This is a genomic window from Rhodococcus jostii NBRC 16295 (genome assembly GCF_001894825.1).
Lineage (GTDB): Bacteria > Actinomycetota > Actinomycetes > Mycobacteriales > Mycobacteriaceae > Rhodococcus_F > Rhodococcus_F jostii.
This window is the reverse complement of sequence record NZ_BCWY01000011.1, coordinates 57,672-111,720: the sequence shown is the minus strand read 5'-3', so window position 1 is coordinate 111,720 and position 54,049 is coordinate 57,672. Positions and strand designations below refer to the sequence as shown.

At 66.8% G+C, this 54,049-nt stretch carries 69 protein-coding genes and 2 pseudogenes (2 of these 71 only partly in view); 12 read left to right on the top strand and 59 right to left on the bottom strand.

Annotation, left to right across the window (positions count from 1 at the left end; genetic code table 11):
- A protein-coding gene (locus RJ1_RS10305; RefSeq protein WP_073359834.1) for a DUF7159 family protein crosses the window boundary here: on the top strand, positions 1–434 show its end. 1,186 nt of this gene lie to the left of the window's left edge; only the last 434 of its 1,620 coding nucleotides appear in the window; its start codon lies beyond the left edge, outside the window; its stop codon occupies positions 432–434.
- Here the strand turns inward: RJ1_RS10305 and tsaD are convergent.
- Genes tsaD through RJ1_RS10270 form a run of 7 tightly spaced genes read right to left on the bottom strand, consistent with a single transcriptional unit; the run spans position 427 to position 6,896 of the window.
- Positions 427–1,464, bottom strand: coding sequence for a tRNA (adenosine(37)-N6)-threonylcarbamoyltransferase complex transferase subunit TsaD (gene tsaD / locus RJ1_RS10300; RefSeq protein ID WP_073359833.1), 1,038 nt, complete (start codon positions 1,462–1,464; stop codon positions 427–429). The genes RJ1_RS10305 and tsaD overlap by 8 nt on opposite strands.
- Positions 1,461–1,940: a ribosomal protein S18-alanine N-acetyltransferase gene (rimI, locus tag RJ1_RS10295; protein WP_073359832.1), complete on the bottom strand. Its 480-nt coding sequence runs from the start codon at positions 1,938–1,940 to the stop codon at positions 1,461–1,463. Before rimI ends, tsaD begins: the two co-directional genes overlap by 4 nt.
- Entirely contained in the window at positions 1,937–2,596 is a 660-nt protein-coding gene (tsaB, locus tag RJ1_RS10290; RefSeq protein WP_073359831.1) for a tRNA (adenosine(37)-N6)-threonylcarbamoyltransferase complex dimerization subunit type 1 TsaB, read from the bottom strand. The genes rimI and tsaB overlap by 4 nt, the downstream gene beginning before the upstream one ends.
- A 49-nt stretch (positions 2,597–2,645) precedes the next feature.
- Positions 2,646–3,134, bottom strand: a complete 489-nt coding sequence (tsaE, locus tag RJ1_RS10285) for a tRNA (adenosine(37)-N6)-threonylcarbamoyltransferase complex ATPase subunit type 1 TsaE (RefSeq protein ID WP_073359830.1) — start codon at positions 3,132–3,134, stop codon at positions 2,646–2,648.
- The gene (locus tag RJ1_RS10280; RefSeq protein ID WP_073359829.1) at positions 3,124–4,188 is read right to left on the bottom strand and encodes an alpha/beta fold hydrolase; all 1,065 of its coding nucleotides are present in this window, start codon (positions 4,186–4,188) and stop codon (positions 3,124–3,126) included. Before RJ1_RS10280 ends, tsaE begins: the two co-directional genes overlap by 11 nt.
- 3 nt (positions 4,189–4,191) lie before the next feature.
- Positions 4,192–5,397 (bottom strand): alanine racemase, encoded by a 1,206-nt coding sequence (gene alr, locus RJ1_RS10275; RefSeq protein ID WP_073359828.1) that lies wholly within the window; start codon positions 5,395–5,397, stop codon positions 4,192–4,194.
- A gap of 17 nt (positions 5,398–5,414) precedes the next feature.
- On the bottom strand, positions 5,415–6,896 hold the full coding sequence (locus tag RJ1_RS10270) for an NAD(P)H-hydrate dehydratase (RefSeq protein ID WP_073359827.1): 1,482 nt from the start codon (positions 6,894–6,896) through the stop codon (positions 5,415–5,417).
- A 52-nt stretch (positions 6,897–6,948) separates the two neighbouring features.
- On the opposite strand from RJ1_RS10270, the gene RJ1_RS10265 reads away from it, so the two are divergent.
- The gene (locus RJ1_RS10265) at positions 6,949–7,323 is read left to right on the top strand and encodes a plastocyanin/azurin family copper-binding protein (RefSeq protein ID WP_073359826.1); all 375 of its coding nucleotides are present in this window, start codon (positions 6,949–6,951) and stop codon (positions 7,321–7,323) included.
- A 34-nt stretch (positions 7,324–7,357) separates the two neighbouring features.
- Here the strand turns inward: RJ1_RS10265 and glmS are convergent, their stop codons facing one another.
- Positions 7,358–9,220 (bottom strand): glutamine--fructose-6-phosphate transaminase (isomerizing), encoded by a 1,863-nt coding sequence (gene glmS / locus RJ1_RS10260; RefSeq protein WP_073359825.1) that lies wholly within the window; start codon positions 9,218–9,220, stop codon positions 7,358–7,360.
- Positions 9,221–9,317: 97 nt separating this feature from the next.
- On the opposite strand from glmS, the gene RJ1_RS10255 reads away from it, so the two are divergent.
- On the top strand, positions 9,318–10,154 hold the full coding sequence (locus RJ1_RS10255; RefSeq protein WP_073359824.1) for a dienelactone hydrolase family protein: 837 nt from the start codon (positions 9,318–9,320) through the stop codon (positions 10,152–10,154).
- Between the two features lie 15 nt (positions 10,155–10,169).
- Here RJ1_RS10255 and RJ1_RS10250 read toward each other — a convergent pair.
- A pseudogene (locus tag RJ1_RS10250) lies at positions 10,170–10,934 on the bottom strand (transposase); the annotation flags it as partial.
- A gap of 279 nt (positions 10,935–11,213) precedes the next feature.
- Between RJ1_RS10250 and RJ1_RS47575 the strand changes: the two are divergent.
- Positions 11,214–11,494, top strand: a pseudogene (locus tag RJ1_RS47575) (IS110 family RNA-guided transposase); the annotation flags it as partial.
- 42 nt (positions 11,495–11,536) lie between these two features.
- Here RJ1_RS47575 and tnpB read toward each other — a convergent pair.
- The 6 genes from tnpB to ddaH form a co-directional block, all read right to left on the bottom strand.
- Positions 11,537–12,937 carry an IS607 family element RNA-guided endonuclease TnpB gene (tnpB, locus tag RJ1_RS10240; protein WP_073359822.1) on the bottom strand — a complete coding sequence of 467 codons (1,401 nt, stop codon included), beginning with the start codon at positions 12,935–12,937 and terminating at the stop codon, positions 11,537–11,539.
- Positions 12,938–13,348: 411 nt separating this feature from the next.
- On the bottom strand, positions 13,349–14,686 hold the full coding sequence (glmM, locus tag RJ1_RS10235) for a phosphoglucosamine mutase (protein WP_073359821.1): 1,338 nt from the start codon (positions 14,684–14,686) through the stop codon (positions 13,349–13,351).
- A gap of 136 nt (positions 14,687–14,822) precedes the next feature.
- Positions 14,823–15,359, bottom strand: a complete 537-nt coding sequence (gene rpsI, locus RJ1_RS10225; protein WP_005239729.1) for a 30S ribosomal protein S9 — start codon at positions 15,357–15,359, stop codon at positions 14,823–14,825.
- Positions 15,356–15,799 (bottom strand): 50S ribosomal protein L13, encoded by a 444-nt coding sequence (gene rplM, locus RJ1_RS10220; protein ID WP_073359819.1) that lies wholly within the window; start codon positions 15,797–15,799, stop codon positions 15,356–15,358. Before rplM ends, rpsI begins: the two co-directional genes overlap by 4 nt.
- A 168-nt stretch (positions 15,800–15,967) precedes the next feature.
- Positions 15,968–17,194: an ornithine--oxo-acid transaminase gene (gene rocD / locus RJ1_RS10215; protein WP_073359818.1), complete on the bottom strand. Its 1,227-nt coding sequence runs from the start codon at positions 17,192–17,194 to the stop codon at positions 15,968–15,970.
- 6 nt (positions 17,195–17,200) lie between these two features.
- On the bottom strand, positions 17,201–18,118 hold the full coding sequence (gene ddaH / locus RJ1_RS10210) for a dimethylargininase (protein ID WP_073359893.1): 918 nt from the start codon (positions 18,116–18,118) through the stop codon (positions 17,201–17,203).
- Between the two features lie 81 nt (positions 18,119–18,199).
- On the opposite strand from ddaH, the gene RJ1_RS10205 reads away from it, so the two are divergent.
- Entirely contained in the window at positions 18,200–18,652 is a 453-nt protein-coding gene (locus RJ1_RS10205; RefSeq protein ID WP_073359817.1) for an Lrp/AsnC family transcriptional regulator, read from the top strand.
- 209 nt (positions 18,653–18,861) lie between these two features.
- The gene (locus tag RJ1_RS45335; RefSeq protein ID WP_083400684.1) at positions 18,862–19,077 is read left to right on the top strand and encodes a hypothetical protein; all 216 of its coding nucleotides are present in this window, start codon (positions 18,862–18,864) and stop codon (positions 19,075–19,077) included.
- Here RJ1_RS45335 and RJ1_RS10195 read toward each other — a convergent pair.
- From RJ1_RS10195 to infA, 9 genes are all read right to left on the bottom strand, one after another.
- Positions 19,074–19,640 (bottom strand): NADPH-dependent FMN reductase, encoded by a 567-nt coding sequence (locus RJ1_RS10195; protein ID WP_073359816.1) that lies wholly within the window; start codon positions 19,638–19,640, stop codon positions 19,074–19,076. The genes RJ1_RS45335 and RJ1_RS10195 overlap by 4 nt on opposite strands.
- 49 nt (positions 19,641–19,689) lie before the next feature.
- Positions 19,690–20,583 carry a tRNA pseudouridine(38-40) synthase TruA gene (gene truA / locus RJ1_RS10190; RefSeq protein ID WP_174694958.1) on the bottom strand — a complete coding sequence of 298 codons (894 nt, stop codon included), beginning with the start codon at positions 20,581–20,583 and terminating at the stop codon, positions 19,690–19,692.
- A 5-nt stretch (positions 20,584–20,588) separates the two neighbouring features.
- Positions 20,589–21,185 (bottom strand): 50S ribosomal protein L17, encoded by a 597-nt coding sequence (gene rplQ, locus RJ1_RS10185; RefSeq protein ID WP_073359815.1) that lies wholly within the window; start codon positions 21,183–21,185, stop codon positions 20,589–20,591.
- Positions 21,186–21,212: 27 nt separating this feature from the next.
- Positions 21,213–22,274: a DNA-directed RNA polymerase subunit alpha gene (locus tag RJ1_RS10180; protein WP_005239684.1), complete on the bottom strand. Its 1,062-nt coding sequence runs from the start codon at positions 22,272–22,274 to the stop codon at positions 21,213–21,215.
- Positions 22,275–22,390: 116 nt separating this feature from the next.
- Positions 22,391–22,996: a 30S ribosomal protein S4 gene (gene rpsD, locus RJ1_RS10175; RefSeq protein WP_005239683.1), complete on the bottom strand. Its 606-nt coding sequence runs from the start codon at positions 22,994–22,996 to the stop codon at positions 22,391–22,393.
- 22 nt (positions 22,997–23,018) lie between these two features.
- Entirely contained in the window at positions 23,019–23,432 is a 414-nt protein-coding gene (gene rpsK, locus RJ1_RS10170) for a 30S ribosomal protein S11 (protein WP_009479376.1), read from the bottom strand.
- Positions 23,432–23,806, bottom strand: coding sequence for a 30S ribosomal protein S13 (gene rpsM / locus RJ1_RS10165; protein WP_005239677.1), 375 nt, complete (start codon positions 23,804–23,806; stop codon positions 23,432–23,434). The genes rpsK and rpsM overlap by 1 nt, the downstream gene beginning before the upstream one ends.
- A gap of 221 nt (positions 23,807–24,027) precedes the next feature.
- Positions 24,028–24,141, bottom strand: a complete 114-nt coding sequence (rpmJ, locus tag RJ1_RS10160) for a 50S ribosomal protein L36 (RefSeq protein ID WP_003938068.1) — start codon at positions 24,139–24,141, stop codon at positions 24,028–24,030.
- Between the two features lie 86 nt (positions 24,142–24,227).
- Positions 24,228–24,449: a translation initiation factor IF-1 gene (infA, locus tag RJ1_RS10155; RefSeq protein ID WP_003418601.1), complete on the bottom strand. Its 222-nt coding sequence runs from the start codon at positions 24,447–24,449 to the stop codon at positions 24,228–24,230.
- Positions 24,450–24,713: 264 nt separating this feature from the next.
- Here infA and dtd point away from each other — a divergent pair, with 264 nt between their 5' ends.
- Positions 24,714–25,151, top strand: a complete 438-nt coding sequence (gene dtd / locus RJ1_RS10150) for a D-aminoacyl-tRNA deacylase (RefSeq protein ID WP_073359890.1) — start codon at positions 24,714–24,716, stop codon at positions 25,149–25,151.
- A 21-nt stretch (positions 25,152–25,172) separates the two neighbouring features.
- On the opposite strand, the gene map is transcribed toward dtd, so the two are convergent.
- The 24 genes from map to rpsJ form a co-directional block, all read right to left on the bottom strand.
- A complete protein-coding gene (gene map / locus RJ1_RS10145) occupies positions 25,173–25,970 on the bottom strand; it encodes a type I methionyl aminopeptidase (protein WP_073359814.1) in 798 nt (265 codons plus the stop codon).
- Positions 25,970–26,515 (bottom strand): adenylate kinase, encoded by a 546-nt coding sequence (locus RJ1_RS10140; RefSeq protein WP_073359813.1) that lies wholly within the window; start codon positions 26,513–26,515, stop codon positions 25,970–25,972. The genes map and RJ1_RS10140 overlap by 1 nt, the downstream gene beginning before the upstream one ends.
- Positions 26,512–27,825 carry a preprotein translocase subunit SecY gene (gene secY, locus RJ1_RS10135; RefSeq protein WP_073359812.1) on the bottom strand — a complete coding sequence of 438 codons (1,314 nt, stop codon included), beginning with the start codon at positions 27,823–27,825 and terminating at the stop codon, positions 26,512–26,514. The genes RJ1_RS10140 and secY overlap by 4 nt, the downstream gene beginning before the upstream one ends.
- 191 nt (positions 27,826–28,016) lie before the next feature.
- Complete coding sequence (gene rplO, locus RJ1_RS10130) at positions 28,017–28,460, bottom strand: 50S ribosomal protein L15 (protein WP_073359811.1); 444 nt, start codon at positions 28,458–28,460, stop codon at positions 28,017–28,019.
- A gap of 2 nt (positions 28,461–28,462) precedes the next feature.
- A complete protein-coding gene (gene rpmD, locus RJ1_RS10125) occupies positions 28,463–28,642 on the bottom strand; it encodes a 50S ribosomal protein L30 (RefSeq protein WP_005239665.1) in 180 nt (59 codons plus the stop codon).
- Positions 28,642–29,298 (bottom strand): 30S ribosomal protein S5, encoded by a 657-nt coding sequence (rpsE, locus tag RJ1_RS10120; RefSeq protein WP_073359810.1) that lies wholly within the window; start codon positions 29,296–29,298, stop codon positions 28,642–28,644. The genes rpmD and rpsE overlap by 1 nt, the downstream gene beginning before the upstream one ends.
- A 31-nt stretch (positions 29,299–29,329) precedes the next feature.
- Positions 29,330–29,737 carry a 50S ribosomal protein L18 gene (rplR, locus tag RJ1_RS10115; protein WP_072945701.1) on the bottom strand — a complete coding sequence of 136 codons (408 nt, stop codon included), beginning with the start codon at positions 29,735–29,737 and terminating at the stop codon, positions 29,330–29,332.
- Position 29,738: 1 nt separating this feature from the next.
- The gene (rplF, locus tag RJ1_RS10110) at positions 29,739–30,278 is read right to left on the bottom strand and encodes a 50S ribosomal protein L6 (RefSeq protein ID WP_073359809.1); all 540 of its coding nucleotides are present in this window, start codon (positions 30,276–30,278) and stop codon (positions 29,739–29,741) included.
- 14 nt (positions 30,279–30,292) lie between these two features.
- A complete protein-coding gene (gene rpsH, locus RJ1_RS10105; RefSeq protein WP_005239657.1) occupies positions 30,293–30,691 on the bottom strand; it encodes a 30S ribosomal protein S8 in 399 nt (132 codons plus the stop codon).
- A 150-nt stretch (positions 30,692–30,841) separates the two neighbouring features.
- Positions 30,842–31,027 (bottom strand): type Z 30S ribosomal protein S14, encoded by a 186-nt coding sequence (locus RJ1_RS10100; RefSeq protein WP_005239644.1) that lies wholly within the window; start codon positions 31,025–31,027, stop codon positions 30,842–30,844.
- A 4-nt stretch (positions 31,028–31,031) separates the two neighbouring features.
- A complete protein-coding gene (gene rplE / locus RJ1_RS10095; protein ID WP_073359808.1) occupies positions 31,032–31,598 on the bottom strand; it encodes a 50S ribosomal protein L5 in 567 nt (188 codons plus the stop codon).
- A 1-nt stretch (position 31,599) separates the two neighbouring features.
- Positions 31,600–31,917 carry a 50S ribosomal protein L24 gene (rplX, locus tag RJ1_RS10090; protein WP_003941019.1) on the bottom strand — a complete coding sequence of 106 codons (318 nt, stop codon included), beginning with the start codon at positions 31,915–31,917 and terminating at the stop codon, positions 31,600–31,602.
- Positions 31,917–32,285 carry a 50S ribosomal protein L14 gene (gene rplN / locus RJ1_RS10085; protein ID WP_005239639.1) on the bottom strand — a complete coding sequence of 123 codons (369 nt, stop codon included), beginning with the start codon at positions 32,283–32,285 and terminating at the stop codon, positions 31,917–31,919. The genes rplX and rplN overlap by 1 nt, the downstream gene beginning before the upstream one ends.
- A gap of 169 nt (positions 32,286–32,454) precedes the next feature.
- The gene (gene rpsQ, locus RJ1_RS10080; protein WP_005239638.1) at positions 32,455–32,736 is read right to left on the bottom strand and encodes a 30S ribosomal protein S17; all 282 of its coding nucleotides are present in this window, start codon (positions 32,734–32,736) and stop codon (positions 32,455–32,457) included.
- Complete coding sequence (gene rpmC / locus RJ1_RS10075; protein WP_005239637.1) at positions 32,733–32,969, bottom strand: 50S ribosomal protein L29; 237 nt, start codon at positions 32,967–32,969, stop codon at positions 32,733–32,735. The genes rpsQ and rpmC overlap by 4 nt, the downstream gene beginning before the upstream one ends.
- Entirely contained in the window at positions 32,969–33,385 is a 417-nt protein-coding gene (rplP, locus tag RJ1_RS10070) for a 50S ribosomal protein L16 (protein ID WP_005239636.1), read from the bottom strand. The genes rpmC and rplP overlap by 1 nt, the downstream gene beginning before the upstream one ends.
- Before the next feature lie 3 nt (positions 33,386–33,388).
- The gene (gene rpsC, locus RJ1_RS10065) at positions 33,389–34,195 is read right to left on the bottom strand and encodes a 30S ribosomal protein S3 (RefSeq protein ID WP_005239635.1); all 807 of its coding nucleotides are present in this window, start codon (positions 34,193–34,195) and stop codon (positions 33,389–33,391) included.
- Positions 34,195–34,599, bottom strand: coding sequence for a 50S ribosomal protein L22 (rplV, locus tag RJ1_RS10060; RefSeq protein ID WP_005239634.1), 405 nt, complete (start codon positions 34,597–34,599; stop codon positions 34,195–34,197). The genes rpsC and rplV overlap by 1 nt, the downstream gene beginning before the upstream one ends.
- Complete coding sequence (gene rpsS, locus RJ1_RS10055) at positions 34,596–34,877, bottom strand: 30S ribosomal protein S19 (RefSeq protein ID WP_003940820.1); 282 nt, start codon at positions 34,875–34,877, stop codon at positions 34,596–34,598. The genes rplV and rpsS overlap by 4 nt, the downstream gene beginning before the upstream one ends.
- Positions 34,878–34,890: 13 nt before the next feature.
- Positions 34,891–35,727: a 50S ribosomal protein L2 gene (rplB, locus tag RJ1_RS10050; RefSeq protein ID WP_015889918.1), complete on the bottom strand. Its 837-nt coding sequence runs from the start codon at positions 35,725–35,727 to the stop codon at positions 34,891–34,893.
- A 39-nt stretch (positions 35,728–35,766) separates the two neighbouring features.
- Positions 35,767–36,072 (bottom strand): 50S ribosomal protein L23, encoded by a 306-nt coding sequence (rplW, locus tag RJ1_RS10045; protein WP_005239632.1) that lies wholly within the window; start codon positions 36,070–36,072, stop codon positions 35,767–35,769.
- Positions 36,069–36,758 (bottom strand): 50S ribosomal protein L4, encoded by a 690-nt coding sequence (gene rplD / locus RJ1_RS10040; protein ID WP_073359807.1) that lies wholly within the window; start codon positions 36,756–36,758, stop codon positions 36,069–36,071. The genes rplW and rplD overlap by 4 nt, the downstream gene beginning before the upstream one ends.
- Positions 36,755–37,411, bottom strand: a complete 657-nt coding sequence (rplC, locus tag RJ1_RS10035) for a 50S ribosomal protein L3 (RefSeq protein WP_009479366.1) — start codon at positions 37,409–37,411, stop codon at positions 36,755–36,757. Before rplC ends, rplD begins: the two co-directional genes overlap by 4 nt.
- A gap of 20 nt (positions 37,412–37,431) precedes the next feature.
- A complete protein-coding gene (gene rpsJ / locus RJ1_RS10030) occupies positions 37,432–37,737 on the bottom strand; it encodes a 30S ribosomal protein S10 (protein WP_003938093.1) in 306 nt (101 codons plus the stop codon).
- Positions 37,738–38,204: 467 nt separating this feature from the next.
- On the opposite strand from rpsJ, the gene RJ1_RS10025 reads away from it, so the two are divergent.
- The 4 genes from RJ1_RS10025 (at position 38,205) to RJ1_RS10005 (ending at position 41,703) form a co-directional block, all read left to right on the top strand.
- Complete coding sequence (locus RJ1_RS10025; protein ID WP_073359806.1) at positions 38,205–38,681, top strand: hotdog fold domain-containing protein; 477 nt, start codon at positions 38,205–38,207, stop codon at positions 38,679–38,681.
- Positions 38,682–39,077: 396 nt separating this feature from the next.
- Positions 39,078–40,046 (top strand): ATP-binding cassette domain-containing protein, encoded by a 969-nt coding sequence (locus tag RJ1_RS10015; protein ID WP_073359804.1) that lies wholly within the window; start codon positions 39,078–39,080, stop codon positions 40,044–40,046.
- A complete protein-coding gene (locus RJ1_RS10010) occupies positions 40,043–40,858 on the top strand; it encodes an ABC transporter permease (RefSeq protein WP_073359803.1) in 816 nt (271 codons plus the stop codon). Before RJ1_RS10015 ends, RJ1_RS10010 begins: the two co-directional genes overlap by 4 nt.
- A complete protein-coding gene (locus RJ1_RS10005) occupies positions 40,855–41,703 on the top strand; it encodes an ABC transporter permease (protein WP_073359802.1) in 849 nt (282 codons plus the stop codon). Before RJ1_RS10010 ends, RJ1_RS10005 begins: the two co-directional genes overlap by 4 nt.
- A gap of 9 nt (positions 41,704–41,712) precedes the next feature.
- Here the strand turns inward: RJ1_RS10005 and RJ1_RS10000 are convergent, their stop codons facing one another.
- From RJ1_RS10000 to RJ1_RS09955, 10 genes are all read right to left on the bottom strand, one after another.
- Entirely contained in the window at positions 41,713–42,900 is a 1,188-nt protein-coding gene (locus RJ1_RS10000; RefSeq protein WP_073359801.1) for an MlaD family protein, read from the bottom strand.
- Positions 42,897–43,946 carry an MCE family protein gene (locus RJ1_RS09995; RefSeq protein ID WP_073359800.1) on the bottom strand — a complete coding sequence of 350 codons (1,050 nt, stop codon included), beginning with the start codon at positions 43,944–43,946 and terminating at the stop codon, positions 42,897–42,899. Before RJ1_RS09995 ends, RJ1_RS10000 begins: the two co-directional genes overlap by 4 nt.
- Positions 43,943–45,034 carry an MCE family protein gene (locus RJ1_RS09990; RefSeq protein WP_240319967.1) on the bottom strand — a complete coding sequence of 364 codons (1,092 nt, stop codon included), beginning with the start codon at positions 45,032–45,034 and terminating at the stop codon, positions 43,943–43,945. The genes RJ1_RS09995 and RJ1_RS09990 overlap by 4 nt, the downstream gene beginning before the upstream one ends.
- Positions 45,031–46,071 (bottom strand): MCE family protein, encoded by a 1,041-nt coding sequence (locus RJ1_RS09985; RefSeq protein WP_073359798.1) that lies wholly within the window; start codon positions 46,069–46,071, stop codon positions 45,031–45,033. Before RJ1_RS09985 ends, RJ1_RS09990 begins: the two co-directional genes overlap by 4 nt.
- Positions 46,068–47,090: an MCE family protein gene (locus RJ1_RS09980; RefSeq protein WP_073359797.1), complete on the bottom strand. Its 1,023-nt coding sequence runs from the start codon at positions 47,088–47,090 to the stop codon at positions 46,068–46,070. Before RJ1_RS09980 ends, RJ1_RS09985 begins: the two co-directional genes overlap by 4 nt.
- Positions 47,087–48,139 (bottom strand): MCE family protein, encoded by a 1,053-nt coding sequence (locus RJ1_RS09975; RefSeq protein WP_073359796.1) that lies wholly within the window; start codon positions 48,137–48,139, stop codon positions 47,087–47,089. Before RJ1_RS09975 ends, RJ1_RS09980 begins: the two co-directional genes overlap by 4 nt.
- On the bottom strand, positions 48,139–48,999 hold the full coding sequence (locus tag RJ1_RS09970) for an MlaE family ABC transporter permease (RefSeq protein WP_073359795.1): 861 nt from the start codon (positions 48,997–48,999) through the stop codon (positions 48,139–48,141). Before RJ1_RS09970 ends, RJ1_RS09975 begins: the two co-directional genes overlap by 1 nt.
- Positions 48,999–49,808 (bottom strand): MlaE family ABC transporter permease, encoded by an 810-nt coding sequence (locus RJ1_RS09965; RefSeq protein ID WP_073359794.1) that lies wholly within the window; start codon positions 49,806–49,808, stop codon positions 48,999–49,001. The genes RJ1_RS09970 and RJ1_RS09965 overlap by 1 nt, the downstream gene beginning before the upstream one ends.
- 65 nt (positions 49,809–49,873) lie before the next feature.
- Positions 49,874–51,466, bottom strand: coding sequence for a fatty-acid--CoA ligase FadD5 (gene fadD5, locus RJ1_RS09960; RefSeq protein ID WP_073359793.1), 1,593 nt, complete (start codon positions 51,464–51,466; stop codon positions 49,874–49,876).
- Positions 51,467–51,609: 143 nt separating this feature from the next.
- A complete protein-coding gene (locus RJ1_RS09955; RefSeq protein WP_073359792.1) occupies positions 51,610–52,428 on the bottom strand; it encodes an enoyl-CoA hydratase in 819 nt (272 codons plus the stop codon).
- Positions 52,429–52,669: 241 nt separating this feature from the next.
- Here RJ1_RS09955 and RJ1_RS09950 point away from each other — a divergent pair, with 241 nt between their 5' ends.
- Positions 52,670–53,938: a TetR/AcrR family transcriptional regulator gene (locus RJ1_RS09950; RefSeq protein WP_073359791.1), complete on the top strand. Its 1,269-nt coding sequence runs from the start codon at positions 52,670–52,672 to the stop codon at positions 53,936–53,938.
- A 41-nt stretch (positions 53,939–53,979) separates the two neighbouring features.
- Here the strand turns inward: RJ1_RS09950 and RJ1_RS09945 are convergent, their stop codons facing one another.
- On the bottom strand, positions 53,980–54,049 hold the final stretch of the coding sequence (locus tag RJ1_RS09945; RefSeq protein WP_073359790.1) for an oxygenase MpaB family protein. 863 nt of this gene lie beyond the right edge of the window; the window shows 70 of its 933 coding nt (coding positions 864–933); the start codon falls outside the window, past its right edge; it ends in the stop codon at positions 53,980–53,982.

Here is a 54,049-nt window from a genome sequence, read left to right as displayed (position 1 = left end):
ACGTGCCCGACTCGCCGAGCGAGACCACCACCCCGCCGACCACGACCCGGCAGCCGACGCCGACGGCTCCGGCGCGGCCGACTCTGCCTGGAACCAATCCGTCACAGCCTGTGTGGCCGCACATCGAGTGGCCCGCCATCCCGCCGCTGTGGCCCCAGGTTCCGGGAGAATCCACCCCGAACGAACCGAGCCCCGTGGCTCCGGCACCCGATGTTCCCGAAGTGGCGCCGCCGACCGAGACGCCCGCCGCACCGTCGGCACCGGCAGCGCCCTCGGCACCGGCAGCACCCTCGGCACCCGGAGGACTCTTCCCGATTCTCCCGGCGCCGGGCACGGTCGCTCCGACGCCGAACGGGACGCAACCGAGCGGCGCTCAGCCCGATGTGGCGCTGACTCCGCCGGCCACGGAGACCGTCACGATTCCGGTCAGCTGAACACCTGACTGGTCGAAACCGACAGGCCGGGGTCGCTGGCCACGGTCAGCAGCGAGGGCGCGGCGCCGCCTGCGATCAGGTGCGCGCCGAGCGAGGCGATCATGACTCCGTTGTCGGTACACAAGCGCGGCTTAGGTACCCGCAGCGTCAGACCGGCGTCGGCGCAGCGTTCCTCGGCGAGCGCGCGAATACGCGAGTTGGCCGTGGCACCACCACCGAGCACCAGGGTGTCGACGCCGACATCGCGGGCGGCGCGCACCGCTTTCATCGTCAGCACGTCGGCCACAGCCTCCTGGAAGCTCGCGGCGATGTCCGGCACCGAGTACGCCTCCCCGGCACGCTCCTTCGATTCCACATATCGCGCGACAGCCGTCTTCAGACCGGAGAACGAGAAGTCGTGCCGAGCGTCCCGAGGCCCGGTCATGCCGCGCGGGAAGGGAATCGCGATTCGGTCGCCGTCCTGCGCCGCGGCGTCGAGGGCAGGCCCACCGGGGAACCCGAGTCCGAGGAGGCGCGCGACCTTGTCGAACGCTTCGCCGGCCGCGTCGTCGACGGTCGTGCCGAGTTCGACGATGGGCTTCGCGAGATCCTCGACATGCAGGAGGTGGGTGTGCCCACCCGACACGAGCAATGCCACGCACGGCGGCATCGGTCCGTGTTCGAGGGTGTCGACCGCGACGTGCCCGCCGAGGTGATTCACCGCGTAGAACGGGACGTCCCATGCCGCCGCATACGCTTTCGCAGCCGCGACACCGACGAGCAGGGCACCGGCCAGGCCGGGTCCGATGGTGACGGCGAGCGCGTCCGGCTTGGCGATCCCGGCCGCTGCGAGGGCACGCCTCATCGTCGGGACGATCGCCTCGAGATGCGCGCGGGATGCGACCTCCGGCACCACACCGCCGTAGCGGGCGTGCTGGTCGACGCTGGAGGCGACTTCGTCTGCGAGCAGCTCGCACGTTCCGTCGCCGTTCCACCGGACGATGCCGACTCCGGTCTCGTCACAAGAGCTTTCGATCCCCATGACGATCATTGCACCGGCTCCTCACCCGATCCTGGGCGGCGCATCGTGAACGCGTCCGCACCGCTCGGTTGGTAGTACTTCTTACGGGTTCCCACGATCTCGAATCCTTCACGTCGGTATAGCGCGATCGCCGCGTCGTTGTCGGTCCGCACTTCGAGGAACACCGGGCCCCCCCGGGTGTCGGCGACGCGGAGAAGCTCGTCGAGGAGGGCGCCGCCGATGCCCCGGCGCTGGCACGCCGGGTCCGTTCCGATCGTGTGTATCTCGGATTCCGGATGCGCACCATCGCCCAGTAGGGCGATTCCGGCGTACCCGACCACGTGGCCGGCGTCGTCCCGCGCCACGGTGTAGTGCACGTGCGGGGCGGCGAGTTCCGCCCGGAACGCACCTGCGCTCCAGGGACCGTCGCCGGCGAAGAGAAGGGTCTCGAGCTCCGCGCACCGTTCGGCGTCCGCGGCTGACATCGGTTCGATGCGGAACGTCATTTCTTCCGGTCCGCCAACTCGACGGCGTCCGGGCGTCGCAGGTACAGCGGTACCAGCGCCTCCGGGGCGGTACCGCTGAACAGGGCGTCCGCGGCCACCGCGACCAACCCTGCGGGGGACGGTGTTTCCACGGGTTCGACGGGCAGATCGAAGAAGTCGACGTGCGACGGCGATCCCGCCACCACCTCGGAGGGCATGGGCTCGAGGTCGCGCGGCTTCATGACCGCCGGACCTTCCACCCGCACCCCCGCCGAATAGCGCGCCCAGTACACCTCCCGCCGTCGTGCATCGGTGACGACGAGCAGATTCCGGTCACCGTCGACCTGTGCGGCGATGGCGTCGAGGCTGCACACGCCGTGCGCCGGTATGCCGAGGGCGTCGGCGAATGCGGCGGCGGTGGCCATCCCCACACGCAGTCCGGTGAACGGGCCGGGCCCGGCTCCGACGACCACCGCATCGAGGTCCGCGGCGACGTGCCCCGACTCGGTGAGGCATTCGAGGATGTGCGGGGTGAGCACTTCTGCGTGGGCGCGCGGGTTGACCGTCACGCGCACCGCGAGGGTGTGTACCGCCCCCACAGATGCGGAATCGGCCGAAACCCGGACGACTCCGGCGGTCACGGCAGGCGTGGACGTGTCGATGGCGAGAACAAGCACGGTAACTGAGGGTACTCGCACGTCAGAACCGCTCCCGACACCCGACCCGTCAGGAAATCCACTCCCAGTGGGCCGTGCGGACGTCCGTCTCCGGTTCACGGCGCAGGCGCACCCGCAGGTGGCGATCGACCAGTTGCTCGACGATGCCCTCGCCCCATTCCACGACGACTACCGCTGCTGCCAGGTCGGTGTCGAGATCGAGCGCGTCCAGTTCGTCCAGGGCGTGCGGGCCACTGCCGCCCAGTCGGTATGCGTCCACGTGCACCATTCCGACCGGTGCACCACCGTCGGGCCGGGTGCCCGCCCGGTGCTCACGTGCGATCACGAATGTGGGCGACGTCACTCGGCCCTGCACGCCGAGTCCGGCTCCGATTCCCTTCGTCAGTGCGGTCTTCCCCGCACCGAGGGGTCCGTCGAGCACCACGAGGTCACCGGCGACGAGCCCCCGTGCGAGGTCCCGTCCGAACTGCTCGGTGTCCTCCGCCGTCGGCAGCACCACCGTCCCGCTCACGCCCAGCTCCTTCTCCTCAGCCGACATCGGACTGCTCCGGCGATGCGCCCGTGGCCAGGCCCCGCTGCAGCACCCGGTCGATCGCGTCGGAGACCACCGACGGGAATTCGAGTTGCACCAGGTGGCCTGCGCCGCGCACCCGTACCAGTTCGGATTCCGGGAGGTCCGCTGCGAGCTTCCGGGAACTGCCGAACGGGATGATCATGTCGCTGTCACCGCACACCACGACGGACGGAGTGTCCTCGAGCGCCGCGAGTGACGCCGACTCGTCGTGCAATTCGAGCGTGCGCAGGAAGTTCACGATGGTGACCACCGACGTCCGGTCCAGCATGGAGTCGGAGAACTTCTGCAGCCGCGGACTCACGTCCGTGCCGTAGGACGCCGTCCGCAGAATCGGGGTGATCAGGGCGCGGGCCGCGCCCCGCGCGAGCTGGACCACGTCGGGCGACGTCCGGACCGCGAACCGGAAACCGTCGATGACCGGGTTCTGCAGGTTCCTCGTCAAACCGGTCTCGCTGAGGCCCGCCGCGGCAGTGGCGATCAGGCCCACCCCCACCACGCGGGAGGCCACCAGCTCGGGTCGCTGCCCGGCGAAGGCGAGCACCGTCATCCCGCCCATCGAATGCCCCACCAGCACAACCGGTCCGGTGGGAGCCTTGGCCTCGACGATCGTCGCGAGATCGGCGCCCAGCTGCGCGATGGTGCAACTCGCCGTGGACGGCACACCCGAATCACCGTGCCCGCGTTGGTCGTAGAACACCATCCGCACGTCGTCGCCCCAGCGCTCGGCGAGTTGGCGGCGCTGGAAATGCCACGACGTCATGTCCAGGCAGTAGCCGTGCACGAACACCGCCGTCACCGGGGCGTCCCCGGGTCCGACCTCGCGGACGGTGAGCGCGACGCCGTCCTCGGTGACCACGACGCTGCGCCGATCCCGCGACATCAGGGTGAAGTCCTCGTCGCCGTAGATCTCACGCCCCGGCCGGGTCGCGCTGCGCAGCGCGTTGACTCCGGCCACCGAACCGAGCGCCAGCGCGCTCAGCAGCCCGCCGACGAGTCCCAACCGTTTCGACACACCCATGGTCTAGGTGCCCGCCGCGCCGACGTAGCTGCGCACCGTGCGTCCGCGTACTCCGGTCACCACCTCGTAATGGATGGTGTCGAGTTCGTCGGCCCAGGCCTGCGCGTTGGGCTCGCCGAGGTCGCCGTTGCCGAAGAACACCGCGGTGTCGCCTTCCCGGACTCCCCCGCCGTCCGGTCCGAGGTCCACGACCACCTGGTCCATGCAGACACGCCCGATACCCGGGCGGCGCTCCGAACCCAGCTGGACCTCGAATCGGCCGCTGAGCGAGCGCGGGAGCCCGTCCGCGTACCCGAACGGGAGCAGCGCGACCGTCGTGTCGTGGGGGGCCACCCACATGTGCCCGTAGGACACGCCTTCACCCGCCGCCACCTTTTTCACCAGAGCCACCCTCGATCGCAATGTCATCGCCGGGCGCAACCCGAACTCACCGAGTTCGGGAACAGGCGACAGACCATATATCGCGATTCCCGGCCGAACCATGTCAAAGCGCAGGTCGGGACGGGTCAGGGTGGCCGCCGAATTGGACAGGTGCACCACTTCGGGAACCAGTCCCTGACGCTTGGCATCAGCGACCGCGCCTTCGAGGCGTTCGCGCTGGGAATCGATCCACGCATGGTGCGGTTCGTCGGCGTGGGCGAGATGGGAGAAGATGCCGCGCAGCCGCACCGCGCCCTCGGCCTGTGCCCGAGCCAGATCGACGAGGACCTGCGCCAGTTCGTCGGGTGCCACCCCGTTGCGGTTCAGCCCCGTGTCGACCTTGATCGTGACGCTCGCCGTGGTTCCGACGCTCCGCGCGGCGGCGACCACCGCGGCGAGGTGGCGGGGCGAGGAGACACCGAGTTCCACACCGGCCGCGACCGCGGGGGCGAAATCGGCGTCGACGGTGTGCAGCCACGCAAGGACGGGGGCCTCGATACCCGCACGGCGCAGCGTCAGCGCCTCCGACACCGTCGTCACACCCAGTTCCGACGCACCCGCTGCCAGCGCCGCCCGAGCGACGGGCACCGCACCGTGGTTGTAGCCGTCCGCCTTCACGACGGCCATCAGTGCCGCGTCCCGGGCGCTCTCACGGAGGATGCGGACGTTGTGCGCGATCGCGTCCAGATCCACCACGGCCTCCGCCTGAGGTGCCGGCGTCGCCCTGCCGGGCGCTGCGTGTTCGCTGTGGCCGTCCTCGTCCGCCGGTACTGCTTCAGCAAGCGTCATATGTTCGATCCTGCCATTCACGATGTAGCCGGCGTTTCCTCGGGTAACACCCCCGCACGCAGGACCCTGATCGACTCCCTCAGATGCGCGAGCAGGGTTCCGGCGGAGATCGGTGCTGTTCCACGCCCCGCGGAGAGGTCCGCGCCCCCGCCTCGAGCCGCCAGATTCGCGGCCAGCGAGTGAGCTCGGGCACCCACCGCGGCCGCGCGGTCCGGGGCGATGCCGGCGGCCATGAGCGAGCCGATGATCCCTGCGAGCACGTCACCCGCGCCCGCCGTGGCGGACCACGAACCGCCCGCCTCGTTGACGAAGACACGCCCACCGGGGTCCGCGATCACCGTTGCCCGCCCCTTGAGCAGCACGTGGACATTCCAGTCGGCAGCGAGAGCCCGGACCGACGCGACCCGGTCCGGACCCGGGTCCTGTCCCGTCAGCCGGGCGAACTCGCCCGCGTGCGGTGTCAGGAGCGTCGCCGCGGTCCGGGTCCGCACCAGATCGGGGTCCTCGGCGAGGAGGGTGAGACCGTCCGCATCGACCAGCACCGGAACATCGGAACCGAGGACCGTCCGGAGCGTGTGCCGGCCGGCGTCGCCGGTTCCCATGCCCGGCCCTACCACCCATGACTGGACTCGTCCGGCCTTCGCGAGGTCGGGGGTCGCGATCACCTCCGGGGAGCGTGCCAGCACCTCGGCGGTGCACGGTCCGGCGTAGCGCACCAGCCCCGACGTGGCCGTGACCGCCGCGCCGGTGCACAGGACGCCCGCTCCGGGGTACCCGTCGCTGCCGGCCACCACCCCGACGACTCCTTGCGAGTACTTGTCGTCGTCGGCTCCCGGCACCGGCCACACGGCACCCACGTCGGCGGCGTCGAGTGCGGTGATCCCGGCGTCTCCGAGCGACAACCCGATGCGCACCAACTCGACACGGCCGCACTGCGCCGCCCCGAGCGCATGGACCGGTTTGAGAGCCCCGAACGCCACGGTGACGGCGGCCCGCACGGCCGGTCCGTCGACCGCCCCAGTGGCCGGGTCCACACCGCTCGGCAGGTCCGCCGACACGATCGGCGCGTCGATCCGGTCGACGAGGGCCGCGGCATCGGGACGCAGCGGTCCTCGACCGGAGATTCCGACGATCCCGTCGATGACGAGGTCGGGCAGGCCCGGATCGTCCGACGGGGTGGCCAGCCGCCCGCCGGCCCCGGTGAACGCCGCCAGCCCCGCCTCGTGTGTCCTCTCCGGTTTCAGCAACACCGCGGTGGCCGCGACACCGCGCCTGCGCAGCATCGCCGCGGCCCACAGCGCGTCGCCGCCGTTGTCCCCGGACCCCACCAGCACCGTGATCGTGCGTCCGGCGACGCCCCCGGTCCGCGCCTTCAGTTCCGCCGCCACCACCGTGGCCAGTCCGTGTGCGGCACGTCGCATCAGTGCCCCGTCGGGAAGGGACGCCAGCAACGGCGCCTCGGCGGCTCGAACCTCGTCAGCGGTGTAGTAGCCCCGCATGGGAACTCCTCGTCGAGAAGGGTCGGTACCGGGTCAGACTACGCTCGACATCATGCGTGGACGTGGAAGGTCGTGGATCGCCGGAGTGGCTCTCGCCGCATGTATTTCGATGACGGGCGTCGTCTCCGGCTGCAGTTCACCGGACGCCGAGGTGCCCGAGGCGCCGGCCGGTCCCGTCGTGCAGGTCGCCAACATGGCGTACGCGCCCGCGTCGCTCACCGTGAAGGCCGGCGACACCGTCACCTGGAACTTCGACGACCGCGGAGTCACCCACGACGTGGTCGGTGTCGGCGCCGCGAAGAGCGTGCTGCGGAGCCGGCTGATGCAGACCGGCACCTTCACGTATACGTTCACCGAACCGGGCACCTACGACTACACGTGTTCGCTGCACCCGGAGATGACGGGCACCGTCATCGTGACCCCGTAGGGGCGCGGCCCGCGCCGCGCCCCACGACAGGGTGCTATTCGACGGTGACGGACTTCGCGAGGTTGCGCGGCTTGTCGACGTCGTAGCCGCGCGTCTGCGCAACCTCCGCCGCAAAGACCTGCAGCGGCACCGTCGACAGCAACGGCTGCAGCAGCGTCGGCGCCGCCGGGATCTCGATCAGGTGGTCGGCGAACGGGCGCACGGCCTCGTCCCCCTCCTCCGCGATCACGACGGTCCGCGCACCGCGGGCCTGGATCTCCCGGATGTTGCTGAGCAGCTTCGAATGCAGCACCGCGCGCCCCTTCGGCGACGGCATCACGATGATGACCGGCAGCCCGTCCTCGATCAACGCGATCGGACCGTGCTTGAGCTCACCCGCCGCGAAGCCCTCGGCGTGCATGTACGCGAGTTCCTTGAGCTTGAGCGCACCCTCGAGCGCGACGGGGTAGCCCACGTGCCGACCGAGGAACAGCACCGTCGACGACGACGCCAGCTCCCGCGCCAATGCCCGCACCGGCTCGACCGTCTCGAGAACCCGGCTCACCAGATCGGGCATCGCCTCGAGATCGGCGTACTCGCGTGCCACCTCGTCCGGGTACTTGGTGCCGCGCGCCTGCGCGAGGGCCAGGCCGACCAGGTAGTTCGCGGTGACCTGCGCGAGGAACGCCTTGGTCGACGCGACACCGATCTCCGGACCGGCCCTCGTGTAGAGGACGGCGTCGGCTTCGCGCGGAATCTGGGCACCGTTCGTGTTGCACACCGCCAGCACCCGCGCCTTCTGGTCCTTGGCGTGGCGTACGGCCTCGAGGGTGTCTGCCGTCTCACCGGACTGCGAAATGGCCACGACCAGCGTCGACCGGTCAAGGACCGGATCGCGGTAGCGGAACTCGCTGGCGAGTTCGACCTCGACGGGCAGCCGGGTCCAGTGCTCGATGGCGTACTTGGCGAGCAGGCCCGAGTGGTACGCGCTGCCGCAGGCGACGACGAAGACCTTGTCGACGTCGCGCAGTTCCTGATCGGACAGTCGCTGCTCGTCGAGAACGATCTTCCCGTCCGCGAAGTGACCGAGCAGCGTGTCCGCGACCGCGGCCGGCTGCTCTTCGATCTCCTTGAGCATGAAGTAGTCGTGGCCGCCCTTCTCGGCGGCCGCGAGATCCCAGTCGATGCGGAACGGGCGGCCCTGCGCCTCGGATCCGTCGAAGTTCAGGATCGAATACCCGTCCGCGGTGATCACGACCACCTGGTCCTGACCGAGCTCGACCGCGTCACGGGTGTGCTCGATGAACGCGGCGACGTCGGAACCGAGGAACGTCTCGCCCTCGCCGACACCGATGACGAGGGGCGTCGAGCGACGCGCCGCGACGATGGTGTCCGGGTGATCGGAGTGGGTGAAGACGAGGGTGAACGCGCCCTCGAGCCTGCGCAGCACGCTCAGCGCGCTCGCGACGAAGTCTCCCGCGGTGTCGCCCGACGCGTAGGCACGGGCGACGAGGTGCACCGCCACCTCGGTGTCCGTGTCGCTCGCGAAGTCGATGCCGTCGTGCTCGAGTTCGGCCCGCAGCGGGGCGAAGTTCTCGATGATGCCGTTGTGGACGACGGCAACGGTGCCTCCCGCATCACGGTGCGGGTGCGCGTTGCGGTCGGTCGGCCGGCCGTGCGTGGCCCACCGCGTGTGCCCGATCCCGGTGCTCCCGGTGAAGTGCTCGGCCCCGACCTCGTCCAGTTCGGCCTCGAGATTCGCGAGCCGACCCGCCTTCCGCTCCACCGCCATGCCGCCGTGCCCGTCGAGCACGGCGATCCCGGCAGAGTCGTAGCCGCGGTATTCCATCCGCCGCAAAGCCTCCACCACAACAGTCAGAGCCTGCCGGTGGCCGACGTATCCCACGATTCCGCACATGGTTCATCAGGGTACTTGGACCGGGCGACGCCGCGAAGTCGGAGTGTGGGCCGCATCGGCTCTCTCGCGTGCCCTCCAATCGGATAACGTTCTCCCCGTGGCGCCGAAACCGAAGACCCTGGCCCGTGCACTGTCCAAGCGGGGACCGCACCGCGTGCTGCGGGGTGACCTCGCCCTCGCCGGACAACCGGGCGTCGTATACACGCCCGAATCAGGCTTCAACCTGCCCGCTGTCGCGTTCGCGCACAGCTGGATGGCAGGTGCCGACCACTACCGGAAGACTCTCGAGCATCTCGCGTCGTGGGGAATCGTCGTGGCCGCGCCAAACAGCGAGCGCGGTCCCGTGCCCTCTCACCTGGGACTCGCCACCGATTTGCGTGCGACGCTCGACATCTGTGTCGGTGTGCGTCTCGGTCCCGGCCAGATCAGCGTGCAGCCCGACCGCGTGGCATTCGCAGGCCACGGGATGGGCGCGGGAGTGGCCGTGCTCGCGGCCGCGCAGCGGGACGTGTCGGCTGTCGCCGCCCTGTTCCCGGCGCCAACGGCACCGAAGGCCGAAAAGTATGCGTCGAAGATCACAGCGCCGGGACTGATCGTCGCGGGCGCTGACATCGACACCATGAACAGTAACGCCAAAGCGCTGGCCGAGACTTGGGGCGGAGAACACGTCCTGCGTGCCGTCAACGGTGCCTCCGAGTCCGGGCTGACCGAAGGACGCAGGCTCCTGGGCGCACTCGGCATCGGCGGTTCCGAGCGGAAGACGCAGCAGATTACGCGCGCGCTGCTCACCGGCTTCCTGCTTTATCACCTGACCGACGACAAGAAGTACGAAGTGTTCGCGCAGGCCGATGCCGAACTCCCCCACACCACGCTCGTCGATCCGCACGAGGAACACACCCACGCCGGCTCCGAAGGCCTGCTGCCGCACATCTGAGGGCTCAGGTCACACCCGGCAATCGATGACCAGGGTCGGCAGATGCCAATCGGTGACAGGCCGGCCGTGCAGGTACGCGGGGACGGTGGCGGTCAGCCAGACCCGCTGCCACTGCGCCCGCCCCGCCGGAGCCGGGCTGGTCGGCAACTTCACCGTCGACACCAGTTCACCGCCCGTCGAGATGATCTGCGCGAGCTGCCGATCGGCGGCCGAGAGCCGGGCCATCGCGCTCGTCTGCGCGGACCCTCCACCTCGGTAATCTCCAACCGGGTCGACTGCGCCCCGCCTGTGCGGCGAGAGTGTGCGACGAGCTGGCGCCGCACTCCCCGAGCGAAGCCCGCCGACACGTCCTCCGCCGACACGGTCGGCGGCGCCAAGGCTCCCGCGGCCGGGTCGAATCGGGCCGACAGCGCCGCGATCGCGGTGTCCCGATGGGCAGCGACCGCAGGGTCGCCGCCACCTTCGCCGTCACCACCCGCGACGGCACATAGACCCCGCCCGGATAGACCGGGCCCCAGCCCAGGCGAGCTGCGGCGACGTGACCCTGTGCGGGCAGCCTGCGATCGTGGCGGTCATGACCGGCGGGCATATCGAACGTCGCCGGATGCCACAGCCGTGACACCAACTCGGCACTGGCCGCAGTGATCAGGTCCAGCAGCCACCCCACCCGGGTGTCGATGTCGTCGAGTCCGATCGGCTCGCCGATCGCGTCGTCGATGGCCATTATGGGCGGGTGGTGAACGCGAACTGCCGCGGCGCAGTCGATCCCGGCCCGGTCATGCCGGACCCAATTCACGATCGGCGAACACCTTCGCGTTCCGATAAGACCCGCGATCTCCCGAGATGCTCACCGGTTAAACCGTTTCCAGCCGTGTGGCGGCGTCGCCCCGAAGCCGGCGTTGATTCTGTGTCGACCGCAGCGCAGAGAACCGGCCGGGCAACGATGCCAACAACGCCATGACGTCGTGACGTCATGACGTCATGACGTCATGATCAACCCTCCCACCAGCGATGCCTCGCCCGCCTCTCGCAGGACCCCGACGCGGACTGACAGGAGCAATGACGATGGCGTTGACGTTGGGGACGTGGCCGTCCGGGCGGAGCATCAGGCGACGCTGGCCCGTGATGGTGCCACGGTATGGCGTGGCCGGAAGTTCTGGACACGGCCGGCCGATCTGGAACGGTTGTGGGCGGACTTGGACCTGCCCGATCCGGCTGAGCTGACCGTGGTGGTCGAGCCGACCCGGAACGCGTGGATCGTCCTGGCAGAGTGGTTCCATCGCCACGGTGCACGCGTGGTGATGGTCCCGACCACCCAGTCGGCCGACCTGTGTAACTACACACACCAACCACATCATCACAAGTGCATCGCTCATTGCCGTTCAGGAAACGTGTAAGAACGTGTACTGAGTCGACCCCTCGCGGTGTCGACGTTGACCCGCACCTGTGGGTGCGGGTCTTCCCGTGGCCGTACCCGTTGCCCGCACGGTGCGGGACTGACATGGGTTTCCAGCGGGCTCGTTTTCCGTCGCCCCGCAACTCGGGGAGGACGCCTCAACCAGGGCCGCAAGGTTGCGGGCCGCGTTGAGGTCACGATCAATGCTCATCCCGCAGGATTCGCAGACAAAAATGCGTTCGGACAGGCGCAGCTTGGCTTTCACCACACCACATCCCGAACACGTCTTGGAACTGGGATACCACCGGTCCGCCACGTGCACCCGCTGCCCGGACCAGCCGGCCTTGTACTCGACCTGACGACGGAACTCACCCATCCCGACACCGGCGATGTGCCGGGCCAATCTTCGGTTGTGGACCATCCCGGCCACGTTCAGGTCCTCGACCACCACCACGGTGTGCGAGCGGACCAACCGGGTCGAGAGCTTGTGCAACCCGTCACGGCGGGCGTTCGCCACATAGCTGTGCAGACGCGCGATCCGCGCATGAGTCTGTCGCCACCGCTTCGACGGCTGCCGCCCGGTACCACGATCAGGGCCTTGCCGTCGCGCCGCCTGACGCCCGAGCCGTCGCAACTCTTTCAGGGCGTGTTCGAGGTGTTTCGGGTTCCGCACCACCTCACCGGTGGACAGGACCGCAAGGGACTTGACCCCCAGGTCCACCCCCACCACCGATTCCGGCAGCGTCGGCGCTAGACCACATCGTTCGACCTCCACGGAGAAGGACACGAACCAACGACCGGACCCGAACGACACCGTCGCCGACCGGATCCGCGCCGTCCCGGCCGCGACGCGGCGGGCGAGCTTGCGGGTGGACTCGTGGGTCCGCACAATCCCGATCCGCGGGAGTTTCACGTGCCGACGATCGGTATCGACAAGCCCGAATGCCCCGGTAGTGAACCGGCACGACAACCCCGCACGTTTGCCCTTACACCTCGGGAAACGGACCCTCGGACCCTTCCGCTTCCCCGACCGGGAGGACGACCAGTTCGCCAGCGCCGTCGCCAGGTTCGCCAGCGCCGTCGCCAGGTTCGCCAGCCCCGAGGAGTAGGCCTCCTTCGAGTTCTCCCCCCACCACGGCGCCGCCTCACCCTTGACCTGGTTCCAGTCCTTGCGGAGGCTGTAGGCAGACCACGACATCGACGGTGTGAGTTGCTCACCGGTCACGCCGTAGGAGCGTTCCGCCTCGCGTTGATCCAGGTTCGCCCTGACCCGCGCCAGACCCCAATTGAACGCGAACCGCTGACCACCACAATGCGACCGCAACGCCGTCTCCTGCGCGCAGGTCGGGTCAAGCGCGAACCGGTACGCCTGCAGCACCGTACTCACCCACCACCCCCTCATCGAATATACGTTCGATGTTACGGGGACGGTACGACAGGTTCCCCGAGCCTCGCAATGTCCAAGATCGCAACGATGCCTGCACCCCGGTCGCGGATAGGTCGATGGCGAGGTGCCCGACACCGACACCAGGTCAACCGGCCCCGATGCCCGACCACGACGGCCCAGGGCTGCGGATCACACGACAGTATCCGCCTCGAACCACTTCACCGCAAGTCCGGCCGGAAATCGGCTACCCACCCGCCCACTCCTTCAACATTCACCGGAACAGTCCTACACAGAAAGACATACTTCTACCTACACGCGAACTGCTTCCAACCCCACCCTCTTCGCGACCTACTGCGTTAGACGCGCCAGCGCACCGATCGGTTCCTCCGCCGATCGGTGCGCTGTGTCCGCTCACACGGACGCGACGGTGCCCGCCAATTCGTCGGCGAGCTTCCTGGCCACCTCGATGTCCGAAGCCTCGACCATCACGCGCACGAGTTGTTCGGTGCCCGACGGCCGCAGCAGTACCCGGCCATTGTCGCCCAGGCTGCGCTCGGCGGCCACGACCGCATCCAGCACGACCGGGGACGCGGCGACGGCGCGCTTGTCGGCGACCTTCACGTTGACCAGAACCTGCGGGAGGGTCGTCATCGCCGACGCCAACTCCGCGATCGGCTGTCCGGTCTCCGCCATCCGTCCCATCAGCCGCAGTCCCGTCAGCACTCCGTCGCCGGTGGTGCCGAATGCGGGGAACACGACGTGACCGGACTGCTCGCCGCCCAGGCTGAAGCCGCCGGAGCGGAGCCCTTCGAGGACGTAGCGATCACCGACAGCGGTGGTGACCAGCGAGATCCCGGCCTCTCGCATCGCGATGTGCAAACCGAGATTGCTCATGACGGTCGCGACGAGGGTGTTGTCGACCAGTTCGCCTGCATCGCGCATGCCGAGTGCGAGCACGGTCATGATGGCGTCGCCGTCGATGAGGGAACCGCCGGCATCGACAGCGAGGCATCGATCCGCATCCCCATCGTGCGCGAGCCCCAGATCGGCGTCGTGCTCGACGACCGCCTTCTGCAGGCTCTCGAGGTGCGTCGACCCGCAGTTGTCGTTGATGTTGAGTCCGTCGGGTTCGGCGTTGATCGCGACGACGGTGGCGCCGGCGGCCCGGTAGGCGGCGGGAGCGACCCCCGAGGCCGCGCCGTGCGCACAGTCCACCACCACGGTCAGCCCCTCGAGGCTGTTCGGGAGTGCGGTGGCCAGGTGCTTCAGGTACCGTTCCGCGGCATCCGGCACGGTGCGGACACGTCCGATACCCGCCCCGGTCGGCGCCCGCCGCGTCGTGGTTCCGGCGGCGACGGCCTCGATCCGGTCTTCCACCTCGTCGTCGAGTTTGTGTCCGCCGGCCGCGAAGATCTTGATGCCGTTGTCGGGCATCGGATTGTGCGAGGCGGAGATCATGACACCGAGAGCTGCGTCCAGTTCCGCGGTCAGGAATGCCACGGCGGGTGTCGGCAGAACCCCGACGTTCAGAACGTCGACGCCTGCAGACGTCAGACCCGCGACGACCGCCGCCTCGAGCATTTCGCCGCTGGCTCTCGGATCACGGCCGACCACAGCCGTCTTGCGTCCCGAGCCCGGCGACGACGCCAGCACCGTCGCGGCGGCGGAGGCCACCTGCAATGCCAGCCCGGCGGTCAGCTCGGTATTCGCCAGACCACGAACCCCATCCGTCCCGAACAATCGACCCATAGACCAGACCCCTCGCATCTAGAAATCCACTACATCTCGGATAAAGCACGAGAGCAGGCGTCCGGTAACGATGGACGCCTGCTCTCGGGAAGAACAGGTGCCGAAGCCGACCCCGTGGGGCGGCTTCGGCGACACATCAGCGCTTCGAGTACTGAGATGCCTTGCGGGCCTTCTTCAGGCCGTACTTCTTGCGCTCGACGGCGCGGGCGTCACGCGTGAGGAAGCCGGCGCTCTTGAGAGCCGGACGGTCCTCGGGGGTGACCTCGATGAGTGCGCGGGCGATGGCGAGACGCAGTGCGCCGGCCTGTCCGGACGGTCCGCCACCGTGCAGCAGTGCCACGATGTCGAAGGACTCTGCACGCTCGACGGTGACCAGCGGAGCCTTGATCAGCTGCTGGTGCACCTTGTTCGGGAAGTAGTCTTCGATGGTGCGGCCGTTGAGCTTGAAGTCGCCCGAACCGGGGGTCAGACGGACGCGGACAACCGCTTCCTTACGACGACCGACGGTCTGGATGGGGCGATCGATCACGATCGGGGCCTGCGGCGCAGCAGCGGCCTCGATGTCCTCCGCGACCTCGGGCTCTTCGACGGACACGTACTCGTCCGCCGCGACCTCGACAGCCTCGGTGATCTCTTCGGGGTTGGACACGTTCTGCTCCTCCGGCGCCGTCACTGGGCCACCTGCTTGATCTCGAATGGCACCGGCTGCTGCGCGGCGTGGGGGTGGTTCGGGCCCGCGTAGACCTTCAGCTTGCTGCTGATGGCGCGGCCCAGCTTGTTCTTGGGGAGCATTCCGACGACGGCCTTCTCCACGAGGCGGTCGGGGTTCTTGTCGAGAACCTCACCGACGGAGCGCGACTTGAGACCACCGGGGTGTCCGGAGTGGTGGTACAGGAACTTGCCCTCACGCTTGTTGCCGCTGATGGCAACCTTCTCGGCGTTGATGATGACGACGAAGTCGCCGCCGTCAACGTGCGGTGCAAAGGTGGGCTTGTGCTTGCCGCGCAGCAAGTTGGCTGCCTGGACGGCAAGGCGGCCGAGCACCACGTCAGTGGCGTCGATGACGTGCCACGTGCGGGTCACATCTCCGGCCTTCGGGGTGTACGTAGACACAGAACTTCCTCGTCTTGTTCAATCCGCTGCTGGCCATTGCGTATCGTCGAGCGATTCCCGGCGGCCAGTTGAGACCCGGGAACCGCCAGCCACTGCGACACGAGGACGCAGCGGCGCACGGCACGCCAACGGAGAACAATACCGGTCGGGGCGGCCCAGGGTCAAAATTCACTCGGCGAGCGCATCGGCGAGCTGTTCGACCGCCCAGGTCAGCTCTTCGCGTTCGATCACCAGCGGCGGGGCGATGCGGATGGTGCCCTCGTGCGCGTCCTTCGCCAGTACCCGGCGAGCCAGGAGTCTTTCACAGATCGTGCGGGCGGACGGCATGCCGTCGGTCAGCTGCACACCTGCCCACAATCCGCGTCCACGCACCTCCGACACGTGTTCGGCCGGCAGTTGCGACAGCATGCTGTGCAGGTAGGCACCGAGCTCGCGGCTGCGCTGCTGGTATTCGCCGGTCTCGAGCAGTTCCACCACCGCGCTCCCGACGGCGCACGCGAGCGGATTGCCCCCGAACGTGCTCCCGTGTTGTCCGGGACCGATCACCGTCATCACCGACCAGTCGGCGACGACGGCGGACACCGGCATCAGCCCGCCGCCCAGCGCCTTGCCCAGGACGTACACGTCGGGGATCACGTCCTCGTGGTCGCACGCGAACGTGTCGCCGGTCCGCCCAAGTCCGCTCTGGATCTCGTCGGCGATCATGAGGATGCCGCGACGGGTGCAGATGTCCCGGACCGCCGCCAGGTAGCCCGGCGGCGGCACCAGGACTCCAGCCTCCCCCTGGATCGGTTCGAGGAGCACCGCCACCGTGTTCTCGGTGATCGCCGCCTCGAGTGCGTCCGCGTTCCCGTAGTCGACGGAGATAAAGCCTGCCGGGAACGGACCGAACCCCGTGTACGCGTCCGGATCGGACGAGAATCCGACGATCGAAATGGTGCGGCCGTGGAAATTGCCGGCGCACGTGATCACCTCGGCACGCCCCGGCGGCACGCGCTTGACGTCGTACCCCCATTTGCGGGCCAGTTTCAGCGCCGTCTCGACGGCCTCGGCGCCCGTGTTCATGGGAAGCACGGCCTCCTTCCGGCACAGCCGGCTCAGGTCCTCGCAGAAGGACGCGAAACGGTCGTGCTGGAAGGCGCGGCTGGTCAGGGTGAGCCGGCCGAGTTGTTCGCGCGCCACCCGGACGAGGGTGGGGTGTGCGTGGCCGAAGTTGAGTGCCGAGTAGCCCGCGAGAACGTCCAGGTAGTCGACGCCGTCGATACCCTTCACCCACGAGCCCGCGCCCGACTCGATCACGACCGGCAGCGGCGAGTAGTTGTGTGCGCTGTGCTCGTCGGCCCTGCTCAGCTGCTCACGCGTGGCATCCGACACCGAAACGACCCTGTCCGACATGGCTGGTCACCCCTGACTTCCCGCGTCACCGAGCCCGCGGAAACCGCGGAGCTCCAAAGTGCTGCACTTGATTCCGCCACCGGATTTGAGGAACTCCGAATAGTCGACCGGCACGGGCTCGTACCCGCGGTCGGACAGCTGGTCCGCAAGATGCGAAGCCTGCACGGGCAGCACCACATTGGCGCCGTCGCTCACCAGGTTGAGTCCGAGCCAGTCGGTGTCGGTCTCGGCCGCGATCACCGCATCCGGGAACATCCGCTCGAGGACCGCGCGACTGTCGGGCGAGAACGCCGCAGGCAGATAGGCGATCGACGAGTCGTCGAGCACACCCAGCGCAGTGTTGAGGTGGTAGTAGCGGGGATTGACCAGGTTCAGGGTGATCACCGGACGACCCAGATGCGCCGCCGCCTCGGCGTGCGACCGCGGGTCGGACCGGAACCCGGTTCCGGCGAGTATCACGTCGCCGACGACGAGGAAGTCGCCCTCCCCTTCGTTGACGTACCGCGGCAGGGTGGGCCTGATCAGCCCGTTGGCCCGAAACCATCGGAACACGTGTTCGGCCTCCGCCCGCCGCTCGGCAGACCGGTACCGGGCGCCGAGAGCCACACCGTCGACGACGAGTCCGCTGTCGGTGACGAACACCATGTCCGGGAGCCCCTCGACGGGGTCGATCGTCAGCACCTCGTGACCGAGTCGGCGGTAGGTGTCCGCGAGTGCGGACCACTGCGACATCGCGCGTTCGCGGTCCACGGGCTCACCTGGGCGCATCCAGTCGTTGATGGCGTACACGACGTCGAAATACGTGGGCGGGCACATCAGATAGGTCCGCGTGCGAGCGTGGCGGACCGCGCGGACGGCATCGCCCGGCGCGACTGCCGTCTCCTCGTACGGGTTCTCGGACTCGATACCAGCAGTGGGCGCCATCTCCACTCCCCCTCGATCGGTGTCGGTGAGATCAGTATCCACCCAGCAAAACCCCTGATCAATGCGCTAGCGTTCCATTGCATGGAAGATTCGTTGCGTCTGGATGGGCTCGATCGGCGGATCGTTGCGCGGCTGGAGCGGAACGCCCGGTCCAGCTTCGCCACCATCGGCGCCGAGGTCGGACTGTCCGCGCCCGCCGTGGAGCGCCGGGTCGACCGATTGGTCGAGTCCGGAGTGATCACCGGATTTCATGCGGCGCTCGATCCCCGGGCTCTCGGCCAGGGCGTCGAGGTGTTCGTCGAGTTGTACTGCAGTGGGCGCACCTCGGCCGTCGAGATCGCGCGGATCGTGTCCCGGCACACCGAGGTCCAGGAGGCGTACACCGTCACCGGTGACGCCAACGCCCTGCTCCGCGTCCGCACCACCGACACGGCGCACCTCGAACGAACGCTGGAGAATCTGCGGTCCGAGCCGGCGGTGCTGCAGACCAAGAGCAGCGTCGTCCTCAGCCGGCTGATACCGCCCGCCGACTGATCCACACGTTCCACCCGGCGGAGACAACAGTGCCCCAGCAACCGAGGATTGCTGGGGCAAAATTGCTGGGGCAAAATTGCTGGGGCACTCGGCATGTCACGCGATGATCAGAGCCACGCCGTGGCGTTCCGGTCTTCTACAGTCTGCATATCGACGACGCCGTCCTGGACGACCTTCGCGATCGTCTGCAGAACCTGGAGCAGATCCTCGTGAGCGCGGTCCCACTTCGCCTGCACATCTTGGTAGTTTGCCCGGGCGCTGAACCGGACCTGTCCATCGTCCAGCCGAACGCGCTGGGCGACCGCATCCTGCTGTCGACCGGCAGGACGAGCATCGAACTGATGCTGGTCACAAGCTCGTCCGAGACGGCGTTCATCGGACGGCCACGCGCGGTGGACGAGTACCAGCCGGTGTACCGGTACTAGCCGGGATACGGGGTGTTCGCGCGCTGGACGCGGGTGGCGTCGGCCCACCACACCAGTTCTGCGAGCATGCGGTCCGCCGAGTCGACGGCGGCGCCGTCCGAGGTCTGCCCCTCGTCGTCGAATCTCTTGCGCACCTGGTGGAAGCTCACGCTCTGCCGCACCGACACCATGTGCAGTTCGGCCACCACCTGACGCAGTTGTTCGGTCGCGCGCAACCCACCGGCCAACCCTCCGTAGGACACGAATCCGATGGGCTTCGAGCGCCATTCGTGCTTGACGCTGTCGAACGCGGTCTTCAGCGCGGCCGGGTAACCGTGGTTGTACTCGGAGGTGACGGCCACGAACCCGTCGGCTCGTCCCACCCGCTCCCGGAAGTCGTCCGTGGCCGGGGACGCGCCGAGATCCTGCGGCAACGCGGTGTCGGCCAGATCGATGATCCCGGCGTCGAGTCCCGGGTAGGCGCGAGCGCGTTCGGCGAACCAGCGGGTGACGACGGGAGCGATCCGGCCGACCCTGACGGATCCGACGATGATCTCTATCCGGACGGGTTCGACTGCGGTCATGAACTGGCTCCTTCTTCCGGGGAGATCCTTCGGTGTCGGCGATCGGCCTTCAGTCGCCGCAGCAGCCGCCCGGCACGGTCCGGACGTCTCGGGTGATCCGATTGCGTGCCGCCAGGTCTGCGTCTTCGGGATAGTCGACGCGGACGAGACAGAGTCCGTGAGCGGGAGCCACCAGAATCGAGCTCGACCGCGACGTCTCCCGGAGCAGCCCCTCGATCCAGTCGAGATCGCGCCGGCCCTCCCCCACCGCCAGGACCGCGCCGACGAGACTGCGCACCATCGACCAGCAGAACGCGTCCGCGCTGACGAAGGCGGTGAACACGTCGCCGTCGCGCTCCCAGTCGAAACGTTGGAGATCCCGGACGGTCGTGGCGCCTTCGCGGCGTTTGCAGAACGCCGCGAAGTCGTGCAACCCCAGCAGCGTCGCGGACGCCGAGCGCAGGAGGTCGAGATCGAGGACCTTCGGGTACGACACCGTGTCCCGGGCCCGGAGCGGATCTGCACCGTAGGCCGCCGACGTCAGGCGGTACTCGTAATGCCGGCGCATCGCGGAGAACCGCGCGTCGAAGTGCTCGGGCGCGAAAAAGATCCGCTTGATGCGCACGTCTTTCGGGAGGAACCGCGCGAGCCGGCGGACCAGCCTGGACGGATCGTCCGGCAGCGCGTCGACCGGAACGTCGACGTGCGCCACCTGACCGGTGGCGTGGACCCCGGCATCGGTTCGCCCCGCCACGGTCAGTTGCAAGGGGGTGCGCAGGACGGCGCCGAGCTTCTCCTCGATCTCCCCGCACACGGTCCGCAAGCCGTTCTGGCGGGCCCACCCGGAGAAATCCGTTCCGTCGTAGGCGATGTCCAGGCGCAGCCGGGTGGTCTCATACGAAACGGGCCCGCCGTCCCTCTCGGGGACGACGGGCTCGTTCGATTCAGCGTGTGCCGAAACCAAGTGGACTAGTCCTTCTTGGCCTCTTCGGCCGCCGAGGCATCCTTCGCCTCTTCGGCTTCAGGCGCGTCGGCCGCGGTGGCGGACTCGTCCTCGATGGCCTCGACGACGGCGTCAGCGTTCTCGACCTCGGCGTCGGTTGCCTCGGCCTCGACGGCCTCGACGACGTTCTCCTCGGCGGGAGCTGCAGCCGGCGCATCCTTCGATGCCTTCACGCGACGAGCGCGGTCGGCCTCGGAGGTGACGGTCTTCTCCTTGACGAGCTCGATGATCGCCATCGGCGCGTTGTCGCCCTTGCGGGGGACCGTCTTGATGATGCGGGTGTAGCCGCCGTCACGATCGGCGTAGAACGGGCCGATCTCCGCGAACAGGGTGTGCACGACATCCTTGTTGCGGATGACCTTCAGAACCTCGCGACGGTGAGCCAGGGTTCCGGCCTTGGCGTGCGTGACGAGCTTCTCGGCGTACGGGCGCAGGGCCTTGGCCTTGGACTCCGTGGTGGTGATGCGGCCGTGCTCGAAGAGCGCGGTAGCCAGATTGGCGAAGATCGCCTTCTGGTGCGAAGCCGACCCGCCGAAGCGGGCACCCTTCTTGGGCTTGGGCATGATGATCTCCTAGTAAAGGACCGTGAGCTACAGCTGTTCGGTCTCGGCGTAGTCCTCGGTGCCCTCGGCATCACCGAAGGAACCGGCGTCCGTGTCGCTCCACGTTCCGGTGGCGGCGTCGTAGCCGGCAACGGTGGTGGGATCGAAGGATGCGGGGCTGTCCTTGAGGGCCAGGCCGAGCGAATGCAGCTTGACCTTCACCTCGTCGATGGACTTCTGTCCGAAGTTGCGGATGTCGAGCAGATCGGACTCGGTACGGCCGACAAGCTCACCGACGGTGTGAACACCTTCGCGCTTGAGGCAGTTGTAGGAACGGACCGTCAGGTCCAGGTCCTCGATGGGCAGTCCGAACGAAGCAATGTGATCGGCCTCGGCGGGCGAGGGTCCGATCTCGATGCCTTCTGCTTCGACGTTCAGCTCACGGGCCAGGCCGAAGAGCTCAACCAGGGTCTTGCCCGCCGAAGCGAGCGCGTCCCGAGCGGTGATGGAGTTCTTGGTTTCCACATCGAGCACGAGCCGATCGAAGTCGGTGCGCTGCTCGACGCGGGTGGCCTCCACCTTGTAGGTGACCTTGAGCACCGGCGAGTAGATCGAGTCGACCGGAATACGGCCGATCTCGGCGCCGGACGCCTTGTTCTGGACGGCGGGGACGTAGCCGCGACCGCGCTCGACGACGAGCTCGATCTCCAGCTTTCCCTTGTCGTTCAGGGTGGCGATGTGCAGATCCGGGTTGTTCACGGTGACGCCGGCCGGGGGCACGATGTCGCCTGCAGTCACAGCGCCGGGGCCCTGCTTGCGGACGTACATGGTGACCGGCTCGTCCTCTTCGGAGCTCACGACGAGGCCCTTGAGGTTCAGGATGATGTCGGTGACATCTTCCTTCACACCGGGAACTGTGGTGAACTCGTGCAGAACGCCGTCGATGCGGATGCTCGTGACAGCTGCGCCGGGAATAGACGAGAGCAGCGTGCGACGGAGCGAGTTGCCGAGGGTGTACCCGAAGCCTGGCTCGAGGGGCTCGATGACGAACTTCGAGCGGTTGTCAGCGATGACCTCTTCGGTCAGCGTGGGTCGCTGAGAAATGAGCATTGGATTTCCTCCTGTACGGGCGTCCGCTATTTGACGCCCACGATGGGAAAGGCACTTCGTGCCCGTGCGCCTTTCCGGTAGTCGGAACCACCGGAAAGGCGCACGGGCCGAGAGGCCTACTTCGAGTAGTACTCGACGATGAGCTGTTCCTGCAGAGGAACGTCGATCTGCGCACGCTCGGGAAGCTGGTGAACCAGAACCCGGAGACGTCCACCGACAACCTGCAGCCAACCCGGGATCGGGCGATCACCCTGGGTCTCGCGCGCAACCTGGAAGGGAAGCGTCGACAGCGACTTGTCCTTGACATCGATGATGTCGTACTGCGAGACGCGGTAGCTGGGGATGTCGACCTTCTTGTTGTTCACAAGGAGGTGGCCGTGGGTGACCAGCTGACGGGCCTGGCGGCGGGTGCGAGCCAGTCCGGCGCGGTACACGACGTTGTCGAGACGCGACTCCAGGATGCGGAGCAGGTTCTCGCCGGTTTTACCGGGGCGGTTGTTCGCCTCCTTGTAGTACAGGCGGAACTGCTTCTCCATGACGCCGTAGGTGAAGCGAGCCTTCTGCTTCTCCTGCAGCTGGAGCAGGTACTCGCTCTCCTTGATCCGCGCGCGGCCGTGCTGGCCCGGCGGGTAGGGACGACGCTCGAACGCCTGGTCGCCTCCAACGAGGTCGACGCGCAGACGACGCGACTTGCGGGTGATGGGTCCGGTATAACGTGCCATTTTCTTCTACCTATCCTTCCCGCTAGACCCGACGCCGCTTGGGCGGACGGCAGCCGTTGTGCGGCTGGGGGGTGACATCGGAGATGGTGCCGACCTCGAGGCCTGCGGCCTGAAGCGAGCGGATCGCGGTCTCACGGCCGGAGCCGGGGCCCTTGACGAAGACGTCGACCTTCTTCACACCGTGCTCCTGCGCCTTGCGGGCCGCGTTCTCTGCTGCCAGCTGAGCGGCGAACGGGGTCGACTTGCGCGAACCCTTGAAGCCGACGTGTCCCGAGGACGCCCAGGAAATCACGTTTCCGGCGGGGTCCGTGATGGACACGATGGTGTTGTTGAACGTGCTCTTGATGTGAGCGGCGCCGTGCGGGACGTTCTTCTTGTCCCTGCGACGCGCCTTCTGGGTCTTCTTCGGACCGGTGCCACGTGACTTGGGGGGCATTACTTCGCCTTCTTCTTGCCTGCAATGGTGCGCTTCGGACCCTTACGGGTGCGGGCGTTGGTCTTGGTGCGCTGACCACGCACGGGCAGACCACGACGGTGGCGCAGGCCCTGGTAGCAGCCGATCTCGATCTTGCGTCGGATGTCGGCCTGGACCTCGCGGCGAAGGTCACCCTCGACCTTCAGCGACTCCTCGATGTACTCGCGGAGCTTGGCCAGATCCTCGTCCGAGAGATCCTTGCTCCGCAGATCCGGGCTGACGCCGGTGGCGTCCAGGATCTCCTTGGAGCGGGTACGGCCGATGCCGTAGATGTAAGTAAGTGCGATCTCCATCCGCTTTTCACGGGGAAGATCGACACCTGCGAGACGTGCCATGTCGGCATTTCCTATCGGTGTGCGGAGGTCTGCTCCCAGTCCATCCCCTGTGCCTCTTCAAACGTCGGCGGTCTCGCGACCGACAATGCTTCAACTAACTCAGTGGGGCCCCGGCCTCCGTGCCGGGGGTGAACCAGTACGTGCTCGAAAGCCGTGAGTACTGGCTGGTGCTGGGAGGTCATCTTTGCTTGTTGCCAAGCAGATCCTCGAAAAGCGGAGATCTAGCCCTGACGCTGCTTGTGGCGCAGGTTCTCGCAGATCACCATGACCCGGCCGTTACGACGGATCACCTTGCACTTCTCGCAGATCTTCTTGACGCTCGGCTGAACCTTCACGTCTTCTGATCTCCTGTTTTGTGGCAGCCCACTACGCAGATCCGCAGCGGACGTACTTCTCCCCGACCTGGTCGGGCGGGGAAGTTTTACTTGTACCGGTAAACGATGCGTCCGCGCGACAAGTCGTAGGGCGAGAGCTCTACGACAACGCGATCTTCCGGGAGGATGCGAATGTAGTGCTGACGCATCTTTCCGCTGATGTGGGCGAGAACCTTGTGGCCGTTCTCGAGCTCAATGCGGAACATCGCATTGGGCAGCGGCTCGACTACTCGTCCCTCGACCTCGATGGCCCCGTCTTTCTTAGCCATATCCTCCGCGATCCATGTGGTTTGGCGTGCTTATTGCATCTGTTTCCGTTACCGTGGCGCCCAATGGGATCTTCACCGGTCGAAACATGAACAATCCGGATCAAATCCGGCACTGGGCACGCAGACAACCGGTACGCATAGCGCACCGTTGATCCATGTTACGGGAAATTGCTCACCAGGCCAAATGCGGTCCGCGGCGGACCTGCCCGCCGGCATCGATCCCTCGTCCGAAAGCAACCGGCTCCGACTCGAAGGATGGTGTTCGTGCGCGCCCTGGTACAGCGAGTGACGTCCGCGTCGGTACGGGTCGACGACACCGAGGTCGGGCGGATCACTCCCCCGGCGGGCGGTCACGGACTACTCGTCCTGGTCGGGGTCACCCACACGGACGACGCGGCGAAGGCGGCTCTGCTCGCGAAGAAGGTGTGGACCATGCGCATCCTGGAGAACGAGCAGTCCGCGTCGGACCTCGACGCCCCGGTGCTCGTCGCCAGTCAGTTCACACTCATGGCGGACACTCGCCGCGGCCGGCGACCGTCCTGGTCGGCGGCGGCGCCGAGGCCCGTCGCGGAACCACTGGTGGAGGCATTCAGCGGCGCCCTACGGGAACTGGGCGCGACCGTCGAGACCGGCGTGTTCGGCGAACACATGGAGATCAGCCTCGTCAACGACGGACCGGTGACTCTGCTGATCGACGTGTAGGCCCACGCCCTCGTGCGAGCGCTACTCCGGCCGCAGGGTGAGGATGCGCGGTCCGTTCTCGGTGACCGCGACCGTGTGCTCCCAGTGCGCGGCACGGGTGCCGTCGGTGGTGACGACGGTCCAGTCGTCTTCGAGGACAACGGTGTCGGTGGTGCCGAGGGTCAACATCGGTTCGATGGCCAGAACGGAACCGACCACAAGTTGCGGGCCCTTGCCCGGAGCGCCCTCGTTGGCGAGGAACGGCTCCATGTGCATTTCCCGGCCGATACCGTGACCGCCGTAGCCGTCGACGATGCCGTACTTGCGGTCGTGGGCGACCTCGGCGGCGCGGGTACCGAGTTCGATCGCGTGGGAGATGTCGGTGAGGCGGTTGCCGGGCAGCATCGCCGCGATCCCCGCCTCCATGGACAGGCGAGTCGCCTCGCTCAGCTGCAGATCCGCCTCGATGATGTCTCCGACGCCGAACGTCCACGCGGAGTCGCCGTGCCAGCCTTCGAGGATGGCACCGCAGTCGATGGAGACGAGGTCTCCCTCGGCGAGAATGTCTTCCGCCGAGGGAATCCCGTGCACCACACGATCGTTCACGGACGAACAGATCGATCCGCTGAACCCGTGGTAGCCCTTGAACGACGGCACGGCGCCGGCGTCGCGGATGACCGATTCGGCCACCTCGTCGAGCTCGAGCGTGCTCACACCCGGCTTCGCCGCATCGCGCACCGCCACCAGAGCTGCACCGACGATGGCGCCGGCTGCCGCCATCGCGTCGAGCTCGCCGGCGGTCCGGAACGGAACGACCTTGCGCTTACGCCCGAAGCCCATTACTTACCCAGCGCTCCCAGTGCGCGAGCGTTGACCTCGTCGACCTCACCCAAGGCGTCGACGGTCACCAGCTGGTCCTTGTAGTAGTCCAGCAACGGCGCGGTCTCTTCGCGGTACACCCGGAGGCGGTTGCGGATGACGTCTTCCTTGTCGTCGGCGCGGCCTCGGGCCAGCATCCGCTCGACCACGACGTCCTCGTCGACGACGAAGGACAGCACGGCGTCCAGCTTGGTGTTCTGCTCGGTCAGGATCGCTTCGAGCGCCTGAGCCTGATCGACCGTCCGCGGGAAACCGTCGAGGAGGAATCCGTTGGCGGCGTCCGGCTCGGCGACACGGGCCTTCACCATGTTGTTGGTGATCTCGCTGGGAACCAGGTCGCCGGCGTCGAGGTACTTCTTCGCTTCGAGGCCGAGGGGGGTGGCCTGCCCGATGTTCGCGCGGAACAGATCGCCCGTGGAGATGTGGGGGACGCCGAGCTTCTCGGACAGAATCGCGGCCTGGGTGCCCTTGCCTGCACCGGGAGGACCAAGGAGGACAAGTCTCACTTGAGGAACCCTTCGTAGTTACGTTGCATCAATTGACTTTCGATCTGCTTGACCGTGTCCAGGGCGACGCTGACGAGAATCAGCACAGCCGCACCACCGAAGATGCTGCTGGAGGTCTGGCTTCCGGACAGGAAGAAGTGGGGCAGCACCGCGATCAGGCCGAGGTAGATCGAGCCGGGAACGGTGATGCGGTTGAGCACGTAATTCAGGTAGTCCGCGGTGGGGCGACCCGGGCGGATACCGGGGATGAAGCCGCCGAACTTCTTCATCTCGTCGGCGCGCTCTTCCGGATTGAACGTGATCGCGACGTAGAAGAACACGAAGAACACGATCAGCGCGAAGTAGATGACGATGTACACCGGGTTGTTGGGATTCACCAGATATTCGTTGATGATCCGCTGCCACCAACTGGGGTCGGCGGACGACGTGGCGCCCGTGAGCTGCGCGATGAGGTTCGGCAGGTACAGCAGCGACGACGCGAAGATGACCGGGATGATGCCGGCCTGGTTGACCTTGAGCGGCAGGTACGTCGACGAACCGCCGTACATCTTGCGGCCGACCATGCGCTTGGCGTACTGCACGGGGATCCGCCGCTGCCCCTGTTCGACGAAGACGACGCCGGCGATGATGGCGAGTGCCGCGACGCAGATGATCGCGAAGATCAGTCCCCCGCGGCTGTCCAGGATGGCCTTGCCCTCGGACGGCAGACGGGACGCGATACCCGAGAAGATCAGCAGCGACATGCCGTTACCGACACCACGCTCGGTGATGACCTCACCGAACCACATCACGAGCGCAGCGCCGGCCGTCATCACCAGCACGATGATCACGAGACCGAAGATGCTCTTGTCGGCGATGATCTCTTCCTGGCAGCCCTGCAGCAGCTGGCCGCGCGATGCGAGCGCCACGATGCCGGTGGCCTGCAGGATCGCCAGGGCGACCGACAGATAACGCGTGTACTGCGTCATCTTCGCCTGGCCGGACTGGCCTTCCTTCCGTAGTTCCTCGAACTTCGGAATGACGACCGTCAACAGCTGGACGATGATGCTGGCCGTGATGTACGGCATGATGCCGATCGCGAAAATGGACAGCTGGAGCAGTGCGCCGCCGGAGAACAGGTTGATCAGCGAGTAGATACCCGCGGAATCGCCGCCCGACAGCTGATCGACACAGGCTCGGACGTTGCCGTAGTCGACGCCCGGCGACGGAATCACCGCGCCGATGCGATAAAGCGCGACGAGACCGAGCGCGATGAGGATCTTCCGCCTCAGGTCCGGGGTCCTGAGGGCCGAGACGAAGGCGGAAAGCAAAGATCCTCCTGGCACGACGGTGGGGAGACGAAGTCGAAAGCAGACTTGTCCGTGAATGAACTCTAGAACTCTAACAGTGGCAACTGAACGCACAGCTGGGAGACCTGCGGCAGTGCTGCCCGTACAGCCGCAAATGGCCGCAGTACAGCGCAAGGCTGTACTGCGGCCATCTACTGGCTAGCGGTGATAGCTCACAGCTCGGTGGCGGAACCACCGGCAGCAGCGATCTTCTCCTTGGCGGAGCCGGTGAACTTGTCGACCGTCACCTGAACGGCGACAGTCAGGTCGCCGTCGCCGAGAACCTTGACGAGCTGGTTCTTGCGAACGGCACCCTTGGCAACGAGGTCCTCGACCGTGACCTGTCCACCCTCGGGGAACAGACGGGCGATGTCGCCGACGTTGACGACCTGGTACTCGGTGCGGAACGGGTTGGTGAAACCCTTGAGCTTGGGCAGACGCATGTGCAGCGGCATCTGTCCACCCTCGAAGGCGGCCGGCACGTTCTTGCGGGCCTTGGTGCCCTTCGTGCCGCGACCGGCGGTCTTGCCGCGCTTGCCGCCTTCACCACGACCGACGCGAATCTTGTCGGACTTGGCTCCGGGTGCGGGGCGCAGGTGATGCAATTTGATGGTCATGGTTAGACCTCCTCAACTGTGACGAGGTGGCGCACCACGTTGATCAGACCGCGGTTCTGCGCATTGTCCTCACGAACAACAGTCTGACGGATGCCCTTCAGGCCCAGCGTGCGCAGCGAGTTCTTCTGGTTCTGCTTGGTACCGATGGTGCTCTTGATCTGAGTGACCTTGAGTTCGGCCATTACTTCACGCTCCCAGCCTGTGCGCGTGCACGCAGCATGCCGGCGGGAGCCACGTCTTCGAGGGGGAGACCGCGGCGAGCCGCAACTTCCTCGGGACGCTGCAGGCCCTTGAGCGCAGCAACGGTCGCATGCACGACATTGATGGCGTTGTCGCTACCGAGCGACTTCGACAGGATGTCGTGGATACCGGCGCACTCCAGCACGGCACGCACCGCGCCACCGGCGATGACACCGGTACCCGCGCTGGCCGGACGCAGCATGACGACGCCCGCTGCGGCCTCACCCTGAATCGGATGCGTGATGGTGCCACCGATCATCGGAACGCGGAAGAAACTCTTGCGAGCCTCCTCGACACCCTTCTGGATGGCCGCAGGAACTTCCTTGGCCTTGCCGTAGCCGACGCCGACGAGTCCGTTGCCGTCGCCCACGATCACCAGAGCGGTGAAGCTGAAGCGACGACCACCCTTGACGACCTTCGACACGCGGTTGATCGTGACGACGCGCTCGATGTGGTTCGACTTCTCGGCCGACTGTCCGCCGCGACGATCGTCGCGACCGCCACCACGACGGTCGCCGCCGCCGCGGTTGTCCCCCGTGTTGGGGCCATTCTGTCCGGCGGGTCCGCTTCCGCCGTCACGCCTCTGACGTCCCGGCATCAGGCTGTCCTTCCGTTCGAAATGATGGTCATCAGAACTTCAACCCGCCTTCGCGAGCTGCGTCCGCCAAGGCCGCGATGCGACCGTGGTAGCCGTGTCCGCCGTGGTCGAAGACCACGGTCTCGACGCCGGCAGCCTTCGCGCGCTCGGCGATCAGCTGACCGACCTTTGCGCTGAGGGCCTTCTTGTCGCCGTCCGCTGCACGCACGTCGGCCTCGGTGGTCGACGCCGCGGCCAGGGTGTGGCCCGCGAGGTCGTCCACGAGCTGGACGTGAATGTGGCGCGAGGACCGGTTGACGACCAGGCGGGGACGCTCGGGCGTGCCGGAGACCTTCTTGCGGAGACGGAAGTGACGACGCACCTTCGACAGGCGACGCTTCGTGGACGCATCCTTGCCGAGCGGAACCCGCTTGGCTTTCTGGTTTGCAGTCTGGCTCATATCACTTACCCGTCTTTCCGACCTTGCGGCGGATCTGCTCACCCTCGTAACGCACGCCCTTGCCCTTGTACGGGTCCGGACGACGGAGACGACGGATGTTGGCCGAGATCTGCCCGACCTTCTGCTTGTCGATGCCCGACACCGAGAACTTGGTGGGCGACTCGACCGCGAAGGTGATGCCTTCCGGAGCCTCGATCGGGACCGGGTGGCTGTAGCCGAGTGCGAACTCGAGGTCCTTGCCCTTGAGAGCGACGCGGTAACCGACGCCGTGAATCTCCATCTTGGTGGTGTAACCGTCGGTGACACCGGTGATGAGGTTCTGCACCAGGGTGCGAGACAGACCGTGCAGCGCGCGGCTGCGACGCTCGTCGTCCGGACGGGTCACGCTGAGCGTGCCGTCGTCGTTCTTCGCAATGGCAATCGGCTCGGCGATCGTCAGGGCCAACGTGCCCTTGGGACCCTTGACCGTGACGCCCTGGCCGTCGATCGACACGTCGACGCCGCCGGGGACGGTGACGGGAATCTTTCCAATACGCGACATTGTGGTGGCCTCCCTTACCAGACGTAGGCGAGGACTTCCCCGCCTACTCCTTGATTGGCCGCCTGGCGATCGGTGAGCAGGCCGGTGGACGTGGAAATGATCGCCACGCCGAGGCCGCCCAGAACCTTGGGCAGGTTGGTGGACTTCGCGTACACACGCAGACCGGGCTTGGAGACGCGGCGCACGCCGGCAAGGCTGCGCTCACGGCTCGGTCCGTACTTCAGGTCGACGATGAGGGTCTTGCCCACCTCGGCATCTTCGGTGCGGTAGTCGGCGATGTAGCCCTCGCGCTTGAGGATCTCGGCGATGTTCGCCTTGATCTTCGAGTGGGGCAACTTCACCTCATCGTGGTACGCCGTGTTGGCGTTGCGCAGACGCGTCAAGAAGTCTGCGATGGGGTCGGTCATGGTCATGAGGTTGACCTCTACCTTTCTCACAACGGTTCCCTCTGCCGTTTCCGGCGCAGGCCTATCGCGAAGTAGGTCTTACGTTTCCCGGCCCGAGGTTACGAACCGGAAGTCTGTGGGTGACGCCGCCGCCGAGGAGGCGGCGACGTCACCGGCTCACCAGGAGCTCTTGTGAACGCCGGGCAGCTCGCCGGCGTGCGCCATCTCGCGGACGCAGATTCGGCACAGGCCGAACTTGCGGAACACCGAGTGCGGACGGCCGCAGCGCTGGCAGCGGGTGTAGGCGCGCACCGCGAACTTGGGCTTCTTGTTGGCCTTGTTGACCAATGCCTTCTTAGCCATTAGCTCAGTTCTCCTTGAACGGGAAGCCGAGCTGCTTCAGCAGGGCACGGCCTTCTTCGTTGTTGGTCGCGGTGGTCACCACGGTGATGTCCATGCCGCGCGGGCGGTCGATCTTGTCCACATCGATCTCGTGGAACATCGACTGCTCGTTCAGGCCGAACGTGTAGTTGCCGTTGCCGTCGAACTGGTTGCCCGACAGGCCGCGGAAGTCCCTGATGCGGGGAAGCGCGACGGACACGAGACGGTCCAGGAATTCCCACATGCGGTCGCCACGCAGCGTGACGCGGGCACCGATCGGCATTCCCTCGCGGAGTTTGAACTGCGCGATGGACTTGCGTGCCTTGCGGATCTCGGGCTTCTGACCGGTGATCAGAGCGAGGTCGTTGACGGCACCGTTGATCAGCTTGGCGTCGCGCGCGGCGTCACCGACACCCATGTTGACGACGACCTTGACGACGCCGGGGATCTGCATCACGTTGGCGTAGTCGAACTCGGTGTTCAGCGCAGCCTTGATCTCCTCGCGGTAGCGAGTCTTCAGGCGCGGCTGGATCTTGTTCTCAGTGGAGGTCATGTCAGATGTCCTTCCCGTTCTTCCGGGAAATCCGAACGCGCTTGCCGGACTCTTCGTCGGTCCGGTAGCCCACGCGAGTGGGGTTGCCGTCCGAGTCGACGACCGCGACGTTGGAAACGTGGATCGGGGCTTCCTGCGTGACGATGCCGCCGGAGGAAGCTCCGCGCTCGTTCGCGGAAACCGCGGTGTGCTTCTTGATGCGGTTCACGCCTTCGACGAGGACCTTGTCGGTCGCGGGGTAGGCCTGGATGACCTTGCCCTTCGCGCCCTTGTCCTTGCCGGCGATGACCAGCACGGTGTCACCCTTGTGCACCTTCATCACAGCACCTCCGGGGCGAGCGAGACGATCTTCATGAACTTCTTCTCACGCAGCTCACGGCCGACGGGGCCGAAGATGCGGGTGCCACGGGGATCGTTGTCCGGCTTGATGAGGACGGCGGCGTTCTCGTCGAACTTGATGTACGAACCGTCCGGACGGCGACGTTCCTTGGTGGTACGGACGATGACGGCCTTGACGACCTCGCCCTTCTTGATGTTTCCACCCGGGATGGCGTCCTTGACGGTGGCGACGATGATGTCGCCGATCCCGGCGTAGCGGCGAGACGAACCACCGAGAACGCGGATGCAGAGAATCTCCTTGGCACCCGTGTTGTCGGCGACGCGCAGCCGCGACTCCTGCTGAATCACTTACTTCTCCTTGACCTGGACTGTTGCACGGCAGATTTCCGACCCGACGTGCGCGGTCTGCACCCGTGCCCTGCGAGAGGGGCCGCCCCGGTGGGCGACACAACGGTGGGGTTGCCGTGCGTCTGCCGCAAGGCAACCCCACCATCGTACCGGATACATTATTCGGTTCTTACTTGGCCTTCTCGAGGACCTCGACGAGACGCCAGTGCTTGGTCGCGGACAGCGGACGGGTCTCCATCAGCTGCACGCGGTCACCGATGCCTGCGACGCCGTTCTCGTCGTGCGCCTTCACCTTGCTGGTGCGCCGGATGATCTTGCCGTAGAGCGGGTGCTTGACCCGGTCCTCGAGCTCGACCACGATCGTCTTCTCCATCTTGTCGGAGACGACGTATCCGGTGCGGACCTTGCGGCTGCCGCGCTCTTCAGTGCTCACTGCTTTTTCCTCACTCATGCCGCGTCACCTGCGTCCGGACCAACGGCCAGCCCGAGCTCACGCTCACGCAGAACGGTGTAGATACGCGCGATCTCGTGACGAACGGTACGAAGTCGACGGTTGTTGTCCATCTGACCCGTGGCCATCTGGAAACGAAGGTTGAACAGCTCTTCCTTCGACTCACGAAGCCGGGTGACCAGCTCTTCTTCGGTGAGCTCGCGGAGCTCTGCGGCTGGGGTTCCAGTAGCCATCAGAACTGCTCCTCCCTTGTCACGATCCGGCACTTGCACGGGAGCTTGTGCATCGCGCGGCGCAGGGCCTCACGAGCGATCTCCTCATTGGGGTAGCTCATCTCGAACATCACGCGACCTGGCTTGACGTTCGCGATCCACCACTCGGGCGAACCCTTACCGGAACCCATGCGGGTTTCGGCCGGCTTCTTGGTGAGGGGGCGATCCGGGAAGATGTTGATCCAGATCTTGCCGCCACGCTTGATGTGCCGGGTCATGGCGATACGAGCGGACTCGATCTGCCGGTTGGTGATGTAGGCGGGCTCGAGAGCCTGGATGCCGTAGTCACCGAAGGTCACCTGGGTTCCACCCTTGGCGGCACCCGAACGGCTCGGATGGTGCTGCTTGCGGTGCTTGACCCGCCGTGGGATCAACATGCGTCAGCCCTCCTTCTGTTCAGTCGTAGCGGGTGCATCGGCAGTGGCGGTCGCTGCGCGGCCGGCCTCGGTGCTGGTCGCGGTGGTGCCGGTGGCACCGGAACGACGGGGACGGCTCGGACGCTCACGACGCGGGCGGTCGCCCGCGGGAGCAGCCACGTTGGCGGCGAGCTCACGCTTGCCACCGACGATGTCGCCCTTGTAGATCCAGACCTTCACGCCGATGCGGCCGAAGGTGGTCTTGGCCTCGTAGAGGCCGTAGTCGATGTCCGCACGAAGCGTGTGCAGCGGCACACGACCTTCGCGGTAGAACTCCGACCGGGACATCTCGGCGCCGCCGAGACGACCTGAGCACTGAACCCGGATTCCCTTGACGTTGGGCTGACGCATCGCCGACTGGATGGCCTTGCGCATCGCGCGACGGAAGGCGACGCGGTTCGAGAGCTGCTCGGCCACACCCTGTGCGACGAGCTGCGCCTCGGCCTCGGCGTTCTTGACCTCGAGGATGTTCAGCTGGACCTGCTTGCCGGTCAGCTTCTCGAGCTCGGAACGGATGCGATCGGCTTCGGCGCCGCGGCGACCGATGACGATGCCCGGGCGGGCGGTGTGGATGTCCACACGCACACGGTCACGGGTGCGCTCGATCTCGACCTTCGCGATGCCCGCGCGCTCCATGCCGGTGGCGAGGAGCTTACGGATCGCGACGTCTTCCTTGACGTACTCCGCGTACTGCTTGTCTGCGTACCAGCGAGACTTCCAGTCGGTGGTGATGCCGAGGCGGAAGCCGTGCGGGTTGATTTTCTGGCCCACTACTGAGCACTTCCCTTCCGGCGATTACGGGTCGATGTTCCGGTCTTCGGCAGGCTCTCCACGATCACGGTGATGTGACTGGTGCGCTTGCGGATACGGAACGCACGTCCCTGTGCACGCGGCTGGAACCGCTTGAGGGTCGCGCCCTCGTCCACGAACGCCGTGGCGACGACAAGCGTGCTCGGGTCGAGGTCGAGGTTGTTCTCGGCGTTGGCTGCTGCGGAGGCGATCACCTTGGCGACCGGCTCGCTCGCTGCCTGCGGCGCGAACTTCAGGATGTTCAGGGCGTCTTCAACCGAACGCCCGCGGACCAGGTCCACAACACGACGCGCCTTCATCGGCGTGACGCGCACGTGGCGCGCTACTGCCTTGGCGGTCGGGTTGGCGGTTTCGGTGTTGCTCATCGCCTCTTCGCCTTCCGATCATCCTTGATGTGACCCTTGAACGTGCGGGTCGGTGCAAACTCTCCGAGCTTGTGTCCGACCATCGAGTCGGAAACGAACACGGGGACGTGCTTGCGGCCGTCGTGAACCGCAAACGTGTGGCCGATGAAGTCCGGGATGATCGTGGAACGACGGGACCAGGTCTTGATGACCTGCTTGGTTCCCTTCTCGTTCTGCACGTCCACCTTCGCGAGGAGGTGGTCATCGACGAACGGGCCCTTCTTGAGGCTGCGTGGCATCCTTCACTCCCTCCTAGCGCTTGTTCTTGCCGGTACGGCGACGACGGACAATGAGCTTGTCGCTCGCCTTGTTCTTGCGGGTGCGGCCCTCGGGCTTGCCCCACGGGCTGACCGGGTGGCGACCACCGGAGGTCTTACCCTCACCACCACCGTGCGGGTGATCGACCGGGTTCATCACGACACCACGGACGGTCGGGCGCTTGCCCTTCCAGCGCATGCGGCCGGCCTTGCCCCAGTTGATGTTCGACTGTTCGGCGTTGCCGACCTCACCGATCGAGGCGCGGCAGCGAACGTCGACGCGACGGATTTCGCCGGACGGCATACGCAGCGTGGCGTAGGTGCCTTCCTTACCGAGCAGCTGGATGCTGGATCCGGCCGAGCGGGCCATCTTGGCGCCGCCACCCGGGCGCAGTTCCACCGCGTGGATGGTGGTACCGGTCGGGATGTTGCGCAGGGGCAGGTTGTTGCCGGGCTTGATGTCGGCGCCGGCACCGGACTCGACCGGTGCACCCTGGAACAGGCCCTTGGGGGCGATGATGTAGCGCTTCTCGCCGTCTGCGTAGTGCAGGAGGGCGATACGCGCGGTGCGGTTGGGGTCGTACTCGATGTGAGCGACCTTGGCCGGCACGCCGTCCTTGTCGTTGCGACGGAAATCGATCAGCCGGTAGGCGCGCTTGTGTCCGCCACCCTTGTGCCGGGTGGTGATACGACCGTGTGCGTTACGTCCACCGCGTCCGTGGAGCGGGCGAACCAGCGACTTCTCGGGGGTCGACCGAGTGATCTCGGCGAAGTCCGAGACGCTCGAGCCACGACGGCCCGGGGTTGTCGGCTTGTACTTACGGATTGCCATGAGTCTTCTCGTCCTCTATGTCTCGTCAAGTCCCGGCGCTTACGCGACCGGTCCTCCGAAGATCTCGATGGGCTTGCTGTCGGCCGAGAGGGTCACGAGCGCGCGCTTGGTGTCCTTGCGCTTGCCGTAACCGAACCGGGTCCGCTTGCGCTTGCCCTGACGGTTGGCGGTGTTGACGCTGGTCACGGTGACGCCGAAGATCTTCTCGACGGCAATCTTGATCTGCGTCTTGTTCGAGTCCGGGTGCACCAGGAAGGTGTAGGTGCCTTCCTCGATCAGTCCGTAGGACTTCTCGGAGATGACCGGGGCGAGCAGGATGTCGCGGGGATCGGCGATGGTGCTCACTTGCCCTCCTCCTTGTTCTCTTCCTGGGCGGTCTCGGCGGGCCCGTGGATGAACGAGTTCAGCGCCTCGACGCTGAACACGACGTCATCGCTGTTGAGCACGTCGTAGGTGTTGAGCTGGTCGGGTGCGATGGGGTGCACGCCGTCCAGGTTCTGCACGCTCTTCCAGGCCGCGATGTCCTCGCGTCCGACGACGAGCAGGACCTTCTTGCGGTCCGAGATCTCGCCGAGGAAGGTGCGGGCGGACTTCGTGGACGGAGTCTGACCGGCAACCAGTTCGGTGATCACGTGGATGCGCTCGTTGCGGGCCCGGTCGGAGAGGGCTCCGCGCAGGGCGGCGGCCTTCATCTTCTTGGGGGTCCGCTGGCTGTAGTCGCGCGGCTGCGGGCCGTGGACGACGCCACCGCCGGCGAACTGCGGTGCACGGGTCGAGCCCTGACGAGCGCGGCCGGTGCCCTTCTGGCGGTACGGCTTCTTGCCACCGCCGCGAACCTCGCCGCGGGTCTTGGTGGCGTGGGTGCCCTGACGTGCAGCAGCGAGCTGCGCGACGACAACCTGGTGGAGAAGCGCGATGTTGGCAGGCGCGTCGAAGATCTCCGCGGGGAGATCGACGGTGCCGTTGGTCTTGCCGCCGGCGACCTTGACGTCCAGCGTCAGCTTGGTCGTCGATGTCTCGGTGCTGGTCATGCTCGTGCACCACCCTTCACTGCACTCTTGACGATCACGAGGCCACCCTTGCGGCCGGGGATCGCACCCTTGATCAGCAGCAGGCCGTTCTCGGCGTCCACCTTGTGAACGGAGAGGTTCTGCGTCGTGATGCGGTCGCTACCCATGCGGCCGGACATGCGCATGCCCTTGAACACGCGGCCCGGAGTGGCGCAACCACCGATGGAACCGGGGCGACGGTGAACAGCCTGTGCACCGTGCGAGGCACCCTGGCCGGCGAAGCCGTGGCGCTTCATGGTTCCGGCGAAGCCCTTACCCTTGCTGGTTCCGGTGACGTCGACGTAGGCGCCGTCCTCGAAGACCTCGGCGGTAAGTTCCTGGCCGACCTCGTACTCCGAGGTGTCGGCAACGCGGAGCTCCACAACGTGGCGGCGCGGGGTGACGCCGGCCTTGGCGAACTGGCCGGAAGTCGGCTTGTTCACCTTGCGCGGGTCGATGGCGCCGAACGCGAGCTGCACTGCGCTGTAGCCGTCACGCTCTTCGGTACGAATCTGGGTCACGACGTTCGGTCCGGCCTTGACGACGGTGACCGGAACGACCCGGTTGTTCTCGTCGAAGACCTGGGTCATGCCGAGCTTGGTGCCCAGGATTCCCTTGATCTTGGTATCAGTCATTGTTTTTGTCTCCGCCGCGCTCACTGAATGTTCACGTCGACACTGGCCGGAAGGTCGATGCGCATGAGCGCGTCAACCGTCTTGGGCGTCGGGTCGAGAATGTCGATAAGCCGCTTGTGAGTACGCATCTCGAAGTGCTCGCGCGAGTCCTTGTACTTGTGCGGCGAACGGATGACGCAGTACACGTTCTTTTCGGTCGGCAACGGCACAGGTCCAACGACGCGGGCCCCGGTACGGGTCACCGTCTCGACGATCTTGCGCGCTGACGCGTCGATCGCCTCATGGTCGTAGGCCTTGAGCCTGATGCGGATCTTCTGTCCCGCCACGCTTAGTGTCCTTTTCTTGCCGCGTTTCGTAGTCCCACCCGAGTCGGGCCGAACTACCTCGTCTGCACAGTCCCCTTACCTGGGCCGCAACTGTCCGAACGCTAGGCGACCGGGACACACCCGATCCGCTGCCGCTGTTCATCTGTCATGGTTCTCCGGTACACGCGGTCGGGCGTGTCGCCCTCCCACTCATTCTCCGACCCGGAACTTTTCAGCTATTCGGGCCGGGAACGCGCACCGGATGCACTCGAATTCGAGTGCCAGTAGGTACTGCTTCCGTCTTGCATGTGGCCGCGAGCAGGTCATTCGACTTACATCGCGACGTTTCACCCCGCCTGTTTCGGGCCGCAAACGATCGCGTCCCAGACAAGGCAACCCGACCAGTATGCCGTACCGGGCGAAAGACTTCAAACCGGGTTCGATTCCTCCCGCGCTTCCTTGAACTTACTCTGCAGTAAGATATCGGGATGACTACCTCGAGCCGCACGTACGCCGCCTGGCAGAAGCTTCCCGACAACGCGCTCGGACACACCCTCTTCTCCATCGGCATGTGCCTCCGCGTCCCGTACTTCGGCTCGGTACTCCCCCGCGTCGTCGAGATGCGGCCGGGCCGATGCGAAGTTCGCGCACCGAAGTGGTGGGGCGTCCGCAACCATCTGGGGACGTTCCACGCGATCGCCGCGTGCAACCTCGCCGAGGCCGCCATGGGCATGTTGTCCGAGGCGACCGTGCCCTCCACCCACCGGTGGATCCCGAAGTCGATGACGGTCGACTACCTCACCAAGGCGAACGGACCGCTGCGCGCCGTCGCCGAACTGACGGACCTGCCGGACTTCGACGCGATCACCGAGGGCACCGACGTGGTTGTGCCCGTCCGCATCTTCGACGGCCATGGGGTCGAGGTGGTCCACACCGACATCACGACGTGGGTCACCCCGCGGTAGACGAGAGTCGACCGCCGGATCGGGCGCGAGATCTGTCGGCCACCTTCTCTATATGGGGTGATCGCCGAACCGTGCGCTGCGGCCGCCGGTTCGGCGGACGCGACGGCCCGCGACAGGCTCATGTCGAAGCTCACATTCGTTCTCGGCCACTCTGCTATCGGCCCCGAATTGCGATGTGTCACTTCGTCGGAACCGGAACCTCGTCGTACATCACGACATTCCGGCAGGACGGGCCTCACTCCGACGTGGTCACCGGAGCCGAAGTGGTACAGATGTCCGGTATTGATCGTGCACCTGCCGTCTCCCGTTACAGAAGTTTTCCGTTCGTCTTCGGCGGGTGCAAGGCGGTTCGCCGGTCTGCCTTGATCGCCCTCCTCGCGTGACATACTCGGGGACATGCCTGCACCTGACACCGCCGTTCTTGTCGAGGGAATCGAAAAATCCTTCGGTGACGTCGCAGCGTTGCGTGGCGTGAGCTTCGAGGTGCCACGGGGCACGGTCCTGGGCATCCTGGGCCCGAACGGGGCAGGGAAGACCACCACCGTCAATGTGCTGTCCACTCTGCTCCGGCCCGATGCGGGCCGGGCCTTCGTCGCCGGACACGACGTCGTCCACGAGGCGGCGAACGTCCGTCGCAGCATCATGATGACCGGCCAGTACGCCGCCCTCGACGAGTCGTTGACCGGCCGCGAGAATCTGGTGCTCTTCGGCCGGCTGATGGGTCTGCCCAAGGGTGCGGCGAAGGCGCGGGCACAGGATCTGCTGACCCAGTTCGATCTGCTCGACGCCGGCGACCGGAAAGTGTCCGGATACTCCGGCGGTATGCGCCGTCGCGTCGACATCGCCTGTGGTCTCGTCATCCGCCCCGAGGTCGTATTCCTCGACGAGCCGACCACCGGCCTCGACCCCCGCAGCCGCCAGGGCGTGTGGTCTCTCGTGGCCGCTCTCAAGGAGCAGGGCATCACGATCCTGCTGACCACCCAGTATCTCGAGGAGGCCGACCTCCTCAGCGACAACATCGTCGTGATCGACAAGGGCACTGTGATCGCCGAGGGCACGGCCGACGAACTGAAGGCACGTACCGGCGGAAGCTACTGCGAGGTGGTCCCGGTCAGCCTCGACGACCTGCCGCGCATCCGGGAGATCCTCACGAGCCTGTGCCCACCCGGCCGGGTCATCGAGGAAGGCACCGACCGGCTGTCGATTCCCGCGGAACACGGCGCCCAGACCCTGGCCGAGGTGCTGCGCCGCCTCGACCTCGCGGAGGTGACACTCGCCGACATCGCACTGCGGCGCCCGTCCCTCGACGACGTGTTCCTCTCACTCACCGGGCACGTCCACGTCGACGAGAGCCTGCCGTCGTGACGGCCCCCGCCGAGCTCGGATTCGAGAGCACATTCGAGGGCAGGCATCGACGGCCGCATCCGTCGAGCGTCCAGCAGTGGATCGCGCTGTCCCAGCGGAACCTGCACACGATGTGGGTGTTCGGTCAGTTCTTCATCGCGGTGTTCGCCCCGCTGATCTTCACTGTCGGTTTCTATCTGCCGCTGCGCCTGGTGATGAAGTTCCAGGGCATCGATTACGCACAGTTCGTCATGCCGATCATCGTCCTGCAAGCCATGGCGTTCACCGCGATCTCGGCGGCCCACCGCGCAGCCACCGAGGCGTCGAACGGCATGAACTCGCGGTTCCAGACGATGCCGGTCGCGGCCGGGGTCCCGTTGGCCGCGCGCATGACCGCCTCGCTCGTGCACTCGACGATCTCCCTGATCGCCGCCATCGCTTACGGGTATGCAATCGGCTTCCGGTTCTCCGGTGGACTCGGGCTGACCGCGGCATTCTGCGGATTGGCGATGCTGATCGGGTTCACCCTCACGACGGGCGCGGACGCCCTCGGCACCCTGACCAAGAGCCCCGAGGTCACCAGTCAGGCGCTGACGCTCCCCCAGCTGATCCTCGGCATGTTCTCCTCCGGCTTCGTCCCGGTGACACAGTTCCCCGAATGGGCGCAGGGCTTCGTGCGGAATCAACCGATCTCGCAGTTCTCCTCGTCCATGCGGGCCATGACGGACGGCACCGTCACGCTCCACCTCCTGACACCCACGTTGCTGTGGTGCGCGGGGTTGGCACTGGTCTTCATCCCGTTGTCGATCTGGTCGAATGTGAGGCGCGGATGACCACCGAATACCGATCCGACACACCGGCGACGGTGACGTTTCCCGAGGTGATCGAACCCCACCCGGAGAACTCCCTCGCCGCCCTCTTCTCGCACAGCCTGCTGCAGACCAGGCGACTCCTGCTGCGCTGGGCCCGCGACCCGTACACCATGCTCCAGGCGATCGTGTATCCGGCGCTCATGCTGCTGATGTTCTGGGCGGTGCTCGGGATCTCGATCACCAAGGCCACCGGGGTCAACAGCGTCTTCGGGACCGTTCCGATGATCACCCTCGTCGGTGCGATGTTCGGTTCCATCGCGGGCGGTCTGTCGCTGAAGAAGGAATGGGCGGATGGGCTCCTGAGCCGGTTCTGGGTACTGCCCGTCCACCGCGCGTCGGGCCTGCTCAGCCGGCTCATGGCCGAATCCGTGCGGATCGCGCTCACCACGGTGCTGATCATCGCCGTCGGGTTCGCCATCGGATTCCGGTTCAACCAAGGCATTCTCGCCGGGATCGCGCTGATGCTGGTGCCCCTGATGTTCGGGGTGAGTTTCGCGACGATGGTGACAGCACTCGCCGTCAACTCGGCGAAGGCACCTCTCGTCGAACTCCTCTCACTGCTGTGCACGCTCCTGCTGTTCTTCAACTCCGGGTTCGTGCCCACCGGCGCCTACCCCACCTGGCTGCAGCCGTTCGTGGAGAACCAGCCGATGTCCTGTGCGATCGACGCGATGAAGGGACTCTCGATGGGCGGGCCCGTTGCGGAACCTCTCATCAAGGCCGTGGCCTGGTCGGTCGCCGGACTGCTGATCTTCACCTACCCCGCGGTGCGCGGCTATCGCCGGGCCGCAGGCACCCCGGCGTAGCGACCGCACCTAGCGCGGGGTGTGCCCCGTGAGTGGTGGCTCGATCACCAGCGGATCGTCTGCAGCCGGTGGTCCGTAGACACCGCCGTTCCTCGTCGCGTTCTCCTGACCCAGGTCGTCGGGTCGTGGAACATTCACGGCACCCCGCTGCTCCAGGTACTGCTCCGACTGGCACGTCCAATCCAGGGCGGGCTGACTCGGTTCCGCGTCGGTCACCAGACGGCGAGGGGCGTCGTACACGCACATCGGCCCCTGCGTTCCGACCAGGAGTAGGTCCGCGAGGCCGCCCTTCTCGATCGATGCGATCTTCGGCAGTGCGCCGGGCATGATCGTCAGGCCGTAGTCGAGGGACGGTGTGCGGTCACCGACTATCCGGGTGGGGAGAACCAGATTCGCCATCAGTGCGCCCAGTGAGTCCCGATTTCCCGACAGCAACGCGTCCAGGCTCGCCATCGTCTGCGGCGAGCGTGCGAGCAGGTCGACGAGGGCGGAGTCATGGGCCCGCAATTGCTCGAGGACGTTCCGCGCGGTGCTCGCCGATTCCGGCAGAGCGGCGGTGAGGCCGTCCGCCGTGTCCAGGAGCGGCATGCCCTTGTTCACGATGGTCGACAGTGCGTCGGTGCGGGTTTCGAGTGTCCGGGCGATCTCGGCGGAACCGTCGAGCAGGTTCTGCAGGTCGGGTCCCGTGCCCCCGAAGGCCGTGCCGAACGTGTCGGCCAGCGAAGACAGAGCGGTGACGTCCATCGAGTTCACGAGGTCCGTCGTCTCGACGAGGGTCGCGTCGAGCGAGCGCGGGATTCCCTCCTCCGGAACCTCGACGACGTCTCCGTCCGCGAGGTACGGCGGGTCCGCGCCGTCGGGCATCATGTCGAGCGCCTGGATGCCGATCGCGTTCTCGGTGGTGATCTTCGCGGTCGAACCGGCAGGCACCTGCGTACCGGGATGCAGTTCGATGCCGAGGACGACGCCCGTCCCTTCGGGGTTCACGTCGACGGAGCTGATCGTGCCCACTCCGACGCCGCGATAATTGACGGACGCTCCCTGGGCGAGTCCGGCGGCGTGGTCGAGCCGGGCGCTCAGGTGAATGGGACTTCCGAACGTGTCCGGACCGGTGACGTACCGCAACCCGAACAGCATCGCGGCGATCGAGATCACGAGGAACAGGACGAGTTGCGCCACCACGTGACGTGTCATCATCGGACGCCTCCGCGGAGTACCTCGGGCAACGTGCGGGCTTCCGGCACCTCGAGCGGCGCCGATCCGGTGAGCAGCTTGGCGATGACGGCGGTGACGTCGAACGTGCCGTCGAACGTCGTGTAGTCGCCGGGTGTGGCCGCGGCGAACCCACCGAGGAACGTCGCCACCGAATTCAATGTCGGCGCGAGTTGCGACTCGAACCCGTCGAGTGCCGCGACCACGGCCCCCGCGTCGCTGATCTCGGCCGACAATTCGGAGCCCGCGCTGCCGAGGACGTGTTGCGCCTCGCGGCTGAGACGGGACGCCTCCCCCATCAGTGCGACGATCTGGTCTCGTTGCGACACCAGGAGATCCACCGCCGGCGCCAGGCCGGTCATCGCGCGGTCGAGGGTCGGTTGCCCGGCAGCGAGTTCCGCCGCGAAGTCGTTGGACGCCACCATCGCCCGGTCGAGTTCGTCCCGGTGGTCGTCGACTACCCCCAGCGTGTCGTTCAGCATGTCCACCAGTTCCCGGACCTTGTCCGAGCGGCCCGTGAAGGCGACGGTCAATTCGTTCATGATGGCGTGCATCTGGTCGATGCCGCTGCCGTTCAGCACGGTGGCCAGCGCGGCCAGGCCGCTCTCGATGTCGGGACCACGTGACGTCCGGTCCAGCGGGATGGTGTCGCCCTCGCTCATCGGCGCGCCGGCCGCGTCCCCGATGTCGAGTCGGACGAAGGGATTGCCGAGGGCCGTGGGCAATTCGATGCGGGCCGTCGCATCCCGCGGTATCGGGACGTCGTCGCGGATCCGCATCTCGATCTGCGCGGTGAAGTCCCGGGTCGACACGTCCGAGACGCGACCCACGACCTCCTGACCCACCCGGACCTCGGCTCCGGGGACGACGCGATCGACTCCGTCGAACTGCGCGGAAATCCGATACGACGAACCGTCCGGCGAACGGCCCACCGACAGTTCCTGCAGGCTCAGCGAACACCCTGCGGCGGGCAGCGTCACACCGACGATCAGCGCCGACGTCAGCAACTTCGTTCTCGTCCGGATCGTCATCGTCCTCCGACCATGAGTTCGCGCAGCCCGAACGGGTCGGACATGCTGGGCGGAAACTGAATCGGGTTGGTGATTCCCGCTCCGCGGCAGAGGACCGGATCGACTACCGCGCAGAGCGGGGACGTCGGCTCGGCCTGCGCCAGGTTCGTGGAGATGTTCAGTCGGATACGGGCACGCTGGTCCGGAGTGACCGCACGTTGGATGTTGTCGATCAGCAAGGGCACCAGGTCCATGATCTCGGCGAGGTCGGTGTCGTGCCTCTGCAGCACTTCACTCACTCCGGCGAGGTTGTCGATGCCGGCGGCGACGTCGCCGCCCCTGGCGGACACGAGTTGGTCGATCTGGTTCAGGAGCGCGGACAACTGGTTCACCGTGTCGCCGATCGCGAACTGCTGGCCGGCGAACTCGTCGCCGATCGCGGTGAGCGAACCGGCGAGTGAATCGACCTGCGCCTGACGCGACGAGATCGTGTTCACGAGTACCTCGAGGTTGTCGACGAGCGCGCCGACGTCCGCGCTGTTGCCTGCGATCACCGAACTCGCCTGCGACAGTGTGCGGATGGCGTCGTTCATCGCGGGACCGAGGCCATCCGTGGACGCGGCGGCAGCGGAGATCGCGGCGCCGGCGTCGCCTCCGTCCGGGCCGAGCGCCGTGACGACGGTGTCTACGCTGTCCATCAGCTGGTCCCAGGTGATGGGCGAATGACTGCGTTCAGGTGGAATGGTCTGCCCACTCTCGAACACCGGGCCGCCGGTGTATGCGGGTCCGAGTTCGACGAAGCGTTCACCGATCGCGGACGTCACCAGCACGTACGCGTTTGCGTCCGCGGGCAGCACGACGTCCGACGCTACGGACATCGTGACCATCACCGTCGCGCCTCTCGGCTCGACCGCCTCGACGGTGCCCACCGGAACCCCGAGCACCGAGACCTTGGTGCCGGGGAACACGCCGTTGACGTAGGCGAATTCGGAATGCACGACGATGGACGACGTGCGGAAGATCAACAGCCAGCCGGCCACGACGATCGCCACCACGAGGGCGAGCACGCCGCCGATCCCGGCGGCCCTGCGCGCGATGCCCGCGTTCACGAGCACCCCGTGATCAGCCCGACGACGCAGAGCAGGTTGTCGGCGATCACGGCCGACGGCGCCGAGACGTCGGCCCAGTCGCCGGTCCCGGTCGCGTTCACGAGTGCCCTCGCAGCCGGTGCACCCGTGGTCAGCAGCGCGTCCAGGTTCGCGAGGTTCGCCTGCAGCCGGTCCGTCACCTGTCTCGCGTTCGCGAGCAGTGAATCCAGCTCGGCGGTGTTCTCGCCCAGGAACTGGGATGCCTGCGCGACGAGCGCCTGGAGATCGTCGACCATCTGGCGGATGGCCGCACGCCGGGTGGCGAGTGTGTTCATCACGACGTCCGCGTTACCGAGCAGGGTGGTGAGCTGATCCTGCTGACCGACCAGCACGTCCGTGAGGGTCCGCGAGCTGTCGAGCAGTTGCGTGACCTGATCGGCGTTCTTCGCCAGGATCGCGGACGCCGCACTCACACCCGCCAGCGCCTCCCGGTTGAGATTCGCGTCCTGCGGCACCGTGTCCGTCACGACAGCGAGCATCTTCTGCAGCCCCCCGAGGTCGAGTTCGTCCGCCGTCTCGATCGCGGACGACCCGATGTCGTCGAGCGAGTACGGAACGCTGGTGCGGCGGAGTGGAATCACCCCGTCGTCCCCCAGATCTCCCGGCCCCGACGGCGCCACGTCCAGATACCGCTTGCCGAGGATGGTCGACAGCTTCACCCCAGCGGACGTCGTCGATCCGAGGTGACGTTCACCGTCGAGCCGGAAGTGCACGACCACGTGATCGCCCGCCAGGTCCACTGCCGTCACCCGGCCGGCGGGGACACCCGCCACGTACACGTAGTCCGAATCGGTCAGGCCCGCGGCGTTCGCGAGTTCGGCCGTGTAGCCGTCGGTCCGCACGGCGAAGCTCACCCGCGGAATCACCAGAACAAGCGCCAGCGCCAGCGTCGCCGCGAGAATTCCTGCGATTCCGACGATCAGCGGGTTGACCGGCCGCACCCGCTGATTTCCGGCCAGCGAGTCCCAGACGTCGCGCACCTTCGCGGTGACACTCATTGGCAGTACCTCGAATGCAGGTCGGGACCGAGGGCGCCTTCGCGACCGTCGACGTTGACGATGAAGGTGCACAGGTAGATGTTGAGCCACGAGCCGTACGAGCCCGAACGGTCGACGGACGAGAAGAATTCCGGCATGGCCACCATCAGGTGATCGAATTCCGGATTGGCGCCCAACATCGACCCCGTCAGCGAATCGAGCTGTTTCACGGTGCGGCTGAGCTCCGGAACGCGGCCGTCCACGATCTGCAGCGCCGAGCGGCTCACCGCCGCACTCTGATCGAGGGTGTCCATGAGAACCTCGTTGTTCTCGGCGAGCATTCCGGTGAACTGGGTAAGGCTGTCGACGAGGTGGGACAGCTCGGGGCCCCGCGCCGCGGCCGTTCCCACCACCACCTCGAGGTTTCGGATGAGATCACCGATCAGCTGATCATGATTCGCCAGGTTGCCGGTGACGTCCGCCACCCTGCGCAGCAGAGTTTCCATGCTCGTCTTCCTGCCGTCGAACACGGCGACGACTTCGGTGGCGAGTGCGTTGACCTGTTTCGGGTCGATGGCGTCGAACAGTGGCTTGAATCCGTTGAACAGACTGGTGAGATCGAGTGCGGGCGACGTTCGGTCGAGCGGGATCGTGTCGCCCTCCTCGAGCGTGCCCTCGCCCGACGGCCCGGCGGCGAGATCGAGATACCGGACCCCCAGCAGGTCGCCGTATCGGATGGCGACAGTGGTGTCGGCGGGAAGTTCCTGATCGCGCTGCACCTCGAAGTCCACCAGGGCGGTGGCACTTCCGGCGTCGCCGTCGCCGTCGACGATGTCGATCGAATCGACACGTCCCACCCGCACACCGGCGATGGTGACGTCGCTGCCGGGAGTGACACCCTGGGCGTCGGTGAACAACGCCTTGTACGTGAGGGTCTGTCCCTCGACCGGCACTCGCAGAGTGTTCACCACGAGCACTGCCGAGAGGATGCCGAAGACGGCGAAGACCGCCAGTTTGATTGCCGAGTTCCGGACGCTCATCCTCCGCCACCTCCCCCGCAGTTCGGTCCGTCCACGCCGGGATACTGCGGGCAGTCGGCCGAGGTGTAGGGCCGCGGGTTGGACAGGTCCGCGGCAACGCGGACCGCGAACTTGCCGGTGGAGAAGACGGCGGCGCCGGCCTCGCCGAACGGGCCTGCCTCGTCGAGGGTGGCCCGCAGCAGATCGGACTTGCTCGCCATGGTGCCCAGGGTCGGCGAGACGTTCAGTGCCACCGCGATCATGTTGTCCGCGTTCTGTTCCAGGACCTCGCCGGAGTTCCTCGACACGACGAGCGAGGCGGCGAGGAAACCGGTGAAGCTGTCGGTGTTCTCGACGAGAGTGTTCGAGAGAGACACCGCGGCGTCCATGGTGGCGAGGACGTCCGGTGCGGCCGCCGCCAGCTGCTCACTGATCCGGGCGATCTGCGGCGCCCGCTCCGCGACCGAATCGGCGAGAGGCGCGGTCGACGTCGCCACCGTGTGGAGGCTGTCGATGGTGCGCCCCAGTTGCTCACCGCGGCCGCGCAACGCGTCGGCGACGGCGCTGAGCGCGGCCTGCATCTGCTCGGGCTTCACCCGCGACAGCATGTCGTAGACCTTCGAGTACAGGTCGTACATCTGGACGGTCTCGGCCGAGGTGTCGGGTTGCAGCCGCGCGCCGGCCTCGAGTCGGGCGCCGCCGGTTCCGGCGGTCGACACCAGCTCGACGGTCTGGTCGCCGAACAGAGTGCGGGGCACGACCCGCACCTGGACGGATGCAGGGATGTGACGCATCTGTTCCGGGCGGAGGCTGATGTCCATGCCCGTCTCGCTCATTCCGGCGTCGACACTCGACACGGTTCCGACGGTCGCCCCCTTGTAGGACACCGTGGTGTGCGACTTCACGGCACCGGCGTCGGCCGGAAGCGTCGCTGTCACCACGGGATCGGTGACGATCGCACCGGTACCGACACCGACCAGCAATGCCGATCCCACGATCAGGACGCCCACTCCGATCACCCCCCGCACGGCGAGTGCGCCGGTGCCCGGTCCCCCCGGGCGCCCGCGCATCACGGCAACCCCAGTGCGGGGGCGGACGGGACGAGGCCCCACAGCGAGAGCGTCAGCAGCAGGTCGACGATGCCGATGGCGAGGATGCTGGTACGCAAGGCGCGTCCGGCCGCACGGCCGACCCCCTCGGGGCCGCCGTACGCGTGATACCCGTACGAGCAATGGACGAGCGCGATGATCGTCGCGAACACGACGGCCTTGACGAACGAGTACACGACGTCGGTGGGGGTGAGCATGAGGTGGAAGTAGTAGTCGTAGGTTCCGGCCGACTGCCCGCTGAACGTGACGATCACCAGCCGTGAAGCCAGGTAGGACGACAGCAGCCCGACGACGTACAGCGGCACCACACAGATCAGGCACGAGACGAGTCGTGTGCTGGCGAGGAACGGCAGCGACCGGATCGCCATGGCGTCGAGCGCACTGATCTCCTCCGAGATGCGCATGGCGCCGAGCTGTGCCGTGAACCCGGTCCCGACCTTCGCCGCCAGCGCGATGCTGGCGATCACGGGCGCGAGTTCACGGGTGTTGAGGATCGCCGACAGCAGCCCGGACAGGGACCCCATGCCGAGCAGGTCCAGCCCCCGCAGTCCCTCGATGCCCACCTGCGTCGCGGCGACGGCGGACATCGCGAAGACGACACCGATCGCGCCGCCGCCGGCGAGCAGCGTGGCACCGCCGAAACTGATGTCGCCGATCTGACGCATGATGTGCCGCCAGTACTTCACGACCGCGAGGGGAACTCCGGCGATCACACTGCCGTAGAACGTGAATTCCCGGCCCAGCCCCGTCATCAGGTCGAGGGGCTGGCGGGCCCGGGCCCTCACCCAGTGCGCGGCAGGCCATCGGGTGCTCACGACCATCAGTAACCACCTACCGGGACGACGAGAACGGAATAGAGCTGACTGAGCACGGTGTTGACGATGAAGACGAGGATGAACGCGAGCACCACGGCCTCGTTGACGGCGTCGGCGACACCCCTGGGCCCGCCCTTGGCGTGCAGCCCCTTGAAACTGGCGACGAGCGCCGACGTCACCGCGAACGCCATCGATTTGACGAGGGCGACCACGAAGTCCGACAACCGCGTGTACTGGGACAGCGCGGTGAGAAAGCTTCCCGCCGAACTGTTCTGGACGACCACCTGGAAGAGGAAGCAGGCCGACACTCCGACGGCGGTGACCATCGCGCACAGTGCGACGCCGACGATTACTGCCGCGAGCACTCGCGGGACCACGAGCCGCTCGATCACGTTGAGCCCGAGGACCTCCATGGCCTCGACCTCTTCGCGGATCGTGCGCGAGCCGAGGTCGGCACAGATCGCGGACCCTCCGACCCCGGCCAGCATCAGCGCGCACACCAGGGCGGAGGCCTGCCCGACGATCACGAACCCGACCACCGCCCCGGTGTACCCCTCGGCGCCGAGCTGCCCGGCGAGGCTGCCGATCGTGACGGCGATGAGTACTCCGATGGGGATCATCAGCAGCAGGGCGGGCGCCGACGTGACCGACGCGATCCGCCAGGCCTGGTCCAGCAGTTCCCGCCAGGCCAGCTTGCGCCGCATCAGAACTCGCACCGCGGCCACCGTGGTCGCGATCGAAAATCCGATGAGTGCGCCGACTTCGTTGGCGAAATGACTCACAGGCCCTTTGGCGGGTGGCAACTCGAATGTCACGCGGTCCTCCCCCGGTGCCGGTCACCACGATCGGTGACCGGCGTCCGAGAATGTGGGAATCGGGGTCAGACGACCGCGACGTCGTTCGCGCCGTGGGCTTTTCGGAGATCACCCTTGACGACCTTGCCGCTGGCATTGCGCGGGAGGGCGTCGACGACGACGACGTCTTTCGGATGCTTGTACCGGGCCAGCTTGTCTTCGAGCCACGCAGCGAGTTCGTCGACCGTGAGGTCGTCGCCGTCGTCGTCGAGTGCCACGATCGCGACGGGCACCTCGGTCCACTTGGGGTGCGGCCGGCCGACGACCGCGGCCTCCCGGATCCGCGGGTGCGAGAACAGGACGTTCTCCACCTCGGCGCAGTAGATGTTCTCGCCGCCGGAGATGATCATGTCCTTCTTGCGATCCACGACGTAGACGAAGCCTTCCTCGTCCTGCCGCACGAGGTCGCCGGAGTGGAACCATCCACCGGCGAACGCGTCCGCGGTGCCGGCCGGGTTCTGCCAGTAGCCCTGCATCATCGTCGGGCCGCGGTACACGATCTCGCCGACGGTGCCGGGTGCGACGTCGTTCATCTCGTCGTCGACGATCCGCGTCTGGATGGTCGGAACGGGTCTGCCCACCGAACCCAGTTTGCGGATCGCGTCGTCGCCGTCGAGCACACAGGTGATCGGTGACATCTCGGTCTGCCCGAACACCGCCACGACGAGCGCGCGCGGGAATGTCTCCGCCATGGCGCGCAGCACCGTGTCCGACGCGGGTGCCGCGCCCCAGCTGATGACGCGGAGCGCGAGGTCGCGGCCCGCCACGGTGGGGTCTGCGCAGACGGCCTGCCACTGCACCGGCACGAGGAACACCGTCGTGATCCGCTCCCGCTCCCACACGTCGAGCATCTCGGTGGGATCGAACGCCTTGAGGGGGTGGATCACGGTCGTGCCGCCCAGCATGAGCATCGGCGCCACGGACCCGAGCGCGGCGACGTGGAACACCGGGGACGCGAGGAAGCCGATGTCGTCGCCCCGGTCGTAGCGCATCGCCCGGATGCAGGTGATGGACTGGCCGACCATGTTCGAGTGCGACAGCACCGCACCCTTGGGAGTGCCGGTGGTGCCGGATGTGTAGAGGATGAGCGACGGCGTGTCTTCCGGGAGGTCGACGGGAGCGAACGCGGGGCCCTCCTCCGCCACGAGTTCCTCGTATCCGAGAACGTCGCCTTCGGTCTCGGCGCCCATCACGACCGTGAGATTCAGGTCGGGGACATCCTGTCGCACAGCGGAAACGAGGGGAGCGAGTGCCGGTTCGGTGAAGACGGCCCGCGCGCCGGAGTCCCGCGCGATGTAGGCGACCTCGGGCGGCGTGAGCCGGAAGTTGACCGGCACCGCGATCGCCCCGAGCGCGTTGATCGCGAGAACCGCTTCGAAGAATTCGGTGCGATTGAGCGTGAGCAGCAGGACGCGGTCGCCGAAGTTCACGCCGCGACGGGACAACGCGCCCGCGAGTGCCTGCGAGCGCTCGTGCAGTGCACGCCAGGACGTGCTCTGGCCGAGGAAGCGGAACGCCGGGTGGTCGGGCTTCGTCTCCGCATGGGTGGCAACCCAGTTGTTCCAGTGGTTGCGGCGGGATTGCAGTGGCTGCGTGAGCAGCTCGCTACGTGATGGCATGAGGTGGTGGTCCCTTCGCTGTACTCGAGTTCGCCCCTCGGACGTCTCGCCCGGGCTCCGCACGGAGGCTGTGACGAGTATTACAGATCTCGACGTCTATCGGAACAGTCTTGTTAACGGCAATTCGCATCAGGTGCGGGCTGTCAGGCCCCGAAGTTCGGTGGGCGTTTGGTCAGCATCGCCGTGACGCCTTCGAGGAAGTCCGGAGAGTGGAGCAACTCCGACTGGCCGGTCTTCTCTCGGTCCAGCGCCCCGTCCAGCGCAGTCAGCGTGGATTGCGTGAGCGCCCTCTTGGTCAGCTCGATGGCCCGGCGCGGACCGCGCGCAAGCCTGACCGCGACGGCGTCGACGTGAGCTGCGAGTCCCTCGGCCGGCAGCACACCGGCGATCAGGCCCTCGCTCGCCGCCTGCAGTGCGGGCAGCCGTTCACCGAGCAGCGCCATCCGGGTAGCCCGCGCCCTGCCGATCGATGCGGCGATCAACGCGCTGGAACCACCGTCCGGCATGAGCCCGATGTTGACGAACGCGAGGAGGAGATACGCGTCCTCGGAGGCGTAGGTCAGGTCTGCCGTCAGCGCGATGGAGGCGCCGACACCGACGGCGGCGCCGCCCACCTGCGCGATGACCGGAACCGGCAGATCCACGACGGCACGGATCACGCGGGCGGCCGAGTCCATCACCACCTCCGGTGCAGCCTCCCGACCTCCTGCGGCGGCGGCAGCCGCGAGATCCGCCCCCGTGCAGAATGCCCTGCCTGCACCCGAGATGACGATGACGCGGACGGAGGGATCCGTCGCGGTGTCGGTGAGAACGTCACCCAGCGCCGTCATGTGTGCCAGATCGAGCGCATTCATCCGGTCCTGCCGGTCGATCGTGACCCGGCGGATTCCGTCTTCGGTGACCACCCGGAGACCGCCGGATGCGATGGCGGGAATGGTCGACAGTTGCCGTCGTGCGCTCATGAACCAGCTACCTCCGAGGGAGTCGACCTGAGGCGGTCACGGGAACGCGGTCGCGAAAAAACGACGACACACGCGAATTTCTGTTAACTTATTGCCACCGGTCAGCGTGTGTCAATACCTGGCGTAACACATTTCGAGCGGTCATACTGGTGATTCACCCGCAGCCCGCGCGGAGACTCCCACACGACCGGACCCGCCCGGGATCCGGCGATACGGAAGTCTCGGTTAAGATGAGCGACAGATGAACTGGCAGTCGACTGCCGAATTGGAGGTGACCGTGGCCCGGACCAGCACGGCGGCCGGTGCCGCCACCGAGCGGCCGATCCGCCGTCGCCCGAAGAATCGCAAGGCCCAGATCGCGAACGTGGCGGCCGAAGCCTTCAGCGAGCGCGGCTACCATGCGGTCGGCGTCGACGAGATCGCGGCCACCATCGGCATTTCCGGCCCCGCCCTCTACCGGCACTACCCCAACAAGTACGCCCTGCTCGTGCACGCGGCCACCACGACTGCCGACGCCCTACAGGCCGCGGCCGACGGCGCGCTCGACAGCGTGGCCGATCTCGAACCCGCGGCGAGGCTCGACCATCTGATCTCCGCGCTCGTCGCCAACAGCATCGAGCACCGCAAAGTCGCCGGACTCTACCGCTGGGAGGGCCGGTATCTCGAGGCCGACGACCGCACCCGGATCCGCGCCGTCTTCGTCCACGTCACCCAGTGCGTGGCGGCGCCTCTACGGGAGATCCGCCCCGAACTCACAGCGGTCGACGCGACGACGCTGGGCGCAGCGACTCTGAGTGTCATGGGGAGCATCAGCGCACATCGAACCACTCTGGCGACACGCCGGCTCGGCGCGCTCCTGAAGTCGGCGTGCGAATCGGTTCTGAACGCGTCCCTCCCGCCCGCCGTCCCGAGCGACAGCGAGGACTCGAGGACGGGTAGCGTCCGGGGTCTCGCGGTGACGTCCAAACGCGAGTTGCTGATCATCGAGGCCGTGAAGATCTTCGACCGGCACGGTTACCATGACTCGAGCATCGAGGAGATCGGCGCCGCCGCCGGTATCAACGCGTCGAGCGTGTACCGCCACTTCCCCAGCAAGGCCGACCTTCTCGCAGCGGTGTTCTACCGCGCGTCCGACCGCCTGGCCGTCGCCACCTCGGCAGCACTGTCCGCAGCCACCGACCCCGAGGACGCGCTCCGCAAACTCGCCGAGTCCTACCTGGAACTCTCGTTCCGGAACCCGGAAGTGCTCTCGGTGTACTTCGCGGAGATCGGGAACCTCCCCAAGGCCGAGCGGACCAATCTCCGTAACGTGCAGCGCCTGCACGTCGAGGAATGGGTCCATCTGGTGACCGCTGTGCGGACCGAACTCTCGGCGCCGGAGGCGCGGTTCCTGGTACACGCGGCGCTGGGGCTGGTCCTCGACATCGGCCGACTGGTTCACTTCGACACCCGCGAGGAGTCGCGGGCACGGCTCCACACCCTGATGACGGCCGTACTGCTGGGCCACTGACGGTCCGTGTCCCCGGGTCGTTCGCCCGGGGACACGGACCGTCAGGCTGCGCGGGGACGATCCTTGCGGTGATTGTCGTTGTCCGCTCCCAGGTCTCGTGGTCGGTAGCCC

Coding starts and splice junctions, on each gene's coding strand:
- tsaD (WP_073359833.1), bottom strand. CDS start 1,464: ATGATCGTCATGGGGATCGAAAGCTCTTGTGACGAGACCGGAGTCGGC.
- rimI (WP_073359832.1), bottom strand. CDS start 1,940: ATGACGTTCCGCATCGAACCGATGTCAGCCGCGGACGCCGAACGGTGC.
- tsaE (WP_073359830.1), bottom strand. CDS start 3,134: ATGTCGGCTGAGGAGAAGGAGCTGGGCGTGAGCGGGACGGTGGTGCTG.
- RJ1_RS10280 (WP_073359829.1), bottom strand. CDS start 4,188: ATGGGTGTGTCGAAACGGTTGGGACTCGTCGGCGGGCTGCTGAGCGCG.
- alr (WP_073359828.1), bottom strand. CDS start 5,397: ATGACGCTTGCTGAAGCAGTACCGGCGGACGAGGACGGCCACAGCGAA.
- RJ1_RS10270 (WP_073359827.1), bottom strand. CDS start 6,896: ATGCGGGGCTACTACACCGCTGACGAGGTTCGAGCCGCCGAGGCGCCG.
- RJ1_RS10265 (WP_073359826.1), top strand. CDS start 6,949: ATGCGTGGACGTGGAAGGTCGTGGATCGCCGGAGTGGCTCTCGCCGCA.
- glmS (WP_073359825.1), bottom strand. CDS start 9,220: ATGTGCGGAATCGTGGGATACGTCGGCCACCGGCAGGCTCTGACTGTT.
- glmM (WP_073359821.1), bottom strand. CDS start 14,686: ATGGGTCGATTGTTCGGGACGGATGGGGTTCGTGGTCTGGCGAATACC.
- rocD (WP_073359818.1), bottom strand. CDS start 17,194: ATGTCGGACAGGGTCGTTTCGGTGTCGGATGCCACGCGTGAGCAGCTG.
- ddaH (WP_073359893.1), bottom strand. CDS start 18,118: ATGGCGCCCACTGCTGGTATCGAGTCCGAGAACCCGTACGAGGAGACG.
- RJ1_RS10205 (WP_073359817.1), top strand. CDS start 18,200: ATGGAAGATTCGTTGCGTCTGGATGGGCTCGATCGGCGGATCGTTGCG.
- RJ1_RS10195 (WP_073359816.1), bottom strand. CDS start 19,640: ATGACCGCAGTCGAACCCGTCCGGATAGAGATCATCGTCGGATCCGTC.
- rplQ (WP_073359815.1), bottom strand. CDS start 21,185: ATGCCCAAGCCCAAGAAGGGTGCCCGCTTCGGCGGGTCGGCTTCGCAC.
- RJ1_RS10180 (WP_005239684.1), bottom strand. CDS start 22,274: ATGCTCATTTCTCAGCGACCCACGCTGACCGAAGAGGTCATCGCTGAC.
- rpsD (WP_005239683.1), bottom strand. CDS start 22,996: ATGGCACGTTATACCGGACCCATCACCCGCAAGTCGCGTCGTCTGCGC.
- rpsK (WP_009479376.1), bottom strand. CDS start 23,432: ATGCCCCCCAAGTCACGTGGCACCGGTCCGAAGAAGACCCAGAAGGCG.
- rpsM (WP_005239677.1), bottom strand. CDS start 23,806: ATGGCACGTCTCGCAGGTGTCGATCTTCCCCGTGAAAAGCGGATGGAG.
- infA (WP_003418601.1), bottom strand. CDS start 24,449: ATGGCTAAGAAAGACGGGGCCATCGAGGTCGAGGGACGAGTAGTCGAG.
- map (WP_073359814.1), bottom strand. CDS start 25,970: ATGGGCTTCGGGCGTAAGCGCAAGGTCGTTCCGTTCCGGACCGCCGGC.
- rplO (WP_073359811.1), bottom strand. CDS start 28,460: ATGACCATCAAATTGCATCACCTGCGCCCCGCACCCGGAGCCAAGTCC.
- rpmD (WP_005239665.1), bottom strand. CDS start 28,642: ATGGCCGAACTCAAGGTCACTCAGATCAAGAGCACCATCGGTACCAAG.
- rpsE (WP_073359810.1), bottom strand. CDS start 29,298: ATGCCGGGACGTCAGAGGCGTGACGGCGGAAGCGGACCCGCCGGACAG.
- rplR (WP_072945701.1), bottom strand. CDS start 29,737: ATGAGCCAGACTGCAAACCAGAAAGCCAAGCGGGTTCCGCTCGGCAAG.
- rplF (WP_073359809.1), bottom strand. CDS start 30,278: ATGTCGCGTATTGGAAAGATTCCCGTCACCGTCCCCGGCGGCGTCGAC.
- rpsH (WP_005239657.1), bottom strand. CDS start 30,691: ATGACCATGACCGACCCCATCGCAGACTTCTTGACGCGTCTGCGCAAC.
- RJ1_RS10100 (WP_005239644.1), bottom strand. CDS start 31,027: ATGGCTAAGAAGGCATTGGTCAACAAGGCCAACAAGAAGCCCAAGTTC.
- rplE (WP_073359808.1), bottom strand. CDS start 31,598: ATGACCTCCACTGAGAACAAGATCCAGCCGCGCCTGAAGACTCGCTAC.
- rplX (WP_003941019.1), bottom strand. CDS start 31,917: ATGAAGGTGCACAAGGGTGACACCGTGCTGGTCATCGCCGGCAAGGAC.
- rpsQ (WP_005239638.1), bottom strand. CDS start 32,736: ATGAGTGAGGAAAAAGCAGTGAGCACTGAAGAGCGCGGCAGCCGCAAG.
- rpmC (WP_005239637.1), bottom strand. CDS start 32,969: ATGGCTACTGGAACCCCAGCCGCAGAGCTCCGCGAGCTCACCGAAGAA.
- rplP (WP_005239636.1), bottom strand. CDS start 33,385: ATGTTGATCCCACGGCGGGTCAAGCACCGCAAGCAGCACCATCCGAGC.
- rplV (WP_005239634.1), bottom strand. CDS start 34,599: ATGAGCAACACCGAAACCGCCAACCCGACCGCCAAGGCAGTAGCGCGC.
- rpsS (WP_003940820.1), bottom strand. CDS start 34,877: ATGCCACGCAGCCTCAAGAAGGGCCCGTTCGTCGATGACCACCTCCTC.
- rplB (WP_015889918.1), bottom strand. CDS start 35,727: ATGGCAATCCGTAAGTACAAGCCGACAACCCCGGGCCGTCGTGGCTCG.
- rplD (WP_073359807.1), bottom strand. CDS start 36,758: ATGACCAGCACCGAGACATCGACGACCAAGCTGACGCTGGACGTCAAG.
- rplC (WP_009479366.1), bottom strand. CDS start 37,411: ATGACTGATACCAAGATCAAGGGAATCCTGGGCACCAAGCTCGGCATG.
- RJ1_RS10025 (WP_073359806.1), top strand. CDS start 38,205: ATGACTACCTCGAGCCGCACGTACGCCGCCTGGCAGAAGCTTCCCGAC.
- RJ1_RS10015 (WP_073359804.1), top strand. CDS start 39,078: ATGCCTGCACCTGACACCGCCGTTCTTGTCGAGGGAATCGAAAAATCC.
- RJ1_RS10005 (WP_073359802.1), top strand. CDS start 40,855: ATGACCACCGAATACCGATCCGACACACCGGCGACGGTGACGTTTCCC.
- RJ1_RS10000 (WP_073359801.1), bottom strand. CDS start 42,900: ATGATGACACGTCACGTGGTGGCGCAACTCGTCCTGTTCCTCGTGATC.
- RJ1_RS09995 (WP_073359800.1), bottom strand. CDS start 43,946: ATGACGATCCGGACGAGAACGAAGTTGCTGACGTCGGCGCTGATCGTC.
- RJ1_RS09985 (WP_073359798.1), bottom strand. CDS start 46,071: ATGAGTGTCACCGCGAAGGTGCGCGACGTCTGGGACTCGCTGGCCGGA.
- RJ1_RS09980 (WP_073359797.1), bottom strand. CDS start 47,090: ATGAGCGTCCGGAACTCGGCAATCAAACTGGCGGTCTTCGCCGTCTTC.
- RJ1_RS09975 (WP_073359796.1), bottom strand. CDS start 48,139: ATGCGCGGGCGCCCGGGGGGACCGGGCACCGGCGCACTCGCCGTGCGG.
- RJ1_RS09970 (WP_073359795.1), bottom strand. CDS start 48,999: ATGGTCGTGAGCACCCGATGGCCTGCCGCGCACTGGGTGAGGGCCCGG.
- fadD5 (WP_073359793.1), bottom strand. CDS start 51,466: ATGCCATCACGTAGCGAGCTGCTCACGCAGCCACTGCAATCCCGCCGC.
- RJ1_RS09955 (WP_073359792.1), bottom strand. CDS start 52,428: ATGAGCGCACGACGGCAACTGTCGACCATTCCCGCCATCGCATCCGGC.
- RJ1_RS09950 (WP_073359791.1), top strand. CDS start 52,670: ATGAACTGGCAGTCGACTGCCGAATTGGAGGTGACCGTGGCCCGGACC.